At 67.5% G+C, this 56,633-nt stretch carries 53 protein-coding genes and 1 pseudogene (1 of these 54 running past the window's edge); 34 read left to right on the top strand and 20 right to left on the bottom strand.

What is annotated here, in order from left to right; genetic code table 11:
* Positions 1-390: the end of a xanthine dehydrogenase family protein molybdopterin-binding subunit gene (locus J2852_RS23415; RefSeq protein ID WP_209880404.1), read on the top strand. Its footprint begins 1,902 nt before the window's first position; only the last 390 of its 2,292 coding nucleotides appear in the window; its start codon lies beyond the left edge, outside the window; its stop codon occupies positions 388-390.
* 8 nt (positions 391-398) lie between these two features.
* On the opposite strand, the gene J2852_RS23410 is transcribed toward J2852_RS23415, so the two are convergent.
* Entirely contained in the window at positions 399-635 is a 237-nt protein-coding gene (locus J2852_RS23410) for a hypothetical protein (protein ID WP_209880403.1), read from the bottom strand.
* A gap of 56 nt (positions 636-691) precedes the next feature.
* Here J2852_RS23410 and J2852_RS23405 point away from each other — a divergent pair, with 56 nt between their 5' ends.
* Entirely contained in the window at positions 692-1,291 is a 600-nt protein-coding gene (locus tag J2852_RS23405; RefSeq protein ID WP_209880401.1) for a sensory rhodopsin transducer, read from the top strand.
* Here the strand turns inward: J2852_RS23405 and J2852_RS23400 are convergent.
* The 3 genes from J2852_RS23400 to J2852_RS23390 are packed head-to-tail and all read right to left on the bottom strand — an operon-like array spanning position 1,199 to position 3,955.
* On the bottom strand, positions 1,199-1,432 hold the full coding sequence (locus tag J2852_RS23400; protein WP_209880399.1) for a hypothetical protein: 234 nt from the start codon (positions 1,430-1,432) through the stop codon (positions 1,199-1,201). The two genes, J2852_RS23405 and J2852_RS23400, sit on opposite strands and share 93 nt — an antisense overlap.
* Positions 1,433-1,436: 4 nt before the next feature.
* Complete coding sequence (locus J2852_RS23395; RefSeq protein ID WP_209880398.1) at positions 1,437-1,967, bottom strand: hypothetical protein; 531 nt, start codon at positions 1,965-1,967, stop codon at positions 1,437-1,439.
* A complete protein-coding gene (locus tag J2852_RS23390; protein ID WP_209880396.1) occupies positions 1,967-3,955 on the bottom strand; it encodes a BCCT family transporter in 1,989 nt (662 codons plus the stop codon). The genes J2852_RS23395 and J2852_RS23390 overlap by 1 nt, the downstream gene beginning before the upstream one ends.
* 198 nt (positions 3,956-4,153) lie before the next feature.
* On the opposite strand from J2852_RS23390, the gene J2852_RS23385 reads away from it, so the two are divergent.
* The 4 genes from J2852_RS23385 to J2852_RS23370 all read left to right on the top strand — a co-directional run bounded on the left by J2852_RS23385 (position 4,154) and on the right by J2852_RS23370 (position 8,967).
* The gene (locus J2852_RS23385; RefSeq protein WP_209880394.1) at positions 4,154-5,410 is read left to right on the top strand and encodes an MFS transporter; all 1,257 of its coding nucleotides are present in this window, start codon (positions 4,154-4,156) and stop codon (positions 5,408-5,410) included.
* Between the two features lie 481 nt (positions 5,411-5,891).
* Positions 5,892-7,088, top strand: a complete 1,197-nt coding sequence (gene proV, locus J2852_RS23380; RefSeq protein WP_209880392.1) for a glycine betaine/L-proline ABC transporter ATP-binding protein ProV — start codon at positions 5,892-5,894, stop codon at positions 7,086-7,088.
* A 2-nt stretch (positions 7,089-7,090) separates the two neighbouring features.
* Complete coding sequence (locus J2852_RS23375) at positions 7,091-8,029, top strand: ABC transporter permease (RefSeq protein ID WP_209880390.1); 939 nt, start codon at positions 7,091-7,093, stop codon at positions 8,027-8,029.
* A 41-nt stretch (positions 8,030-8,070) separates the two neighbouring features.
* Complete coding sequence (locus J2852_RS23370) at positions 8,071-8,967, top strand: glycine betaine ABC transporter substrate-binding protein (RefSeq protein WP_246499932.1); 897 nt, start codon at positions 8,071-8,073, stop codon at positions 8,965-8,967.
* A gap of 216 nt (positions 8,968-9,183) precedes the next feature.
* Here J2852_RS23370 and J2852_RS23365 read toward each other — a convergent pair whose 3' ends face one another.
* The 6 genes from J2852_RS23365 to J2852_RS23340 all read right to left on the bottom strand — a co-directional run bounded on the left by J2852_RS23365 (position 9,184) and on the right by J2852_RS23340 (position 16,514).
* Complete coding sequence (locus J2852_RS23365) at positions 9,184-10,269, bottom strand: alpha-hydroxy acid oxidase (protein WP_209880388.1); 1,086 nt, start codon at positions 10,267-10,269, stop codon at positions 9,184-9,186.
* A complete protein-coding gene (locus J2852_RS23360) occupies positions 10,266-10,946 on the bottom strand; it encodes a tetratricopeptide repeat protein (RefSeq protein ID WP_209880386.1) in 681 nt (226 codons plus the stop codon). The genes J2852_RS23365 and J2852_RS23360 overlap by 4 nt, the downstream gene beginning before the upstream one ends.
* Positions 10,946-11,632, bottom strand: coding sequence for a Fe2+-dependent dioxygenase (locus J2852_RS23355; protein WP_209880384.1), 687 nt, complete (start codon positions 11,630-11,632; stop codon positions 10,946-10,948). The genes J2852_RS23360 and J2852_RS23355 overlap by 1 nt, the downstream gene beginning before the upstream one ends.
* A gap of 193 nt (positions 11,633-11,825) precedes the next feature.
* Complete coding sequence (locus tag J2852_RS23350) at positions 11,826-14,126, bottom strand: TonB-dependent receptor (protein ID WP_209880382.1); 2,301 nt, start codon at positions 14,124-14,126, stop codon at positions 11,826-11,828.
* Between the two features lie 352 nt (positions 14,127-14,478).
* Entirely contained in the window at positions 14,479-15,948 is a 1,470-nt protein-coding gene (locus J2852_RS23345) for a glycosyl transferase family protein (RefSeq protein ID WP_246499931.1), read from the bottom strand.
* A 128-nt stretch (positions 15,949-16,076) separates the two neighbouring features.
* The gene (locus J2852_RS23340) at positions 16,077-16,514 is read right to left on the bottom strand and encodes an EamA family transporter (RefSeq protein WP_209880379.1); all 438 of its coding nucleotides are present in this window, start codon (positions 16,512-16,514) and stop codon (positions 16,077-16,079) included.
* A 389-nt stretch (positions 16,515-16,903) separates the two neighbouring features.
* Between J2852_RS23340 and J2852_RS23335 the strand changes: the two genes are divergently transcribed.
* From J2852_RS23335 to J2852_RS23320, 4 genes are all read left to right on the top strand, one after another.
* On the top strand, positions 16,904-17,860 hold the full coding sequence (locus tag J2852_RS23335) for a siderophore ABC transporter substrate-binding protein (RefSeq protein WP_209880377.1): 957 nt from the start codon (positions 16,904-16,906) through the stop codon (positions 17,858-17,860).
* 43 nt (positions 17,861-17,903) lie between these two features.
* A complete protein-coding gene (locus J2852_RS23330) occupies positions 17,904-18,863 on the top strand; it encodes an ABC transporter permease (RefSeq protein WP_209880375.1) in 960 nt (319 codons plus the stop codon).
* Between the two features lie 70 nt (positions 18,864-18,933).
* Positions 18,934-19,836, top strand: a complete 903-nt coding sequence (locus J2852_RS23325; RefSeq protein ID WP_343206806.1) for an iron chelate uptake ABC transporter family permease subunit — start codon at positions 18,934-18,936, stop codon at positions 19,834-19,836.
* Positions 19,833-20,591, top strand: coding sequence for an iron ABC transporter ATP-binding protein (locus tag J2852_RS23320; RefSeq protein ID WP_209880372.1), 759 nt, complete (start codon positions 19,833-19,835; stop codon positions 20,589-20,591). The genes J2852_RS23325 and J2852_RS23320 overlap by 4 nt, the downstream gene beginning before the upstream one ends.
* A gap of 269 nt (positions 20,592-20,860) precedes the next feature.
* Here J2852_RS23320 and J2852_RS23315 read toward each other — a convergent pair whose 3' ends face one another.
* The 5 genes from J2852_RS23315 to J2852_RS23295 form a co-directional block, all read right to left on the bottom strand.
* The gene (locus J2852_RS23315) at positions 20,861-21,718 is read right to left on the bottom strand and encodes a class III extradiol dioxygenase family protein (protein ID WP_209880370.1); all 858 of its coding nucleotides are present in this window, start codon (positions 21,716-21,718) and stop codon (positions 20,861-20,863) included.
* Between the two features lies 1 nt (position 21,719).
* On the bottom strand, positions 21,720-22,082 hold the full coding sequence (locus J2852_RS23310; protein WP_209880368.1) for a protocatechuate 4,5-dioxygenase subunit alpha: 363 nt from the start codon (positions 22,080-22,082) through the stop codon (positions 21,720-21,722).
* 66 nt (positions 22,083-22,148) lie between these two features.
* A complete protein-coding gene (locus J2852_RS23305) occupies positions 22,149-23,018 on the bottom strand; it encodes an amidohydrolase family protein (protein ID WP_209880366.1) in 870 nt (289 codons plus the stop codon).
* A gap of 12 nt (positions 23,019-23,030) precedes the next feature.
* Positions 23,031-24,089 carry a 4-oxalomesaconate tautomerase gene (locus J2852_RS23300; RefSeq protein WP_209880364.1) on the bottom strand — a complete coding sequence of 353 codons (1,059 nt, stop codon included), beginning with the start codon at positions 24,087-24,089 and terminating at the stop codon, positions 23,031-23,033.
* Positions 24,082-24,753 carry a 4-carboxy-4-hydroxy-2-oxoadipate aldolase/oxaloacetate decarboxylase gene (locus J2852_RS23295; protein WP_209880363.1) on the bottom strand — a complete coding sequence of 224 codons (672 nt, stop codon included), beginning with the start codon at positions 24,751-24,753 and terminating at the stop codon, positions 24,082-24,084. Before J2852_RS23295 ends, J2852_RS23300 begins: the two co-directional genes overlap by 8 nt.
* A 228-nt stretch (positions 24,754-24,981) precedes the next feature.
* Here J2852_RS23295 and J2852_RS23290 point away from each other — a divergent pair, with 228 nt between their 5' ends.
* The 13 genes from J2852_RS23290 (at position 24,982) to J2852_RS23230 (ending at position 37,726) form a co-directional block, all read left to right on the top strand.
* On the top strand, positions 24,982-26,205 hold the full coding sequence (locus J2852_RS23290; protein WP_209880361.1) for a LysR family transcriptional regulator: 1,224 nt from the start codon (positions 24,982-24,984) through the stop codon (positions 26,203-26,205).
* 135 nt (positions 26,206-26,340) lie between these two features.
* Positions 26,341-27,639 (top strand): protocatechuate 4,5-dioxygenase subunit alpha, encoded by a 1,299-nt coding sequence (ligA, locus tag J2852_RS23285; RefSeq protein WP_209880359.1) that lies wholly within the window; start codon positions 26,341-26,343, stop codon positions 27,637-27,639.
* Entirely contained in the window at positions 27,632-28,477 is an 846-nt protein-coding gene (locus J2852_RS23280; protein WP_209880357.1) for a class III extradiol dioxygenase subunit beta, read from the top strand. Before ligA ends, J2852_RS23280 begins: the two co-directional genes overlap by 8 nt.
* A gap of 16 nt (positions 28,478-28,493) precedes the next feature.
* Positions 28,494-29,447, top strand: coding sequence for a Gfo/Idh/MocA family oxidoreductase (locus tag J2852_RS23275; RefSeq protein ID WP_209880355.1), 954 nt, complete (start codon positions 28,494-28,496; stop codon positions 29,445-29,447).
* Between the two features lie 59 nt (positions 29,448-29,506).
* Entirely contained in the window at positions 29,507-30,532 is a 1,026-nt protein-coding gene (locus tag J2852_RS23270) for a TRAP transporter substrate-binding protein (RefSeq protein ID WP_209880354.1), read from the top strand.
* Between the two features lie 23 nt (positions 30,533-30,555).
* Entirely contained in the window at positions 30,556-31,065 is a 510-nt protein-coding gene (locus J2852_RS23265; protein WP_209880352.1) for a TRAP transporter small permease, read from the top strand.
* Positions 31,062-32,348, top strand: coding sequence for a TRAP transporter large permease (locus J2852_RS23260; RefSeq protein WP_209880350.1), 1,287 nt, complete (start codon positions 31,062-31,064; stop codon positions 32,346-32,348). The genes J2852_RS23265 and J2852_RS23260 overlap by 4 nt, the downstream gene beginning before the upstream one ends.
* An 18-nt stretch (positions 32,349-32,366) precedes the next feature.
* Positions 32,367-32,780 (top strand): bacteriohemerythrin, encoded by a 414-nt coding sequence (locus tag J2852_RS23255; protein ID WP_209880349.1) that lies wholly within the window; start codon positions 32,367-32,369, stop codon positions 32,778-32,780.
* A 29-nt stretch (positions 32,781-32,809) separates the two neighbouring features.
* The gene (locus J2852_RS23250; RefSeq protein ID WP_209880347.1) at positions 32,810-33,982 is read left to right on the top strand and encodes an MFS transporter; all 1,173 of its coding nucleotides are present in this window, start codon (positions 32,810-32,812) and stop codon (positions 33,980-33,982) included.
* Between the two features lie 70 nt (positions 33,983-34,052).
* Complete coding sequence (locus tag J2852_RS23245; protein ID WP_209880345.1) at positions 34,053-35,348, top strand: gallate dioxygenase; 1,296 nt, start codon at positions 34,053-34,055, stop codon at positions 35,346-35,348.
* A gap of 33 nt (positions 35,349-35,381) precedes the next feature.
* Positions 35,382-36,410, top strand: coding sequence for an amidohydrolase family protein (locus J2852_RS23240; protein ID WP_209880344.1), 1,029 nt, complete (start codon positions 35,382-35,384; stop codon positions 36,408-36,410).
* Between the two features lie 315 nt (positions 36,411-36,725).
* Entirely contained in the window at positions 36,726-37,298 is a 573-nt protein-coding gene (locus tag J2852_RS23235) for a DUF1499 domain-containing protein (protein WP_209880342.1), read from the top strand.
* Positions 37,235-37,726 carry a DUF2141 domain-containing protein gene (locus J2852_RS23230; protein ID WP_246499938.1) on the top strand — a complete coding sequence of 164 codons (492 nt, stop codon included), beginning with the start codon at positions 37,235-37,237 and terminating at the stop codon, positions 37,724-37,726. The genes J2852_RS23235 and J2852_RS23230 overlap by 64 nt, the downstream gene beginning before the upstream one ends.
* Here the strand turns inward: J2852_RS23230 and J2852_RS23225 are convergent.
* Positions 37,708-39,123 carry an aldehyde dehydrogenase family protein gene (locus J2852_RS23225; RefSeq protein ID WP_209880341.1) on the bottom strand — a complete coding sequence of 472 codons (1,416 nt, stop codon included), beginning with the start codon at positions 39,121-39,123 and terminating at the stop codon, positions 37,708-37,710. The two genes, J2852_RS23230 and J2852_RS23225, sit on opposite strands and share 19 nt — an antisense overlap.
* Positions 39,124-39,245: 122 nt before the next feature.
* Here J2852_RS23225 and crtI point away from each other — a divergent pair, with 122 nt between their 5' ends.
* The 4 genes from crtI to J2852_RS23205 are packed head-to-tail and all read left to right on the top strand — an operon-like array spanning position 39,246 to position 44,267.
* Positions 39,246-40,799, top strand: a complete 1,554-nt coding sequence (gene crtI, locus J2852_RS23220) for a phytoene desaturase family protein (protein WP_209880340.1) — start codon at positions 39,246-39,248, stop codon at positions 40,797-40,799.
* Positions 40,796-42,358, top strand: a complete 1,563-nt coding sequence (locus J2852_RS23215; protein ID WP_209880339.1) for a phytoene desaturase family protein — start codon at positions 40,796-40,798, stop codon at positions 42,356-42,358. The genes crtI and J2852_RS23215 overlap by 4 nt, the downstream gene beginning before the upstream one ends.
* Positions 42,358-43,134 (top strand): lysophospholipid acyltransferase family protein, encoded by a 777-nt coding sequence (locus J2852_RS23210; protein WP_209880338.1) that lies wholly within the window; start codon positions 42,358-42,360, stop codon positions 43,132-43,134. Before J2852_RS23215 ends, J2852_RS23210 begins: the two co-directional genes overlap by 1 nt.
* On the top strand, positions 43,131-44,267 hold the full coding sequence (locus tag J2852_RS23205; RefSeq protein ID WP_209880337.1) for a glycosyltransferase family 2 protein: 1,137 nt from the start codon (positions 43,131-43,133) through the stop codon (positions 44,265-44,267). The genes J2852_RS23210 and J2852_RS23205 overlap by 4 nt, the downstream gene beginning before the upstream one ends.
* 46 nt (positions 44,268-44,313) lie before the next feature.
* Here J2852_RS23205 and J2852_RS23200 read toward each other — a convergent pair whose 3' ends face one another.
* Both J2852_RS23200 and J2852_RS23195 read right to left on the bottom strand, forming a co-directional pair.
* Positions 44,314-44,637 carry an efflux RND transporter periplasmic adaptor subunit gene (locus J2852_RS23200; protein WP_209880336.1) on the bottom strand — a complete coding sequence of 108 codons (324 nt, stop codon included), beginning with the start codon at positions 44,635-44,637 and terminating at the stop codon, positions 44,314-44,316.
* Between the two features lie 103 nt (positions 44,638-44,740).
* The gene (locus tag J2852_RS23195; protein WP_209880334.1) at positions 44,741-45,001 is read right to left on the bottom strand and encodes a hypothetical protein; all 261 of its coding nucleotides are present in this window, start codon (positions 44,999-45,001) and stop codon (positions 44,741-44,743) included.
* 173 nt (positions 45,002-45,174) lie between these two features.
* Here J2852_RS23195 and J2852_RS23190 point away from each other — a divergent pair, with 173 nt between their 5' ends.
* The 7 genes from J2852_RS23190 (at position 45,175) to J2852_RS23160 (ending at position 55,956) form a co-directional block, all read left to right on the top strand.
* Complete coding sequence (locus J2852_RS23190; RefSeq protein ID WP_209880331.1) at positions 45,175-45,489, top strand: hypothetical protein; 315 nt, start codon at positions 45,175-45,177, stop codon at positions 45,487-45,489.
* A 62-nt stretch (positions 45,490-45,551) separates the two neighbouring features.
* Positions 45,552-47,486: a S8 family serine peptidase gene (locus J2852_RS23185; RefSeq protein WP_209880329.1), complete on the top strand. Its 1,935-nt coding sequence runs from the start codon at positions 45,552-45,554 to the stop codon at positions 47,484-47,486.
* Positions 47,458-48,759: a ComEC/Rec2 family competence protein gene (locus J2852_RS23180; protein WP_209880327.1), complete on the top strand. Its 1,302-nt coding sequence runs from the start codon at positions 47,458-47,460 to the stop codon at positions 48,757-48,759. Before J2852_RS23185 ends, J2852_RS23180 begins: the two co-directional genes overlap by 29 nt.
* Positions 48,756-51,011: an SIR2 family protein gene (locus tag J2852_RS23175; protein ID WP_209880325.1), complete on the top strand. Its 2,256-nt coding sequence runs from the start codon at positions 48,756-48,758 to the stop codon at positions 51,009-51,011. Before J2852_RS23180 ends, J2852_RS23175 begins: the two co-directional genes overlap by 4 nt.
* Entirely contained in the window at positions 51,008-53,692 is a 2,685-nt protein-coding gene (locus tag J2852_RS23170; protein ID WP_209880324.1) for an ATP-binding protein, read from the top strand. The genes J2852_RS23175 and J2852_RS23170 overlap by 4 nt, the downstream gene beginning before the upstream one ends.
* Positions 53,693-53,718: 26 nt before the next feature.
* Entirely contained in the window at positions 53,719-54,828 is a 1,110-nt protein-coding gene (locus tag J2852_RS23165; RefSeq protein WP_209880322.1) for a ComEC/Rec2 family competence protein, read from the top strand.
* A gap of 12 nt (positions 54,829-54,840) precedes the next feature.
* Positions 54,841-55,956: a DUF2235 domain-containing protein gene (locus tag J2852_RS23160; protein WP_209880320.1), complete on the top strand. Its 1,116-nt coding sequence runs from the start codon at positions 54,841-54,843 to the stop codon at positions 55,954-55,956.
* A gap of 140 nt (positions 55,957-56,096) precedes the next feature.
* Here J2852_RS23160 and J2852_RS31680 read toward each other — a convergent pair whose 3' ends face one another.
* Both J2852_RS31680 and J2852_RS23155 read right to left on the bottom strand, forming a co-directional pair.
* The gene (locus J2852_RS31680) at positions 56,097-56,558 is read right to left on the bottom strand and encodes a DDE-type integrase/transposase/recombinase (RefSeq protein ID WP_246499937.1); all 462 of its coding nucleotides are present in this window, start codon (positions 56,556-56,558) and stop codon (positions 56,097-56,099) included.
* Positions 56,546-56,633, bottom strand: a pseudogene (locus tag J2852_RS23155) (IS5/IS1182 family transposase); the annotation flags it as partial. The pseudogene J2852_RS23155 and the gene J2852_RS31680, both read right to left, overlap by 13 nt.

Genomic DNA, 56,633 nt, shown 5'->3' with positions numbered 1-56,633 from the left:
CGCGTCGTCAGTGCCATCGCCGCCGGCCGCATCATCAACCCCAAGACCGCGCGCAGCCAGATCATGGGCGCGGTGGTCTGGGGCATCGGCATGGCGCTGGAGGAGGAGACCTTCACCGACCACACGCTCGGCCGCTACATGAATCACGACATCGCCGAGTACCACATCCCGGTGAACGCCGACGTGCACGACATCGACGTGATCTTCGTGGAGGAGCACGACGAGGTGGTGAACCCGCTGGGCGCCAAGGGGGTGGGGGAGATCGGCATCGTCGGCGTTCCGGCCGCCATCGCCAACGCGATCTTCCACGCGACGGGCGTGCGCGTGTGCGACCTGCCGATCACGGTGGACAAGATCCTCGAAGGATTGAGACGCAATCGCGGAGACTGAAAGGCCCGCTACGCGAACAGCCTCGTCCGGCACGGCGGCCGGGGCTGCCGCGACGGGCGGCCCGAACCGATGACCGCGGTGTCCATGCGGTTCGCGTCGAACCGGCTCGACGTGCCGACATCCGCGCTGTCGTAGGGCAGGCCGTAGTAGTCCTGGCCGGGTTCGAATCCGTAGTCATAACCATAGTACGGGAAGGCGTAGGGGCCGAGGTCTGGCGTGACGGGCTGCGCCGCCGGTCCTCGCACGCGTTGACCAACCAGGAGCGGGCACCGCACGCCGCCGAATAGGCAGGAGCGATTCAATGAGCGTCACCCCCATCGGCCACACCCGCTGGGCCATTTCCGACGGTTACATCCCGGCCTGGAGCCACGGTCCCGAGCCGGAACTGACCAGCTACGAGGGGCTGTGCATCCTCAACGCCGGTGACCGAGAGGTGGAGGTACGGATCACGCTCTACTTCACCGACCGCGAACCCGCCGGCCCTTGCCGTATGCGGGTCGGCGCGCGGCGCACCAACCATGTGCGCATGAACCTCCTCTCGGACCCTGAGCCCGTGCCGCTGGGCACACCCTATTCCAGTGTCGTCGAGGCGGACGGGCCGGATTTTCCGCTGCTCGCGTCCATCAAGATTTCGGCGGTGACCGGCCGCCATGGCGCGGCTTTTTTTTCGGGATTCCGCGATCAGCGGGGCCGACAGCGGAACGGAGACCAGGGAGAGCGACAGGGCGAGCGCGGGCATCGTCCGTGTCCGGCGGTTGGCAACACCCCGCATTTTCTAATTTCTATTTGCCATAGAGACACAAAGAGGTCAGCCGTCCCCCTCGATGGCGCGGCGCTCCTCGGCGTCGATGAGGACGGCCAGCTCCTCGTCGGCCAGCATCAGGCGCGGCGCTACGGGTAGCCCGAACAGCTCCCGCATGGCCTCCTCCTGGTCGGAAAGGCGGCGGCAGGCATCCCGCAGGCGGGGGCGCCCCCAAGCCGGGACAGGGCCGAAGACGCCCGAGCGGCGCTGGCGGGAGAGGATGCGGCGGAACCAGCCCATGCGCTCACCCCACCTGCTGAAACGGCAGCAACAGGAAACCGAACGCCAGAAACATCAGAGACAGCAGAACGAGTCTCAGCGCCCAGGTCCGGCTGCGGGCGCTGACCGTATTGCCCCACAGATACTGCTCGAAGGCGATGGAATAGCTGGCGGTCATCAGCTCCACCATGCCCAACGCCACGCCCTCCTCGCCACACTCGGCCCGCATCCGCCGTTCCGCCTCGACCAAGCTGGCGAGCCGGGGCGGCTCGTGGTGGACGAACAGCCATTCCACCATGACGACCTGATAGACCGCGCCGAGCAGCGCGACGACGCTGGCGCAGGCCGCCACGGCGATGGCGAGCGACGTGGGCTCGGCCAAGCGGCTCGCGTCGAAACGCGACGCCAGATTGCCGAGCGCGAACACGGAAAAGGAAATCGCCGCGACCGGCGTCCCGATGCTGCTGCGGATCGATTCCCGACGCGAGCGTTCGCTCAAATAGATCTGCCGGAAATGCTCGTGGCGGAGTTCGACCGGCGCCGTGTGTCGTTCCATCACCAGCCCATCCACTTGCCGTATTCGTACACGAAGTCCTGCGTGATCGCCTCGCGGCTGGTGCGCTCCGGCGGCAACTGCTTGTGCAGGCCGCCCCGCAGGATCACCTCCACGCGCCGCTGCCACGCTTCGTCGCGGTCCTGCATCTCGGGAAAGGCGAAGGTCCAGGGATGGTAGGCCCTTGCCCGGACGCTGTAGGTGAATTCCTCCTCGCCGTCGCGCAGCACCGCGATGCCGGCGCTGAACGCGCCTGTTTCGATCTCCACATGCCGGCCGTGCCGCTCCAGTTCCATGGCGATGTCGCGGAACGCCGGCTGCACCGTGTCGACGATGAAGCGGGCGACCTCCCGCCGGGCACTGGCGGCACCGGGCGGAGTGGTCGCCTGGAGCGGCGCCTTGCGGCCGACCATGGTGGCGAGCCGTTGCCGCCAGTCGCCGTCCCCGGCGGGCTCCGTCGGCGGCGCACCGTCCGCGGCGACGGCTTCGCGGCTCACGCGCCGGTCCTGCGCCACGCCCCGCTCGTCACGCAGGCTGACGACGAGGCTCACGCACATCAGCACCATCACGACCGCGAAGGGCAGCGCCGTGGCGATCGCCGCGGTCTGCAAGGCCTTCAGGCCGCCGACCAACAGAAGGAGGGCGGCGACGACCCCGGACAGCACGGCCCAGAAGATGCGCGTCAGGATCGGCGGGTCCGGGTTGCCGCCGGAACCGATGATGTCGATGACCAGGGCGCCGGAATCGGCGGAGGTGATGAAGAAGGTGATGACCATCAGCGTGGCGATGGCCGAGGTGACCACGCTCAGCGGCAAGCGGTCGAGCATGACGAACAGCGCGGTGGGCACGCTGTCGGACACCGCGGCCGCCATGCCGCCGCCCTCGAACATCTCCATGTGGATCGCCGTTTCGCCGAACACGATGAACCAGACGAAGGTCAGCGCCACCGGCGCGAACAGCACGCCCCCGATGAATTCCCGGATGGTGCGGCCGCGCGACACGCGGGCGATGAACATGCCGACGAACGGTGCCCACGAGATCCACCAGCCCCAGTAGAACATCGTCCAGCTCGCCTGCCACTCCGCTCCAGCATAAGGCAGCGTCCGGAAGCTGGTGTACGGCAGGGTCCACAGATAGCGGCCGATGCTCTCGACCAGGGTGGACAGCAGGAACACCGAGGGGCCGAGCAGGAAGACGAAGGCCAGCAGCAGCACGCCGGCCAGCATGTTGAGCTCGCTCAGCCGGCGGATGCCCCGACCCACGCCGCTGACCGCCGAGACGGTGGCAACCGCCGTGATCACGGCGATGAGCACCATCTGCTGCACGGTTCCGACACTGAGCAGGCCAAGATAATCAAGCCCCGCGTTGATCTGCATGACGCCGATCCCCAGCGAGGTGGCGATGCCGAACAGCGTGCCGAAGATCGCCACGATATCGACGATGTGGCCGGGCCATCCGCGGATCCGGTCGCCGAGCAGTGGGTACAGCGCCGACCGGATGGTCAGTGGCAGATCATGCCGGTAGGCGAAGTAGCCGAGGGCGAGCCCGACGACGATGTAGATGCCCCAGGCGTGCATGCCCCAATGCAGGAACGCCAGGTTCATCGCCTCGCGCGCCGCGTCCGGGGTCCCGGCCTGCCCGACGCGCGGGTTGGAGAAGTGCAGGATCGGTTCGGCGACCCCGTAGAACAGCAGGCCGATGCCCATGCCGGCGCTGAACAGCATGGCGAACCACGTCGCGTAACTGAACTCCGGCTCGTCGTCATCCTTGCCGAGCTTGACCGCTCCATAGGGGCTGATGAAGAGCCACAGAACGAACAGCAGGAAGCCGGCGACGGTGAGCACATAGAACCAGCCGAAATTGCCCACGATGGCCCCTTGCAGGGCCGACACGCGAGCGCCGAACGGCTCGGTGAACGCGGACGCCAGAACGACGAAAAGAAGAATCAGCCCGCCGGCGGTGAAGGAAACTGTTTTGTTGATCCCGTGCATGTGCGTCTCCGGAGTCGGGCTGCCGGCTCGGCGCGCGGGGCAGCGCGATGCCTCACAGGTCAACGATGCGATGGCGAGAGTGTTGCAACGCCGGGACCACATGCGCACCGTGGAGGACCGTCGCCCGCGCCGGCATCTCCGGAGCTGTCCCGCGCTCCATCGACGTGCGCCGCACCCTTCACCCATTCCGGAGGTTTCATGCCGAACACCACCCGCACCGTCCGCTCGCTGCTCGTCGGCGTTGCCCTGCTCATGCTCGGCAACGGCGGGCTCGGCACACTGGTCAGCGTGCGCCTGGACGCCGCCGGCTTCGGGTCGCTGGCCATCGGGATCGTCGGAGCGGCCTATTTCGCCGGTCTGACCGCGGGATCGCTGTTCGCCTACACGGTCATCATCCGCGTCGGACACATCCGCGCCTTCGCGGCCGCCGCTTCCGTGCTGTCGGCGGCGTCCCTGGCGCACGCGCTCAGCGTCGATCCAACCTTCTGGGCGCTGTTGCGCATCACGGAGGGGTTCTGCATGGCCAGTCTCTACATGTGCATCGAGAGCTGGCTGAACGACGTCGCGACCAACGAAACGCGCGGGCGGCTCCTGTCGCTCTACATGGTCACCCTATACGGTGCCACCGCTCTCGGGCAGCAGCTTTTAAATCTGCAGGACCCGGAGCGTTCCATCGCCTTTATGCTGATCTCGATCCTGCTGTCACTGGCCCTGGTGCCGGTGGCGTTGACCCGCACGAGCCCTCCCGCCCTGCCTGACATCGTGTCCTTCAGCTTCGCCCGCCTCTACCGGGCATCGCCGCTGGGGGTTGCCGGCGTCTTCGTCAGCGGCATGGTCATCGGCTCGATCTACGGCTTGGCGCCGGTGTTCGGCACGGCGTCCGGCTTCGGGGTGTCAGGGACCGCGCTGTTCATGACCGTGCTGATCTCCGGGGGCATGCTGCTGCAATGGCCTCTGGGGCGGCTGTCCGACCGTTTCGACCGACGCGCCGTCATCATCGGCCTGTCCCTCGGACTGGCGGCGGTGAGTGCTGGGATGATCGGCGTGGCCGGCCTGGGCGGACAGTTGGGGCTGCTGCTTGTGGCGGTCCTGTTCGGTGGCCTGTCCTTCACGCTCTACCCGCTGTGTCTGGCGCACACCAACGACCATGTCGACAGGTCCGAGCTGGTGGCGGCGAGTGGGGGCTTGATCCTCGCCTTCTCCGTCGGAGCGACGGTCGGTCCGATGCTTGCCTCGGCGACGATGGAAGCGATCGGGCCGGCCGGGCTGTTCGTCTTCATCGTCGGCTGCGGGCTGGCCGCCGGGCTGTTCGGGTTGTGGCGCACGCAGGTCCGTCCGCCCGTCCCGGCCGACGAGCAGGGCTCCTTCCAACCGGTCCCGCAAACCACCCCCGTGGCCGTTCCGCTCGACCCCCGGCATGAGCCGAGATCGCAGGACGACGTGACCAAAATATGAATATAGTCCGGCAAATTGGTTGCCAATCTCGGGCGGGACCAACCGCCCGCTCTTTCGTGGTATAAAAAGGCTTCAAATCTCACTCAAATTTTGTTACCGTCCAATCAACGTCGGGCAGATCACGCCCTCCTGAGCGCGCCATCGGCGCGCATCCATCCGCGCACAAACGCGTGCGCCACCAGAACAATGGCAAGGTGGATGCATGAAGAGCATGACGTAACGACTATTATCTTTTACTTATAGCCTTCATTACTGTCGGCGGTCACGTATGTTGTGCCTGCCTGCTTGGATTGGTCTCTCCCGTTGTTGATGGGAGATGGACGCCCCAAGGACATTCGCACCTTCGGAGTGCGGATTTTTATCCTCGTGCGCCTTTCCACCCCGGTGCGCCCCTGCTTCCAACGAAGGCTGCAACTCTGGACCGGCTTCCTCCGGGAGTCCGGAGCCGCCCCCGCCTTGCCAAACCCGAAGGGATCAGCGCATGACCGCAAAAATCGCCGTGAAAGGCGTGACCAAGATTTTCGGGCGTCACCCCCGAATGGCGCTCGACATGCTGAAAGCGGGCCATTCCAAGGAGGAGATCTTCGCGCGGACCGGCCAGACGATTGGCGTTCACGACGCCAGCCTGGAGGTCGAGAGCGGCGAGATTTTCGTCGTCATGGGTCTGTCCGGATCCGGAAAATCGACGCTCGTCCGCATGCTCAACCGGCTGATCGACCCAACGGCCGGGGAAATCCTCATCGATGGCCAGGACATCACCAAACTGTCGCGAGCCGATCTGATCGAGCTTCGACGGCGCGACCTCGGCATGGTGTTCCAGTCCTTCGCGCTCATGCCGCACCTGCGGGTGTGGGAAAACGCCGCCTTCGGGCTGGACATTGCCGGCGAGAGCCTGCCCCGCCGGCGTGACAAGGCACAGGCGGCGCTGGAGGCGGTCGGGCTCGGCGCCTATGCCGAAAGCTGGCCGCAGGAGTTGTCCGGCGGCATGCAGCAGCGTGTCGGGCTGGCCCGCGCGCTCGCCAACGAGCCATCGGTGCTGCTGATGGATGAAGCCTTTTCGGCGCTCGACCCGCTGATCCGCGCCGAGATGCAGGACGAGTTGCTGCGCCTCCAGGCGGACCGGCAGCGCACCATCGTGTTCATCAGCCACGACCTGGACGAGGCGATCCGCATTGGCGACCGCTTGGCGATCATGGAGGGCGGACGCGTTGTGCAGGTTGGCCGCCCCGACGAAATCCTGAAGAATCCGGCCAACGACTACGTCCGGTCCTTCTTCCGCAACATCGACGTCACCAAAGTGCTGACCGCGGGCGACATCGCCCGACGCGACCAGGTGACCCTGATCCGCCACACCGGCGAAGGGCCGCGCGCCGCCGTGCGGCAGTTGCGCGAGCGCGACCGGGAGTTCGCTTACGTCCAGGACGGACGCCGCCGCTTCCACGGCGTGGTGTCGGTGGAAACCTTGCTGGGCGCCATCGAGCGCGGCAACGGATCGGCCACCCTGGACGAGGCCCTGCTGCCAGACATCGCGCCGGTGCCGGTCGACCTGCCCATGGAGGACGTGCTGCTCCGCATCGCCTCCAGCCCGTGCCCGCTACCGGTGGTGGACGCGCAGGGCACCTACGTTGGGGCGATCTCCAAGACCGCCTATCTGGAAACCCTTGGACGGACGCGTTGACGATGGATTTCAAGCTTCCCTTCGGCGCTTGGGCCGAAGCCGCCGTGCAGTTCCTGATGGACCACGCGCAGTGGCTGTTCGATGCCATCGACCTCGTGGTCGGGACCGTCGCGGACGGCGCGCAATTGGCCCTGACGTCGCTGCCGGCTCTGCTGTTCGCCGGTCTCGTCGTGCTGATCGGCCTGTGGCGCAACGGCTGGCGTTTCGCCATGTTCGCGGCCCTGTCCCTGCTGGTCATCGCGGGCCTTGGCATGTGGGAGCAGACGATCGACACGCTGGCGCTGGTGCTGACGGCGACCACGCTCGCCCTCGCGCTCGGCATCCCGCTCGGCATCTGGGCGGCGCGCAACGACCGGGTGGACGCGGTGGTTCGCCCGGCCCTGGACCTGATGCAGACCATGCCCGCCTTCGTCTACCTGATCCCGGCGGCGATGCTGTTCGGCTTGGGCCGCGTGCCCGGCGTCATCGCCACCATCATCTTCTGCATGCCCCCAGCGGTGCGCCTGACCAGCCTGGGCATCCGCCAGGTGCCGCATCCGCTGGTGGAAGCAGGCTTGGCCTTTGGCTGCACGCCCCGGCAACTGCTGTTCAAGGTGCAGATGCCGACAGCGCTGCCGTCGATCATGGCGGGTATCAACCAGACGATCATGCTGTCGCTGTCGATGGTGGTGATCGCCTCGATGATCGGGGCCGGTGGCGTGGGCAACGAGGTACTGCGCGGCATCCAGCGGCTCGACATCGCCCTTGGGTTCGAAGGCGGGTTGGCGGTGGTCATCCTCGCCATCCTTCTCGACCGCATCACGCAGAGTTTCGGGACCCGCAATCCCACGGGCCAGCCCGCCCGCATGTCTTGGAAGACCGTGCTGAGCCGCCGCGGCATCAGGACGGCGCAGGCGGTCGCGACGCCCACCCGGACGGAACGCGCTGCGGAAACGGGCTGAACCCCGCCGCCGACACACACAAAAGGAAAGGGAAAAACGCAATGAGACGCGCCTTTTTGAAAATGCTGGCGCTTGGCGTCGCCGCGTTCGTCGGTTCCACCGTGCTGGCGTCCCCCGGCTTCGCCGCCGAGGACAAGAAGCCGATCCGCATCGGCTGGACCGCCTGGTCCGATGCGGAGGCGGTCACCACACTCGCCAAGCGCCTCATCGAGGATCAGCTTGACCAACCGGTCGAACTGGTGCTGGCCGACATCGGGCTGCAGTATCAGGGCCTCGCCAACGGCGACCTGGATTTCATGATGATGTCCTGGCTGCCGACGACGCACGGTTCCTACCTGGAAAAGGTCGGCGATAAGATCGTGCCGCTTGGCATGCTCTACACGCGCGCGCGTCTGGGATGGGCCGTTCCTGACCATGTTCCGCAAGATCAGGTCAAGACCATCGCGGACTTGGCGAAGCCGGAAGTGCGTAAGAAGCTGAACGGCCGCATCCAGGGCATCGACCCCGGCGCCGGCCTGATGCAGGCGTCGGAAAAGGCGCTGAAGGATTACGGGCTGAAGGACTACGACTTGGTTTCGTCCAGCGGCGCGGCCATGACGGCGGCGCTTGGGCGCGCGGTGAAGCGCGACGATTGGATCGTCGTCACCGCCTGGAGCCCGCATTGGATGTTCTCCAAATGGAAGCTGCGCTATCTGGAGGATCCGAAAGGCTCGTTGGGCGGGCTGGAGCGCGTCCATGTCATGGCCCGCAAGAACTTCTACCAAGATCATCCGGCCGTTGCCGAGTTCCTGACCCGCATGTACCTGCCGCTTGAGGATCTGGAGACCATCATGCTGGAGGCCGACGGCAGCTCCTATGAGAAGGCGATCGACACGTACATCGCCAACAACAAGGAGCGGGTGCATTACTGGGTCACCGGGGAAATGCCGGCGTCGTAACCGAGCGACGGACCGGAAAACTTTTCGGAAAAGGGCTGGCGAACAAGAGCGTTCGCCAGTCCTTTCGGCCATCCGCTGCGGCCATCGAACGGAAAGCCGCCCAGGCGATATGACCGACAGGCCTCGATTGTCCGGCAGGAGTTGCACGGGCACCGTCCAGCCCACGATGGCCGGGCGGAAGGGAACCGGGCCCAAAGTCGCCGGGACGATGCCCCGTTATTCCGGTTTCGTTGCAATCACCGAGCGGTCGATGTCGGAAAGACGCGCCCGCCCGGTGAGCGCCATGGCGACCTCCAGTTCGGTCTGCAGAAGGGTCAGCATGTGAGCGACGCCGGCGAGGCCGCCGACGGCCAGCGCATGCAGCACCGGCTGGCCCACCAGAACGGCGTCGGCGCCGAGTGCGATGGCCTTCAGGATGTCGGTGCCCCGGCGGATACCGCCGTCCATCAGCACCGGCAAGCGGCGGGCAGCCTTCGCGGCCACCGCCGGCAAGGCGTCGATGGTCGCGGGCAGCGTGTCGAGCGTCCGGCCGCCATGATTGGAGACGATGATGCCCCCGGCGCCGGCCGCGATGGCGGGCTCGACGTCGTCGGGATTGAGGATGCCCTTGAGCAGGATGGGCAGCGGCGTCTGCCCGCAGAGCCAGCCCACCGTCTCCCAGGTGGGGGCGCGGTGGAGCATGCCCTGGAAGACCGGGCTGCCCGGCCGCGCCGGGACGAATATGTCGGGCGCGAGACCGGCGAGGTTGACCGGGGCGATGTCGGCGGGCAGGCGGAAGCCGGCGCGCTGTTCCATGTTGCGCATGCCGTTCACCGGCGCATCGACCGTCAGGACCAGCGCCTTGCAGCCGGCATCCTCCGCCCGCCGCACCAGGGTCAGCGTGTCCTCCCGGCTCGGCCGGGTGTAGAGCTGGAACCACAGCGGCGCGGCCGCCCGCGCGGCGATCTCGTCCAGGCGGACGCTGGCCTGGGTGCTGACGGTCATCCAGCTTCGGGTCAGGCCGGCGGCCTCCACCGTGGCCAGCTCGCCGTCGGGATGGACCAGCCTGTGGTAGGCCATGGGCGCCAGGATGATCGGGTAATCCAGCACCTCCCCGAACAGCTCCGACCGGGCGGTGGCCTGGGACAAATCCCGCAGCACGCGCGGCATCAGGCGCAGGCGGTCGAAGGCCTCGCGGTTGGCCCGCTGGGTGATCCCGTCAGCCCCGGCCCCGGCGATATAGGCGCGGATGGCCGGATCGGCGCGGTCGTTGAAGTGGCGCTCGTAGTCGAACAGCGACACGGTGTCGGGCGGAACGTTCATGGACGGTCTTCCTGCCGGGGCGCCGGTTCGGCCAGCGCCGAGGCTTGGCGGGCCAGGGCCTGGAGTTGCGGGTCGGGATGCGGCGCCAAGGCGGCGGCCATACTGTGGAAGAAGTCCGGAAAACCGCTGTCGAGCGCGAGCCGGAACCAGCGCAGCGCCTCGTCGCGCCGGCCGTCGAGCAGCAGCGTGCGGGCGAAGTTGAAGCGGCCCCAGCAGTCGCCGCCCTCGGCCGCCGCCTTGAAGAAGGCGCGCGCGCCGGCGTCATCCACCGGCACGGCGCGCCCGCTCTCATGGAACAGCCCCAGCATGTTCAGCGCTTTCACGTTGCCCTTGGATGCGGAGGCGGCGTAGAGGCAGTAGGCGGCCTCATCGTCGGGGGGAACGCCGACGCCACGGCAATGCAGGTCGGCCAGATTGAACAGCGCCCAGGCGTCGCCGAGGTCGGCGGCCTTGCGGTAGTGGGCGGCCGCTTGGCGGGGGTCGGCAGGGACGCCCCAACCGTGTTCGTGGCAGCGCCCCAGCATGTTGATGGCGCGGGCGTCGCCGCTGCGCGCGGCGCTGCGGAACCAGGCGACGGCCTGCTCCCCCTCGTCGCGGTCGAGGCAGGACTGGCCGAGCGCCAGCTGGGTGTCGGTGATGCTCAGGCCCGGAGAGGAGGCTTGCGCGCCGGCCGCCATCACACCTCCGCCCAGCGGCGCAGCAGGTTGTGGTAGTGGCTGACCAGCGACAGCACGGCGTGATGGCTGTCGCCCAGTTTCTGCCGCAGATCGATGATCGCCATGTCGAGGTCGTAGAGCATGGCGCGCTGCCAATCGTCCCGGACCATCGACTGGGTGAAGAAGAAGGACGCCCAGCGGGAGCCGCGCGTCACCGGGCTGACCTGATGCAGGCTGCTGGACGGATAGACCACGGCGTGCCCGGCCGGCAGCTTGACCGTGCGGGTGCCGTAGGTGTCCTCCACCACCAGTTCGCCGCCGTCGTAATCGTCAGGGTCGCTGAGGAAGATGGTGGTCGAAACGTCGGTCCGCATGCGCATGCCGCCGGTGCCGGGGATGGCGCGGATGCTGTTGTCGACGTGATAGCCGTAGGTCATCGACCGGTCGTACCGGTTGAACATGGGCGGCAGAACCCGCAACGGCAGGACGGCCGAATTGAAGGCCGGGCTGCGGGCCAGCGCGCGGAGGATGACGACGCCAAGTTCCCGAGCGGTATCGCTTTCCTCCGGAATTTGCAGGTTGTGCTTGGTCCCGGCCGCCTGATCGCCTGCGGTGACGCGCCCGTCCACCCAGGGCGAGGCTTCCAGCACCGCCCGGCACTGCGCGACCTCGTCGGCGGTGAGAATATCAGGGATCTGCAGGAGCACGGCGCGTTTCCTCGTACAAAGAACCGGGCCGCCCATGGTGGGCGGCCCGCAAATCGGAACCCGACGATCATACGGCCGGCGCATGAATGGTTCATGTTCGGCCGGCCGTATGCCCCTCTCGCACTTTGCTGCGCAAAGTGCTGTCGGGTTCCAACCGAAGGCGTTTGATGGAAGCCATCAAACGCCTTCGGTATCAGAAGGTCAGGCCCGTCGTCAGCATGAAGGTCCGCCCGGAAGAGGGGACCGCGCGAACGGCGTTGAACGCCGAGCTGTAGTTGCGGTGGTCGGTCAGGTTGTAGCCGTTCAGCGCCACGAAGACGTTGCGGTATTCGTAGGACACCAGCGCATCCGCCGAGAAGGTCACGGGGACGCGGGCGGTGTTGGCGCTGTCCGACCAGTATTCCGACGCGACGTGCATGCCGCCACCGACCGTGAACTTGCCGGGGGTGCCGGCGTCGAACTCGTAGGTCGTCCACAGGCTGGCGTTGTGCGTCGGCACGTTCGGCGCCTCATTGCCGACCACGCCCGGGTTGCCGCGGGAATCCGTCACCTTGCCGCTGAGGTAGGCGTAGTTGGTGTAGACGCTCCAGCCTTCCGTCAGCTTGCCGCTGACGCTGGCCTCGAAGCCGCGGACGCGGATGCCGAGGCCGGCTTCGGAGAAGCCGTCCGTGACGGTGCCGGTGGCGGGGTCCACCGTGTAGGTGTTGCTCTTTTCCGCTTGGAAGATCGCGCCGCTGACGCCCAGGCGGCCATTCAGGAAATCGGCCTTGCCGCCGATCTCGTAGAGGTCGGTCTGTTCCGGATCGAAGCTGCGGGCACCGTTCGGCGTCTCCGCCGTGCCGTTGGTGACCGCCGCGGCGATGTCGGTGCCGACCGGCTTGTAGGAACGCGAGTAGGAGGCGTAGACCGACGAGTCCGTGGTCGGCTCATAGATCAGGCTGACCGACGGGCTCCAGGTGCGGTCGGTCGCCGTGCCGCCGGCGATCGACGGGTCGGCCGCGCTGAAGCTGGTGCGGAAATAGTCCCAGCGCAGGCCGCCCTGGACCGACAGCTGGTCGAACAGCCACATGCGGTCGGTCACGAACAGGCCGGTGTTGGCCACGCTGGCCTCGCGGCCGCCGGTTGCCGGATAGCGGATGGCCGCGTTGGGAGCGTAGCTGTGGGTCGGCGTGCGGATGGTCTGGGTGTTGGTGCGGTTGACCCAGCTGCCGGATTCGCGGTTGTCGCGCTGGTAGCTGACGTCGAGGCCGCCGTTCAGCGAGTGGCGCAGGCCGAACAGCTCGCCGTTGACCTTGGCGCCGGCGACGTTCTGCACGCCCCAGCCCTGCTGCTTGTAGGCCATGCCGCCGCCGGCGCCGTAGCTGATCACCGGGTTGCCGCCGGCCAGGAACTGGTTGGCGGCGGCGCCGGTGAGGCCCGCCGGGTTGGTGGCGGCGAAGTTGCGCTCGTAATGGCTGAAGCGGCTGTCGTTGTAGAGCGACAGGTTCTTGTTCACCTCATGCGCCAGGGTCGAGGTGAGGATGTGGTTTTTCGTGTCGTCGCGGTCCAGGTTGCGGATGTAGGAGGTCGAGCGGTCCAGGCCGTATTCCCCCGCCGGGCGGAAGATGCCGTCGCGGCCCTGCACCATCGGCTGGCCCATGTCGGGCTTCTTGTTGCCCTTCAGGAAGGCGTAGTTCAGGTGCCAGGTGGTCGGCGTGCCCAGGCCCAGGCCCAGGTCGGCGGCGATGCCACGGCGGTCGGCTTCCGCCTCGTCGCGGTCGGCAATCTCCTGGTCGTGGTAGAGGCCGTTCACCCGCAGGGCCGCGGTGTCGCTGAGTGGCTGGTTGACGTCCACCGTGGCACGGTAGGTCGGGCCGCTGCCGAACGACAGGTCCACCTGCGCCTTGGGGTTCAGCGAGGCCTTCTTGGTGCCCTGGTTGATGACGCCGCCGGAGTTGCCGACGCCGAAACCGTTGCCCGACGGGCCCTTGAAGACCTGAACCGTTTCGGTGTTGAAGGTGTCGTGGGTGTAGACGCCGAAATCCTTCAGGCCGTCGGTGTAGATGTCGCCGCGGGCGGTCAGGCCGCGGATGCGGAACTGGTCGCCGTTCTGGCCGCCGTTGCCCTCACCGGTCGAGATGGTGATGCCGGGCACATTGCGCAGCGTCTGTTCCAGCGAGGTGGCGCGCTGCTGCTCGATGATTTCCTGCGGGACGACGTTGACGACGCGCGGGGTGTCCTTGACGGTCTCGGGCAGGCGGGACACGCCGGTGGGCGCGGCGTTGACGTTGCCGGTGGCCTGCGGCGCGGCGGCGTCGACCTTGATCGAATCGAGCTGGAGGGCGTCCCCGGACGAGCTCTGCGGAGTCGGACCGGTCCCCGGAGCGCCCGTTCCCGTGCCGGCCGTCTGCGCATCGGCCGTCGCCGGCAGGGCGAAGGTCATGGCCAGGCTGGCCGTGGCGGCCGCGCCGGCCAGAAGGGGTCTCAGTCCGTTGGGGGACGTGGTGTGTCGCATCAAGCTCTCCCGAAATGCGCCGATGGATTTGGACGATCACTGAGGCGCCTTCTACCAATGGGATAGCTCATCGCGACAAGGCCTGTAATTCAGAATCATTCTAAATTGCAATATCGAGCGATGACCGGGGCGAGTGGAGCCATGCTTCTTTTCGCAAACGGCGCGTGGCGCCCCACTTGGCGTCCGGCATCGGCCGAGCCCGTAAGGCGTTACAATTTTCTTTTTGGAATCAGCTTGTTAAGAGCGCTGGCCGCGAGATTACCAGCTGTGCCAGGAGCGTGCGTCGCTGTGCCGACCCCGGCTGTGTTGCCGAAAGATCGCGTTAATAAGAATTATTCTCATTTGCTAGGGTTCAGCGGGGCCGCCGGTGCTTCCACAGTTCCTCGGCCTGGGCCATCGCTTCGTCGAAACCGATGCCAGCGTTGCCGGGCAGCGAGAACAGGGCGAAGGCCGCCGTGCCGACAATAATCCGTGTGGCCCGGGCATCGCGCATCGCACCGGTCCATACCCCCTGCCAATAGTCCAGATTGGTGCCGCGCGGGCGCGGGGTGGCGGGCGGTTCGCCGATGCGGGCGGGAAGGGCGAGGTCGCTCGGCTCGCCATCGATCAGGCGGTGGATGGTGGCCGGGCGGAAAGGCGTGTACTGGGCGACGTCGCGCACGCTGCCCAGAACGGCTATGTGGGACCAGCCCAGGAGGCGCGCGGTGTCGCGGTGGAGTTCGCGGTGGGATGGCTTGGTCACCCCAAGCAGACTGGTCCGGCCGCCGGCCGGCCTCAACAGGTGGACCGCCTCCAGCGCCGCGTTGCGGAACTGGGTCACCCGGTGCAGGCCGATCAGCCGGTGGATCTGCGGTGCGAGCGCGGTCAGCGGCACATAGGCGATCCGTTCCGTCGCCAAGGCGGTGTCGATGTCGTCCGTGGTCGAGCAGACGGGAATGCCGAGCGCGGCGGCGACCACCTCGTACCGGCCGGAAGCCGCACCGCTTCCGGTGTTGCCGTGCAGCAGGACGCGGTGCCCGGCCTGCGCGATCAGCCGGGCGGCATGAAAGAACCAGGGTGGGTTGTGGTAGTTGGGCGAGGTGAAGCAGGGCCAATCCACATCGGCGTGAATCGTCCGGCCCAGCCGGCCCGCGACATGCGTCTGCATCGCCCGCACAAAGCCCGCAAGCTCCGGTGCCGTCGCCCCACGCACGCGCATCATGCCGAACAGAGCGCCGGTCTGGACCGGGTCCGCCTCTCCGGCCAGGACGATGCCCATCGCCTCTTCCGCTTCCTCGGCGGTCAGCGGACGGCCATGGCCGCCACCGGCGATTCCGAGCACGCCGATATGCCGGGCCAGCCGGTCATGCGGGCAATTGCTCTGCCCGACCCGCTCAAGGTTGGTGATCACCTCCGCCGGGGAAGGCTGTCCGTCCAGTAGGTTGGCCGGCCGGGTGACAAGCGGCGGAACGGGTATGCCGGACGGAACGTTCCAGCCCGGATCGAAGGGCGCCTCGGCCGGCGGGCTGACGACCGTCGGCTCGAACAGGTCATCGATGGCTGCCGCCAGCGCCTGCACCTTCGGCCGCAGCGCCTCGGCGAAGGGTGTGGGGACAAGGCCGCTGCCGGAGCGAACGAACAGGGGATCGCCGAACTCCTCCCGCATCTGTCCGAGCAGGCGGCTGAGCGCCGAGGTCTGCATCTCCAGATGCTTGGCCGCCAGCGTGACGTTCCGTTTCGAAAGCAGGGCATCAAGGGCGACGATCATGCGCCCGCGCGTCAGCTTGTCGCTTACCCGCCGGGATTCGGGCCGGTCCAAGGGTACGGAGGAATGATCGTTCATGATGCCCATCGGCTGCCCCAAAAGTCCTGCGGAACCGGTGTGGTCCGGCCGTGATGTCAACCTTCCGATAATGATACGCATTCGCGTTGCGGTGCAAGAAGCTGGGCCAAGCTCTTGGCCGCAGAGGCTTACTTGAACGCCAGCAGGATCACGCCAGCGGCGATGAGGACGACGCCAAGCCAGTTCGGTCCCGACAGCTTCTCGCCCAGGAAGAGGACGCCGAACAGGGCGACCAGCACGACGCTCAGCTTGTCAACCGGGGCGACCTGCGATGCGGGCCCCAGCTTCAGCGCGCGGAAATAGCACAGCCAGGATGCGCCGGTGGCAAGGCCGGACAGGACGAGGAACAGCCAGGTCTTGCCGGAAACGGCCGACGGCGAGAAGGACTGGCCCGACGCCACGACGATGCCGATCAGCAATGGAAAGATGACGGCGGTCCGGATCAGCGTCGCCATGTCGGAACTGACGCCTTCGACGCCGACCTTGGCGAAGACGGCGGTCAGCGCCGCGAAGCACGCCGACAACAGCGCCCACAGCATCCAGGACGGCAGCAGGCTATCGGTCATTCCCTTGATTTCCCTTGAGTTTCCCGCACCATCCACGGCAAGGGGTCGGCAACGGCAAGGCACGGATCCTGCAATAAAAGTGAAGCTCCCAACAGCCCATTCTGGATCGCGCCCTTCCGTTGGAGAGCGCAAGCTTCGGCATGGCCGCCATGCCGGGCGCATCATGGCCGGAAGTTCTAAAATTTTTGCAAATGAGAATGAGTGGCGTTAGCATATTTCATCGGATCGGTCCGTGGGGGCGTGTCGATCCGGTTTCCTGGCGCGGGCTGCCTTGCGCCGCGACGACGGCGGCGTCCATCGACGCCCGACCACCCAGCGTACTCTTGGCCGGCGTACTCATGGCCGGCGCACTCTTGCCCGACCTAATCTTTATAGCCTTGGGAGTTGTGATGACCATCGTGACACGCCGCAGAGACCTGTTGACGGCGGGTTTGGCGATCGGGGTTTCCGGCTTGGCGCCCTTCCTGATGCCCCGGATGGCCTTCGGCCAGACCGCATCCGCCCCCGGCACCGTGCGCCACGCCCGTGGCGAGACGACGCTGCCGAAGGCGGTGAACAAGGTCCTGTGCTACGACATGGCATCCCTCGACACGCTCGATGCGCTGGGCGTTCCGGTCGCCGGCGTGCCGACCGGGCTGAAGCCCGCCTATCTCGCCAAGTACAACGGTTCCGGCCATGCCAAGATCGGCACACTGTTCGAGCCGGATTACGAGGCGGTGAACGCGGTCCAGCCCGACCTGATCATCGTCAGCGGCCGGGCCGCTCCGAAATACGCCGACCTGTCCGCCATTGCCCCCACCATCGACCTGACGGTAAAGACCGACCGTTTCATCGACAGCGCGCTGGAAAACGCCGACACGCTGGGCCGCATCTTCGGCAAGAGCGCCGAGGTGAAGGCCCGCGCCGACAAGCTGCGCGCCTCGATCGCCGAGGTAAAGGCGGTCGCGGCAAGTGCGGGGAAGGGCCTGCTGATCCTGACCACCGGCGGCAAGATGAGCGCCTATGGTCCGGGATCGCGCTTCGGGATGCTCCACACCGAATACGGCGTCGCGCCGGCGGTGGAGAAGCTCGACACCTCCAACCACGGGCAGGCCATCAATTTCGAGTTCATCCTGCAGACCAACCCCGACTGGCTGTTCGTGATCGACCGCGATTCCGCCATCGGGCGCGAGGGGCATTCGGCCCGGCAACTGCTGGACAACGACATCGTGCGCCGGACCGCCGCCTCGCAGAAGGGGCAGATCGTCTATCTGAACTCGGCCAACTGGTACCTGATCGGCGGCGGTCTGACCGCCATGCAGCAGGACGCCGACGGCATCAAGGCGGCGCTGACGAGAAAGGCGTGACGATGCCCGCCTCGGTTATCGCCGCAGGCTGCGGATTGCCGGCATGAGGGGACTTGTCCTGGCTGCCGCCGGCGTCATCGCGCTGGCGGCGGTCAGCCTGTTCGTCGGCGTCAGCGACGTCACGATCGGCGCCTTGCTGGGAAGCGCAACGGACGAGGCGACGCAGGTCCTCCTGGTCAGCCGTGTTCCGCGCACGCTCGCCCTGGTTCTGGCCGGGGCGGGAATGGCGGTGTCCGGCTTGATCCTGCAGATGCTCGCCCGCAACAAGTTCGTGGAGCCGACCACCGCCGGCACCGCGGAATCGGCGGTGTTCGGCATGCTGATGGTGACGCTGCTGGCGCCGGAAACGCCGATGCTGGGCCGCATGCTGGTGGCGGGCGCCTGCGCGCTGGCCGGCACTGCGCTGTTCCTGGGCATCCTGCGGCAGATGCCGTTGCGCTCGCCGCTGATCGTGCCGCTGGTCGGCCTCATGCTGGGCGCGGTCATCACTGCCTCGACCGAGTTCATCGCCTACCGCGCCGACCTGATGCAGTCGGTGCGCGCGTGGGAAACCGGCGATTTTTCCGGCGTGCTGCGCGGACGGTACGAACTGCTGTGGATCGGCGCGGCATTGACGGCGATCGCCTACGTCGCGGCCGACCGCTTCACCGTCGCCGGGCTGGGGGAGGATTTCGCCACCAACCTGGGCCTCAACCACCGGCGCGTGGTGTCGCTGGGGCTGGTCATCGTGTCGCTGGTGACGGCGGCGGTGATCGCGACCTGCGGCATGATCCCCTTCCTGGGCCTGATCGTGCCCAACCTGATCAGCCTGATGCGGGGCGACAACATGCGCCAGTCGCTGCCCTGGGTGGCGCTGCTGGGCGCCGGGCTGGTGCTGGCCTGCGACATCGCCGGGCGCCTGATGATCCGCCCCTACGAGATTCCCATCGGCACGACCATGGGCATCGTCGGCAGCGCGATCTTCCTGTATCTGCTGTTGCGGAAGAACACCCATGCCGCCTAATCGCCGTACCATCGCTCCAAGGGTGATACCCCCGGCTGTCCTGCTTGCCGGTCTGGGCGGATTGACGGTGGTGTCCATCGTCCTGTTTCTGACGCTGGGGGCGCGGGGCAACTGGAGTTTCATCCTGGCCTTCCGCGGGACCAAGGTCGCGGCGATGGTGCTGGTCGGCTACGCCATCGCCGTGTCCACCGTGCTGTTCCAGACCATCACCAACAACCGGATTCTGACCCCGTCGATCATGGGGTTCGATTTCCTCTACCGCCTGATCCAGACGGTTCTGGTGTTCCAGCTCGGCTCCGCCGCCGTGGCGGCGTTCGATCCGCGCCTGCGTTTCGGGATCGAGGTCGGGGCGATGGTGGCCTTTTCCTGGCTGCTCTACCGCTGGCTGTTTTCCGGAAGCGTGCGCGGGCTGCATCTGCTGATGCTGGTCGGCATCGTCTTCGGCGTGCTGTTCCGCAGCGTCGCCAACTTCCTGCAACGGGTGATCGACCCCAACGAGTTCCTGGTGGTGCAGGACCGGCTGTTCGCCAGCTTCAACCGGGTGGACGGTCAACTGCTGGCCGTGTCGGCGCTGGTCGTGCTGGCGGTATCGGTGGTGGTGTGGCGCAAGACCGCCGTGCTGGACGTGCTGGCGCTGGGGCGGGAGGCGGCGATCAACCTGGGCGTCGATCACCGGCGCGAGGTGATGCGGGTGCTGGTGATGGTGTCGGTGCTGGTCGCCGTCTCCACGGCTCTGGTCGGACCGGTCACCTTCTTCGGGCTGCTGGTCGCCAACCTCGCCTATCTTCTGGTCGACACGCACCGGCACCGGCTGATCCTGCCGGTCGCGGCGCTGATTGCCATCCTGGTGCTGATGAGCGGCCAGCTCGTCCTGGAACGGCTGCTGGGCTTTAACGGGGCGCTGAGCATCGTCATCGAGTTCCTGGGCGGCATCGTCTTCCTGATCATCCTTGTGCGGAGAGCGGCCCGATGATCGAGGTCCGGAACATCAGCCGATCCTATGGCGACACCCTGGTCGTGGACAACGTGTCGATCACCCTGCCGGCGGGCGGCGTGATCTCGCTGATCGGGGCGAACGGGGCCGGGAAATCGACCCTGCTGTCGATCATCAGCCGCCTTCTGCCGATGTCGGCCGGTACGGTGACGGTGGAGGGGATGGACGTGATGACGACGCCCGGCGACGTGCTGGCGCGGCGCCTGTCGATCCTGCGCCAGGACAACCAGATGACCGCGCGCCTGACCGTGCGCGACCTGATCGCCTTCGGCCGCTATCCGCACAGCAAGGGCCGCCTTACGGTGGAGGATCAGGGCTATGTCGAGCGGGTGATCCGTTATCTGGAGTTGGAGGCGGTCGCCCACCGCTTCTTGGACGAGCTGTCCGGCGGCCAGCGCCAGCGCGCCTTCATCGCCATGGTGCTGTGCCAGGACACCGAGTACATCCTGCTGGACGAGCCGCTGAACAACCTGGACGTCAAGCACGCCGTGGCGATGATGAAGCTGTTCCGCCGCACCGCCGACGAATTCCGCAAGACCGTCATCCTGGTGCTGCACGACATCAACTTCGCCTCCTGCTATTCGGACCGGATCGTGGCGATGCGCAACGGCCGCATCGCCTACGAAGGTCCGCCGGAGGAAATCATCACCCCCCACGTGATCCGCGATGTCTACGGGGTGGATGCCGACATCCACGAGATCGACGGGAAGCGGATGGCGCTTTATTTCCGTTGATCCGGTTGTCCCAAGCGCACCGTCATGTCGGCGGCGGAGCGTTGCCGAAGGTCGGATACAGGGGCACCATAACGATGCCCCCGACCGCCGTCATGCTGCCTACGCCCCGTCTTTCGCCACCATGCGGCCACCCAAGGTCCGCTTCAGGCGGTCGGATGTGCGGCAAATCGCCCTTGTGGCCGGCCACGTCGAACGGCACCGCCAAGCCGAGATCGGTCAGGGTCAGGGAGCCCCGGCCGACCAGGGTCGCGGCACCGTCCGTGCACTCTCTACAAACCAGCGTTTTCAAGAAGAAGGAGGCCGGCAGCGGTGTTGGAGATCGGGATGTGGTAGTTGCTGTGCAGCTTCCGTACCTTGCCGTCCAGGGCGCCGCGCATTGCCAGCCATAGGATGAATTCGGCCCCTTGCGCGCCGGCCTCGCGGACCAGATCGTGGATCGAAAGGTCGGTCAGGCTGTCCGCCTGATCAACGATCCGCTCCAGGCACATCAGGTCGAACTCCTTGTTGATGAAGCCTGCCCGCTCGCCGTCCAGCTGGTGCGACAGGCCGCCGGTGCCGACCACCACGACCTTGAGATCCTCGGGGAAGGAGGCGACGGCACGCCCGATCGCCTGACCCAGCTTGTAGCACCGCTTGGGGCTGGGCAGGGGGTGCTGCACCGTGTTGATGCACACCGGGATCGTCTTGATCTGCTTGGCCGGCTCGGTCTTCACGCGGTCGGGCCAGAGCAGGGAGATCGGCACGGCGAAGCCGTGATCGACCAGCATCTCCTGGCAGCTCGTAATATCGAACTCCTCGGCCACGAGGCTCTCGATCAGGTGCCAGGACAGGTCCGGCGCACCCTGGAACGGTGGCAGCGGCTTCAGGCCCCAGCCCTCGTCGGCGTTCTCGTATCGCGGGGCGGCGCCGATCGAAAAGGTCGGCATCTTGTCGAGGAAGAAGTTGAGGCCGTGATCGTTGTAGATCACGATCGCCACGTCGGGCTGCACCTCGTTCAGCCAGTCGCGGACCGGCGGATAGCTGTCGAAGAACGGCTTCCAGTACGGATCTTCGAACAGTTCCTTCGTGATCGCGTTGCCGATGGCGGGAATGTGCGAGGTGGTGATGCCTCCGACGATCCGGGCCATGTCAGTTCCTCCCCGCATCCACCAGTTTCGCCTTGAACTCTTCGACGCTCATGCCGGTCTGCTGGGCGCCGACGTCCTGGACCGTCAGCCCGAAGATGCCGGCCAGCTTCGCCAGGTAATAGATGTTGCCGCCGGCCGCGATCATCCGCAGGACGTTGCGGCTGCGCACCGCTTCCTTGTGCTCCTCGGTGAGGCCGTACTTTTCCAGATAGGCGTCCTCGTCATGCAGAAAGGCGTCGCGGTTGGCCTTCTCGTTGAAGGAAAAGCACATTTTGTTGAGCGGGTAGCCCTTCATCGCCATCCGGCCGTCGAAGATGGTCGTGCCGGGGATTGAGGGCTGTTCGGTAGGGGCGGGATGGGGCATGGAATCCTCCTCGGGGTCTTTATTTTTGTCTCTAGCCTTTATGCTTTTCTTGGCTCGGTCCCGTTCTCAGGACCAGTACAGCCTCATCGGATTGTCGACCAGCAGGGCGGTCTGCAACGCCGGCGTCGGGGCGATGCGGGGGATGACGTCGGTCAGCTCGCCGTCGTCGGGCATGTGGGACTTCATGTTCGGATGAGGCCAGTCGGTGCCCCACAGCACGCGGTCGGGGAACCGCTCGACCAGCGTGCGCGCGAAGGGCACGACGTCGTCATAGGTCGGCGGTCCGCTGACGCTGAGGCGTTCCGGGCAACTCACCTTGCTCCAGAACTTCGGATCCTCCATCAGCGCGATGAATCGTTGGAAGTCGGGGTGCTCGACGCCCTTGGCGACGCCCGGGCGGCCCATGTGGTCGATGACGACCGTGGTCGGCAACTGCTTCAGGAAGGGGATCAGCCCCTCCAGATCCTGCGCCTCGAAATAGACGACGATGTGCCAGCCGAGCGTGGCGATCCGGTCGGCGATGCCCAGGAACACCTCCTTGGGCGTGGCGTCCACCAGACGCTTGACGAAGTTGAAGCGCACACCGCGCACGCCGGCCTCGTGCAGTTCCTGCAATTGGGCTTCGGTCACGCTCGGGCCGACAGAGGCGACACCGCGCGCCAGCCCGTTCGATGCCTTCAGCGCATCCACCAGCGCCCGGTTGTCCTTGCCATGGCAGGTCGCCTGGACGATCACATTGCGCTCGAACCCTAGGAAGTCGCGCAGCGCGAACAGCGTCTCCTTGGGCGCGTCGCAGGGGGTGTATTTGCGCTCGGGCGCATAGGGGAACCGTTCGGCTGGGCCGAAGACGTGGCAGTGGGCATCCACCGCCCCCGGCGGCGGGCTGTAGGCCGGCTTGCTCGGGTTCGGGTGAAAGGGCAGGTAATCGGCGTCCATGGTGCTTCCTTCTTAGTCGGCGAAGACGACGCCGTCGAACAGCTTGCGCGCCGTGCGCAGGATGGCGGCACGGGTTACCGCGCCCGCCGCGTCGGTTTCCAGCACCACCGTCATCTCACCGGTGGGGTGCTCGATGCTGAGGCTCTTGCGCAGCCCCTCGGGCAGCACGGCGAGCGCGGCGGCGGGCGAGCCGGGCAACGCGCAGGCGGTGGCGACGCTCACCGCGCCCAGCACGCCGATCGACGCATGGCAGCGGTGCGGGATGAAGCTGCGGGTCGAAATGGCGCCGCCGTTGCGTGGCGCGCTGACCAGCGTCATCTTCGGCACCGATTTGTCCCGCACATCGCCGAGATTCATCAGCGGCCCGGCTTTCAGGCGGATGGACTCCAGCCGTGCCTTCAGGGCCTCGTTCGCGTCCAGCTCCTCGCGGCTCTCGTCGCCGCGGATGCCCAGGTGATCGGCACGCAGCACCACCACCGGCATGCCGTTGTCGATGCAGGTGACGGGCACGCCGTCGATCTCGTCCACCGCGTTGCCGGTGGGCAGCAGCGCGCCGCAGGAGGAACCCGCCGTGTCCCGGAACTCCACCGGAATCGGTGCCGCCGTGCCCGGCACGCCATCGATGCGCGCCTCGCCCCGGTAGCTCACCTCGCCGCCGGGCGTCGGCACCAGCGCCAGCGCCACCTGCCCGGTGTTTTCCATGAAGATGGTCACCGGCGTCTCGCCGTCGCGCGCGGCGACGAGCCCGCGCTCGATGGCGAAGGGGCCGACGCCCGCCAGGATGTTGCCGCAGTTCTGCGCGTCGGTGACGACCGGCCGGTCGACGAAGACCTGGAGGAACAGGTAGTCCACGTCCACGCCGGGCCGCTCGGACCGGCGCACCACCGCGACTTTGGAGGTGAGCGGATCGGCGCCGCCCATGCCGTCGATCTGACGCGGGTCGGGCGAGCCCATAGCCCGCAGCAGGAAAGCGTCGCGAATGGCGGGGTCCGCCGGCAGGTCCTCGGCCAGGAAGTAGCCCCCCTTGGACGTGCCGCCGCGCATCCACATGCAGCGGATCCCGTCAGACATACTTCAGCCCCTTCTCGGCGAGGCGGCCGCGCATGTCGTAGATGTCCAGCCCCAGTTCGCCGGCCGCCAAGCGGGCGCGCTTTTCCTCTTCCTTGGCGATGCGGGCCTGCGCCTTCTTCAGCACCTCGGCGGCTTCGGCGCGGCGCACCACGCAGACGCCGTCGTCATCGGCGACGATGACGTCGCCCGCCTCGATGTGGGCGCCCGCGCAGACGATCGGGACATTGACCGAGCCCAGTGTCTCCTTCACCGTGCCCTGGGCGCAGACCGCCTTGGACCAGACGGGGAAGCCCATGTCGGTCAGGGTGCGGATGTCGCGCACGCCGGCGTCAATCACCAGCCCGGCGCAGCCGCGCGCCTGGGCGGAGGTGGCGAGCAGGTCGCCGAAGTAGCCGGCGTCCGACGGCGAGGTCGGGGCGAGCACCAGGATGTCGCCGGGCTTCAGCTGCTCGATGGCGACATGCGCCATCCAGTTGTCGCAGGGTGCCGCGGAAATGGTGAGGGCGGAGCCCGCCACCTGCGCGCCCGGATAGATCGGACGCATGTAGGAGGCGAGCAAGCCGGTGCGGCCCTGCGCCTCGTGCACCGCGGCGACCCCGCATTCGGCCAGACCGGCGATCACGCTGGGGTCGGCCCGCTCGATGTTCTGGACAACGACGTTCATCACACTTGATCCGCGCTACGGGGGTGGCTTCGTGGCCCTTCTTCCGGTGCAGGGCGATGGCATCCGTGCGGTGCCGATCTGCAGGATGCGCCGGGCGTGAGCCCGGCGGACGGGGCCGTCTTCCACGCCAGCATCCCGTACGCCTCCCCCGATTTCTATTTCAAACTCCCGCCCTTCGTATAAGATTTTGCTATAGGCGAGTTTGTTGCACCGCAGCGGAGCGATCGAATGAATAGAGAGATTCCCAATCTCCGCCATCTTCGGGCGTTTCACGCCGTGGCCCAGAGCCAGAGCATCAGCGCCGCTTCGCGGCAGGTGTTCATCTCGCAGCCGGCGATTACCCAGGCCATCGCCAAGATGGAAAAGACGCTGGGCGTCACGCTGTTCGACCGGCGCCCCGACGGGGTGTTCCTGACGGAGCCCGGACGCCTGTTCCACGACCGGGTGGAACGCATGCTGCGCTACCTGCAATCCGGCGTGGGCGAGGTGCTGCGGTCCGCGGGGCGCCGTGGCGCTCGGCCCGCCCAGAACCTGGATCAGATGCTGACGGGCGTGCAGCTCCGGGCGCTGATCGCCATCGCCGACGCGCGGAACTTCAGCTTGGCCGCGCGTTCCGTCGGCATTTCCCAGCCGGCGCTGCACCGCGCCGCGCGGGAGTTGGAGCACCTCGCCGACGTGCCGCTGTTCGAGAAGGTCAGCCGCGGCATCGCCCTGACGCGCCCGGCCGACGTGCTGGTCATGCAGGCGAAGCTGGCCCTGGTCGAGTACGACATGGGGCTGGAGGAGCTGGCGGACTGGAAGACGGCGGACTCCGGGCGGCTGGTCATCGGCGCCATGCCGCTGGCGCGCACCTTTCTCCTGCCCACGGCGATCAACGCGCTGCTGCGCGAACGGCCGGAGGCGCGTGTGGAGGTGGTGGACGGCCCTTACGAGGACCTGCTCCACGGCCTGCGGCAGGGCGACCTCGATCTGCTGGTGGGGGCGCTGCGCAACCCGGTGCCCATCGACGACGTGGTGCAGGAAAGTCTGTTCAACGACCCGCTGGCCGTGGTGGCGCGGGTTGGCCATCCCCTTTCGCAGAGAGGTCAGATCGGCATCGCGGACATTGCGCGTTGCGACTGGGTCGTGCCCCGGCGGGGGACGCCGACGCGCGCCCATTTCGAGCAGCTTTTCGCCGATGCCGGGGTGGCTCTCCCGCGCAGCCTCATCGAGACCGGCGCCATCAACCTCATCCGCGGGCTGCTGACGGCCAGCGACCGACTGACCCTCATTTCGCTGCACCAGATCCGCCACGAGATGCAGTGGGGGCTGCTCGCTCCGCTGCCCTTCAAACTGCCCCACACCGCACGCCCCATCGGCCTGACCGTCCGCCGGGATTGGCGCCCGACCGCCGCGCAGGCGCGCTTCATTTCGCTGCTCAAAGAGGCAGGTCGGGTGATCCACGCGGCCTGATCCGCCGCAAGGCTATTCAAAAAATGAATAGCGGGGGACGGCAATCAATATCGGCTTTATGCGGGCTGGTGATAAACGGTCCTTAAGCGGGGCGTGGCACGCGCCCCATGGAACGGAACCGGATTGCGGAAGCTCATGCCCGACCTGTTGCGAATAGCCTTCATCGGCTTTGGCGAAGCGGCTTCGGCCTTCGTCTCCGGCTGGGGCGCCGGGGGCGCCGCCGCCGTCAGGGCCTACGACATCAAGACCGACCACCCCGACGAGGCGGTGCGCGCCGCGAAAGCCGCCGATTACCAGCGCGCCGGCGTGACCGGGTGCAAGACCCTGGCCGAGGCGCTGGACGGCGCCGAACTGGTTTTCTCGCTGGTCACCGCCGATCAGGCGGCCAAGGCGGCGGCCGCCGCGGCACCGCTGCTGGCTGAAGGCGCCCTGTTCCTCGACGGCAACTCGTGCGCGCCGGGCACCAAGCGGCGCTCGGCCCAGGCGGTCGAGGCGGCGGGGCGCGGACGCTACGTCGATCTCGCGGTTATGGCGCCCGTGCATCCCAAGCGGCACAGGACACCCCTGCTGGTCAGCGGCGAGCATGCCGGGCCGGCGGTCGAGCGGCTCCGCGCGCTGGAGATGGCGCCGGAGACTGCCGAAGGTCCGGTCGGCACGGCGTCGTCGATCAAGATGATCCGCTCCATCATGATGAAGGGAATGGAGGCGCTGTTCGCCGAATGCGTTCTGGCCGGGCGCAAGGCCGGCGTGGACGAGGTGGTGCTGGATTCCCTCGACGTCACCTTCCCAGGTTTCGATTTCAAGGCGAAGGCGGCCTACATGCTGGAGCGGTCGATGACCCACGGCGTCCGCCGCGCCGCCGAAATGCGCGAGGTGGCGTTGACCGTCGCCGAACTGGGCCTGCCCAATGACATGGCCTCGGCCACCGTCGAGTGGCAGCAGCGCATGGGCGACCTCAAGCTCGACGCCGGCAACGGCGATTACCGGGCCCGCGCCGACATGGCTCTGGAAGCGCTGGGACACCAGCCGGCCCCCGCTCCGGTTCCGGCGCCGGAATACGCCGACATCCCCGGCACCTTCGTCTTCGACGCGGAGCAGTCGCGGCAAGGCTACCACCTGAACATGTTCTGCATGTCGCTGCGGCACGCCGCCAACCGCGAGGCCTTCAAGGCCGACGAGGAAGGCTACCTGAACCGCTTTCCCATGACGGAGGAGCAGAAGCGCGCCGTCCTCGCGCGCGACTGGAACGAGATGCTCCGGCTGGGTGGAAACATCTATTACACGTCCAAGCTGGCGGCGACCGACGGCATCAACTTCCAGCAGCTCGCCGCCCGCATGACTGGCGTCAGCGAGGACGATTACCGCGCGATGATGCTGGGCGGCGGACGGCCCATCGCCGGCAACCGCAGCAAGAAGGAATGGGGCAATGGCTAAGATCGTCGCCGGGGTCGCGACCTCCCACGTGCCGGCGATCGGCGTCGCCATCGACCAGGGCAAGACCGACGACCCCTATTGGAAGCCGCTTTTCGCCGGTTTCGAGCCGTCGCGCCAGTGGATCGCCGACCTGAAGCCGGACGTCGCCATCGTCGTCTACAACGACCACGCCACGGCCTTCTCCATGGAGGTCATCCCGACCTTCGCGCTGGGTTGCGCGGCCGATTACGCGCCCGCCGACGAAGGGTGGGGCGCCCGGCCGGTGCCGGTCGTGAAGGGGCATCCGGAGCTTGCCTGGCACATCGCCCAGTCGGTCATTCTGGACGAGTTCGACCTGACCATCGTCAACAAGATGGAGGTCGATCACGGCCTGACCGTGCCGCTGTCGCTGATGTTCGGCCAGCCCGACGCGTGGCCGTGCCCGGTCATTCCGCTGGCCGTCAACGTCGTCCAGTACCCGCCGCCGACCGGCAACCGCTGCCTGAACCTCGGCCGCGCCATCCGCCGCGCGGTGCAAAGCTTCCCGCGCGACCTGAAGGTGGTCGTCTTCGGCACCGGCGGCATGTCGCACCAGCTCCAGGCCCAGCGGGCCGGTCTGATCAATCCGGAGTTCGACAACCGCTTCCTCGACCTTCTGGTCTCGGATCCGGAGGCCGCCGCCGCCATCCCCCACGTCGAGTATCTGCGCGAGGCGGGTTCGGAGGGCATCGAGCTGGTCATGTGGCTGGTCATGCGCGGCGCGCTGGGCGGTCCGGTGCGCCAGCGGCACCGCCACTATCATGTGCCGGCCTCCAACACGGCGGTCGGCCACCTTGTCCTCGAATGCGAGCGTGAGTGAGCAGGAGTTCCACACCATGAAGATCTGCGTTGCCGGCGCCGCCGGCGCCTTCGGCATCAAGCATCTGGACGCCATTGCGGCCATCGACGGCATCGAGGTGGTGTCCGTGGTGGGCGGCGAGCCGGACGATATCGAAGGTTTCGCCAAGGAGCGCGGCATCCCGCACGCCACCAAGGATTTGGCCGAAAGCCTGGCGCGCACCGACGTGGAGGCGGTCATTCTCGCCACCCCGACGCCGGTGCACGCCTCCCAGGCCATCCAATGTCTGGAAGCCGGCAAGCACGTGCTCGTCGAGATTCCCATGGCCGACTCCCTCGCCGACGCCCGGCGGCTGGTGGAGGTGCAGAAGAACACCGGGCTCGTCGCCATGGCCGGCCACACCCGGCGCTTCAACCCCAGCCACCAGTGGATCCGCAACCGGATCAAGGCCGGCGAGCTGACGATCCAGCAGATGGACGTCCAGACCTATTTCTTCCGGCGCACCAACATGAACGCGCTGGGCAAGCCGCGCACGTGGACCGACCACCTGCTGTGGCACCACGCCTGCCACACGGTCGACCTGTTCCAGTACCAGACCGGCGAGACCGCGTCGCAAGCCTTCGCGCTGCAGGGGCCGATGCACCCGCAGCTCGGCATCGCCATGGACATGAGCATCGGCATGAAGGTGCCGTCCGGGGCCGTCTGCACCCTGTCGCTGTCGTTCAACAACAAGGGGCCGCTCGGCACCTTCTTCCGCTACATCTGCGACAATGGGACCTACGTCGCCCGTTACGACGATCTTGAGGACGGTGAGGGCAACCGCATCGACCTGAGCGGCGTCGCCGTGTCCAGCAACGGGATCGAGCTGATCGACCGCGAGTTCTTCAGCGCCATCAAGGAGGGCCGCGAGCCCAACGCCAGCGTCGCCCAGTGCCTGCCCGCCATGGAGACGCTGGACCGGCTGGAGCGCTGCCTGAAGGCGGACGCCTGAGCCGAACGGCATCTCGACCAACAACAACATCGACCAACAAATCCTCGGGAGGACAATCAATGCTCAAGAAGCTCGCTCTGGCGACGGTCGCCTGCACGATCGCCTATGGGGCCGCCGCGCCGGCCCAAGCCGCCGCCGATGTCACGCTCCGCTTTTCCCACTTCTGGCCGGCTGTCTCCGCGGCCCAGAAGGACCTGTTCCAGGCTTGGGCCGACACGGTCGCCAAGGAGTCCAACGGGCGCATCGCCGTCCAGATCTACCCGTCGCAGACGCTGGCCAAGGCACCGGCCCAGTACGAGGCGGTCAAGAGCCGCATCGCCGACATGACCGCCACGGTCCAGGGCTACACCGCCAACCGCTTCCCCCTGACCCAGGTCGTGGAACTGCCGGGCATCGTTCAGAACGCCGCTCATGGTTCGTGCATCATCCAGTCCCTCTATGACGAGGGCCTGATCGCCGACGAGTACAAGGACACCCGCCCGCTCTTCCTGTTCACGCACGGGCAGGGCAATCTGCACACCACCGGCAAGGTCGTCCAGACGCCCGAGGATCTCGCCGGCCTGCGCATCCGCCGTCCGACCGCCGTGGTCGCCAAGATCCTGGAAGAGGCCAAGTCCCAGCCGGTCGGCATGCCGGTGCCGGAGTCCTACCAGTCCATGCAGCGCGGGACCATCGAGGGCGTTTCCCTGCCGTGGGAGGGCGTGCACGCCTTCCGCCTCAACGAACTCGCCAAGAGCCACACCGAAATCGGCCTCTACACCCTGTCCTTCGTCATCACCATGAACAAGGACGTCTACCAGGGGCTGCCCGCCGACCTGCGGAAGGTCATCGACAACAATTCGGGCAAGGCGTGGTCGGCCAAGGCCGCTGCACACTTCGACGAACTCGACCGTCTGGGCCGCGAGGAAGCGGTCAAGGCCGGGCACAAGATCGTGACGGTCGAGGGCGGTGCCAAGAACCCGGCCTGGAAGCCCATCCTCGACCGCGCCACCGAGGCGTACCTGAGCGAGCTGGAGGGCCAGGGGCTGCCGGCGCGCAAGGTTTACGCCCGCGCGGTGGATCTGGCCCAGACCTGCCAGCGCTGAGCGTCGGGGAAGAGGAGATTCCGATGAGGCTTCTGGCGGACGCGGCTTACCGCGTGGCGCGGGCGATGTATTGCGTCGCCGGTGTCCTCCTGATCGGCATGATGCTGATCATCCTCGCCGACGTGGTCAGCCGGACCGTGTTCGGCATGTCCCGCGGGGCGGTCGACTTCACCTTCGTCGGCGGCATCGAGATGGTCAGCTACACGCTGCTCTTCATGGTGCTGTTCACGCTCCCCTACGCCGTCAGCCGGGGGCAGGTGATCGTGGACCTGTTCACCAACGGCCTGAGCGAGCGCGCTAAGGGGGTGCTGGAGGGCATCTACACCCTCGGCTTCGGGCTGATCGGCATCGGGATGACCACCCGTTTCATCGAAACGGCGGAGCGGGTGGCCCAGACCGGCGAGTCCTCCCAGGATCTCCTCATCCCGCTCACGTACATTTACGGCGTCACGGCCTTCGCCACCGCCGTCCTGGCGTTGCGCGGCGTCATGGCCGCGCTGCAGCAAATAACCGAAAGCATCCGGGCATCATGAGCGCTCCCCTTATCGGATACCTGTGCGTCGGCGGCATGCTGGTCCTGATCGCGCTGCGTTGCCCGGTGGCCCTGGCCATGGCGGCGGCGGGCTTCATCGGGTTCGCGTCCATCGTCGCCTTCGACCCGGCGATGTCGATCCTCGACAGCGGCCCCTTCGAGACGCTGTCGAACTACAGCTTCAGCCCGATCCCGATGTTCATTCTTATGGGCGTCTTCGCGTCCAAGGCGCGGATGTCGGCCGAACTGTTCGGTGGTGCTAAGTCGCTGTTCGGCGGCTGGCGGGGCGGCATGGCGCTGGCGGCGATGAGTTCTTGCGGTGTGTTTTCGGCCATCTCCGGCTCGTCGCTGGCGACCGCCGCCAGCATGGCGCGCGTCGCCCTGCCGGAAATGAAGAAGAACGGCTACTCCGACGCGCTGGCCACCGGCACGCTGGCGGCGGGCGGCACGCTCGGCATCATGATCCCGCCGTCGATCGCGCTGCTGCTCTACGCGCTGGTCACCGAGCAGAGCGTGGGCGACATGTTCATCGCCGGCATCATCCCCGGCCTGCTCGGCCTGTTCCTCTATTGCTGCACCATCGCGCTGGTGGTGGCGTTCAAGCCATCGCTCGCCCAGCCGGGCGAGGCGACGAGCTGGCGCGAGAAGATCGTCGGCCTCAAGGGGCTGATCCCGTTCGGCAGCCTGTTCCTGCTGATCATCGGCGGCATCTACGGCGGCCTGTTCACCCCGACCGAGGCGGCGGCCATCGGCGCGTTCGGCGCCTTCCTGGTGGCGCTTTTCCGCGGCATGACCTTCCAGCAGTTCGGGGAGGCGGTGGAAGAGACCCTGATGCTGTCAGCGATGATCTTCTTCATGATCATCGGCGCGGAGATCTTCGGCTACTTCCTGTCGGTGTCACGCATCTCCTTCTCGCTGGTCGAGCTGGTGCAGGGCCTGAACCTGACGCCCACGGCCGTCCTGCTGTGCATCCTGCTGCTCTACATGGTCCTGGGCTGCGTCATGGACAGCATCGCCATGCTGCTGCTCACCGTCCCGGTGGTGTACCCGCTGGCCCAGGCGGCCGGGTTCGACCCCGTGTGGTTCGGCATCATCACGGTCATCACGGTGGAGATGGGGCTGATCACGCCGCCCGTCGGGATGAACGTGTTCGTCATCAAGTCGGTGGCACCGGAAGTGCCGATCAGCGACATCTTCCGGGGCGTGATGCCCTTCATCATGTCGGACATCGTCCGTCTGGCGCTTCTGATCCTGTTCCCCGGCCTCGCCTTGGCCCTGCTGTGAACCGAGGAGATCCCTGTCATGAGCACCTATGAATGGCGGCCCGATCTCAGCGTCGGCGAGGCGGACATCGACGCCGAGCACCGGGAGCTGTTCCGGCTGCAGCAGCGGCTGCAATCCGCCGACGCGGCGGAGGAGGTGCTGCCCGGCATCCTCCGGCAGTTGGAGGAGTACGCCCGGACCCACTTCACCCATGAGGAGGCGCTGATGCGGCGCTACGCCTATCCGGGCTACGAGGACCATGTGAAGCGGCACCGCCTGTTCGTGGAGTGGCTGGACGCGGTCAAGATCGCCTACGGGCGGTCCATTGAAACCCCCTTCGAGATTGGCGCCACCGTCAACGACTTCCTGGGGCGGTGGCTGGTCGAGCACATCCAGCACGAGGACATGCGCTACCGCGACCACATCCTCCGCAGCCGGGCCGGCGACGCGTGAGCGGTTCCGCAAGGACCCAGTGGCCTGTGGTGCTGACGGCCGTGGCCGGCGGCATTGTCACGGCCCTGCATCTGGGCAAGGTGCCGCCGGCCCTGCCGATGATCCGCGACGATCTGGGGCTGGGCATGGTCGATGCCGGCTTCGTCGTGTCCACCCTGAACGTTCTGGGCATGCTGTTCGCCCTCGCGGTCGGGGCCACGGCGGACCAGTTGGGGCGCCGCCGCCTGATTCTTGCCGGTTTCCTGTGTCTGGCCGTCGGCGGCGGCATCGGCGCGGCGAGCCAGGGGCTGCCCGGTCTGCTGTTCAGCCGCTTCATCGAGGGTGTGGGTTTCATCGCCGTCGTCGTCGCCCTGCCGGCCATCGTGCTGGCCGCGACCGCCGAGCGTGACCGGCCCTTCGCGCTCAGCCTTTGGAGCGTCTTCACCCCGGCCGGCATGGCCCTGGCGCTCGTCGTGGCGCCGCCGGTCCTGGCCGCTGCCGGTTGGCGCGGCCTGTGGCTGGGCATCGCCGCCCTTGCGCTGGTGGCGGTGGCCGTGGTGGACCGGGCGGTCGCGCGGGTCGTCTTGCCGCAACGCCCGTCGGGGACACCGTTGCGCGTCATCGCCGACACGCTGGCGCGGACGGGACTGCTGCTTCTCGGGCTGGCCTTCGGTGCCTACGCCTTTCAATGGGTTTCCCTCATGGTGTGGTTGCCGACCTTTCTCGCCAGCGACCTCGGCGCCGACCGCACGGCGGCGGCGCTGCTGACCGCGCTGGTCGTGGCTTGCAACGTGCCCGGCAACATCGTGAGCGGGTGGCTTCAGCGGCGCGGCGTGCCGGCGGCGCGGACCATCGCCGCCGGTTCCGTCTGCATGGCGCTGGCCGCCTGGGGCATCTTCAGCGACGGGCTGCCCGACGCCGCCCGTTACGCGCTCTGCCTCGTTTTCTCCCTCACCGCCGGGGCCATTCCGTCCAGCCTGTTCGCCGGTGCGCCCGCCCACGCGCCGTCGCCGGGGCACATGGGGGCGGCCAACGGCATCCTCATGCAGGGCTCCGCCACCGGCCAGTTCATTGGTCCGCCGCTGATCGCCGCGGCGGTCGCGGCGGCCGGAAATTCCTGGAGCGGCGCCCTGCCGCCGCTCGTGCTCAGCGCCGCGCTGACCGCGCTGGCCGGGGTGGCGGCGACGCGCATCGCAGCGCCGCTCCCCGCCGGCGCACGGTGACCGGGCTGACGGCCGGCGGCTGAACAGCCGCCTTCGACATCACAGCAAGAAAAGAACGAGGAGGAACCTCATGGCACGGATCATCGGCGGCATCGCCTGTTCCCACACCCCGACCATTGGCTTCGCCGTCGACGGCGACAAGCGCAACGATCCCGTCTGGGCCCCAATCTTCGAGGGCTTCGAGCCGGCCCGCCGCTGGCTGGCGGAGAAGAAGCCCGATGCCCTGTTCATGATCTTCAACGACCATGTGACCTCGTTCTTCTTCGACCATTATTCGGCCTTCACGCTGGGCATTGACACGCAGTACGGCGTCGCCGACGAAGGCGGCGGGGAGCGGGATCTGCCGCCGGTGAAGGGACACGCCGCGCTGGCCCACCACATCGGCGCCTCGCTGGTGGCCGACGAGTTCGATATGTCCTTCTTCCAGGACAAGCGCCTCGACCACGGTTGCCTGTCGCCGCTGTCGGTGCTGTGCGACCGCAAGGGCGACGACTGGCCCGCGCCGATCGTGCCGCTGGCCGTCGGCGTCCTGCAATTCCCGATTCCTTCGGCGGCGCGCTGCTACAAGCTGGGCCGCGCGTTGCGCCGTGCCATCGAGTCCTACCCAGAGGACCTGAAGGTCGCCATCGTCGCCACCGGCGGACTGTCGCATCAGGTGCACGGCGCGCGCGCCGGCTTCAACAACACGGAGTGGGACCACCAGTTTCTCGACCTCTTCGAGAACGATCCGGAGGCGCTGACCCGCCTGACCATCGCCGACTACGCCGAGCTTGGCGGCGTCGAGGGGGCGGAAGTCATCATGTGGCTGATCATGCGCGGCGCCCTGTCGGCCAACATCACCAAGGTGCACCAGTCCTACTACCTGCCGTCGATGACCGGCATCGCCACCGTGGTCTATGAGAACCGCGACCGAACGCTGCCCAAGGACAAGGAGGCGGAGCAGCGGGCGCGGATCGGCCACCAGCTCGCCGGTGCCGAGACGATCGAAGGCATCCATCCCTTCACCCACGCCGTCAGCGTCAAGGCCTACCGCCTCAACAAGTTCCTGCACCGGATGATCGACCCGGAGCATCGCCGACGCTTCCTTGAAGAACCGGAAGCCGCCTTCGCCGCCGCCGGCCTGACCGAGGAGGAGAAGGACATGGTCCGCCGCCGCGACTGGGACGCCATGATCCGCTACGGCGTCATCTTCTTCATGCTGGAGAAGCTGGGCGCGGTCGTCGGCGTCTCCAACCTGCACATCTACGCCGCCATGCGCGGCGAGACGCTGGAACAGTTCCAGGCCACCCGAAACGCACCGAACGCCCTCTATTCGGTCGCGGGCAAGCAGGGCATGGGCAATCTCGCCTGGGACACGAAAAAGTAAACGCACGGGCTTCGGAGCGATAGGACACACCCCATGATCATCGACATTCACGGTCATTACACCACCGCCCCCAAGGCTCTGGAGGAGTGGCGCGCCCGGCAGATCGCCGGCCTCACCGATCCCTCGCAGGCGCCGAAGGTCTCCGACCTTCAGATCAGCGACGCCGCGCTCATGGAGAGCATCGAGACCAACCAGCTTGCCAAGATGCGCGAGCGCGGTTCGGACCTGACGGTGTTCTCGCCGCGCGCGAGTTTCATGGCGCACCACATCGGCGATTTCCAGACCTCATCCACCTGGGCCGCCATCTGCAACGAGTTGTGCCATCGCGTGTCGCAGCTCTTTCCCGACAACTTCATCGGCGCGGCCATGCTGCCGCAGTCGCCGGGCGTCGATCCGAAGACTTGCCTTCCCGAGATCGAGAAGTGCGTGAAGGAGTACGGCTTCGTCGCCATCAACCTCAACCCGGATCCGTCGGGTGGCCACTGGACCTCGCCGCCGCTCTCCGACCGGCACTGGTACCCGATCTACGAGGCCATGGTGGAGTACGAACTGCCGGCGATGATCCACGTCTCGACCTCGTGCAACGCCTGCTTCCACACCACCGGCGCCCACTATCTGAACGCCGACACCACGGCCTTCATGCAGTGCCTGACCTCGGACCTGTTCAAGGACTTCCCCACGCTGAAGTTCGTCATTCCCCATGGCGGTGGTGCGGTGCCCTACCATTGGGGCCGGTTCCGCGGCCTTGCGCAGGAACTGAAGAAGCCGCATCTGCGCGAGCATCTGCTGAACAACATCTTCTTCGACACCTGCGTCTATCACCAGCCGGGCATCGACCTGCTGACTAAGGTCATCCCGGTGGACAACATCCTGTTCGCGTCCGAGATGATCGGCGCCGTGCGCGGCATCGATCCGGAGACGGGGCACCATTACGACGATACCCGCCGCTACATCGAAGCGACGCTGAACCTCTCCGCCGAGGATCGGTTCAAGATCTACGAGGGCAATGCGCGCCGCGTCTATCCCCACCTCGACCGGGCGCTCAAGGCGAAGGGAAAGTGACGCCGAACGTGTAAACTGAAGCGCGCCGGGTTTGCCGAAGGCCGTTTGGCTTGAGTCACACTGGCGCCGACGGCAGCGTCAAGTGTCGGTTGTAGCGCGCCCGCGCAATCAATTTAAGCCCTTGAAAGGAAATATCCTTCAAGGGCTTTCTCATGCCCGGATCAGCCCTCTCCAGACCGCCCCCGGAATCATATCGGAATCATTTGGGCGGAAACCCCAGCGCAGTGCAGCGTAGGGCTCTGTCAGGTACCGAGATGATGGGGCGTTCGGGTATCGCGGATCGCCGTGGCGGATTCGGCATCTATGTTACCGGCCATGAAAGCCGTTCGAATTCTGCTGCGCGTCCTCTTGGTGGTGCTGCTTGTCCCGCTGCTGGCTTATGCCGGGCTGGCGCTGGCGGTTGGGCGCGACGGGGTGTGGGAGACGCTGTTCGGCCCCGGCGACCGCCGGCCGGTCGCCTTCGAGACGCTGATCCCGCCCGACCGGCCGAACCATCATTTGGTCTGCCCGCCGGATCTGTGCCGCGAGGCGGCTGGCGAGAGCCCAGTCTTCCCGGTGGCCGTCGAGGCGCAGGTGGCGGCCTGGAAACGGCTTCTGGAGCGCGAGGGGGCTCGCCGGCTCGCCGGACGGGATGGCCAGAACGATATGGCCAAAATCGATGTGCCCCAAATCGATGCAGAGGTGCGAACGCCATGGCTGCGCTTTCCGGACCTTGTGACCATACGGCCGATCGCGCTGGGGCCGGACCGCTCGACGGTCGCGCTCTACAGCCGGTCGCTGTACGGCCACTCCGACCTCGGGACCAACGCGGCGCGCCTGCGCGCCTGGCTGGGGGCGATGGAGGCGGAACTGGGCCGTGTCGCCACAGCCGCCGCCGAGGGTGGGTAGCGGGGCTCGCGCTGGTCCTGATCGGCGCCGGTGCCCATGTCCAAACCCAGGCCCAGGCCGCCGACCTGTCAGTCACCGTCAACAACGTCGCGAACGCCCGTGGAAAGGTGCTGGTCGCGGTGTGCACACCCGAGACCTTCCTGCGCGCCGGCTGCCCCTACACCGCGGCGGAGGCCGCCCGGCCCGGCAGCGTCACCGTGACCGTGCACAACGTGCCGCCGGGCACCTACGCTGTGCAGGCGTTCCACGACGAAAACCAGAATCTGAACATCGACCGCAACTTCCTCGGCCTGCCCGTGGAGGGAATCGGCTTCAGCAACGACGCGCCGATGCGCTTCGGCCCGCCGCGCTACGGCGACGCCGCGCTGGCCGTGGCCGAGCCGGTGACGCGCACGGTGCTGGGCTTGCGCTATCTGGTCGAGCACTGAAGCCGGGCGCGCAGCGCCCGCAGCAAACCCGGCACCGCCGCGAGCCGCGTCCGCCCGTCACCGTGCATGGCCCGGAACGCGGCCAGCAGCAGCTCTTCGTCTTCGGGCCGGAAAGGGGCGAAATGCGGGTGGGTCCGTCCGTTGCGGACGCTGACCGTCTTCACCTGCGTCATCTCCAGCAGCCCCTCGGCCCCCCGCGTCACGCCCCAGCCGCTGCGCCGACGCCCGCCGAAGGGCAGGCGCGGGTCGCCGGTCGGCACGATCAGATCGTTGACGGTGACGCTGCCCACGTCGATCCGGTCCGCCAGAGCGCTGGCCCCGGCCTCCGGCCCGAACACCGAGGCGCCCAGCGCGTAGGGGCTGCGCGCCGACAGGCTCAGCGCCTCCTCCATGTCCGCGACCGGCACCAGCGCCAGCACGGGGGCGAACACGTCCTCCTCCAGCAGAGCCATGCCCGGACGGGCGTCCGCCACCGCCAGCGGCGCCATGGCCGGCGAGGACGGGTCGGGCAGGGGGCCGACCGGGCGGGCGCCGGCGGCGACCGCCTCCGTCACCAGCCGGATGGTCTGGCGCCGCACCGCCGCGGGCACGGGGACCGGCGGGATCGCCGAAAGGCGCGCCATCAGCGCGGATTCCAGGGCCGCCGCGTCGCCATGGGGCACGAACACCCGACGCGGCGCGATGCAGGTGGCCGAGCCGTTGAAGCGCAGCCCGAAGGCCAGCGCGCGGGCGACCAACCCCAGGTCGGCGCCCGGCAGCACGAACACCGCGTCGTTGCCGGACAGTTCCATGGTCGCGGGCACCAGCCGCCCGGCGAGCGTCGCCATCACCCGGCGGCCGGTCGCGGCGGAGCCGGTCAGCACCACCTTGTCCACGTCGGCCGCCAGCGCCGCCTCCGCGTCCTCCACGCTCTCGCCCAGCACGCGGACCAGCCCGTCCGGCACACCCGCCTCCACCAGCCAGCGCGCCAGCAGGTTCATCGGCGCCGCGCAACCCGGCGCCGGCTTGACCAGCACGGCGTTGCCGGCCGCCAGCGCCTGCACCAGCTGCACGCCGGGCAGCAGCAACGGATAGTTGGACGGCGCGATGACCAGCACGATCCCGAACGGATCGCGCCGCACCTCCGCGCGCACACCGAACAGCCAAGCCGGCCGGCCGCGGGCACCCAGGCGCCGGGGTGCCAGCAGCCGCGCCGCCTCCCTTTCCAGGAACCGGCAGGCCTCAGCCAGCGGGATCACCTCCGCCGCGAGGCTTTCGGCGGGCGTGCGGCCGGGGCGGGAGGCGAGACTGTCCACCAGCGCGCCCGCTTCCGCCGCCATGCGGTGACGCAGCGCGCGGATGGCGCGCAGCCGTTCCGGGACCGGAACCGCCGCCCAGGCAATCTGCTCAATACGCATCCCGGGTGGCACCGGATCTGAAGCGATGCCTTCAGTATAGTGAGCGTTGTCGCCGTTCATCGTCGGCCCATTTCCGTTTCGGCACAAGGAAGCTGTGCGCTATTGGGGACGGCAGCAAGGGCATGCATCGGCGTCTGGTCATCATCGGGGCAGGACCCGGCGGGTTGGCGGCGGCCATGCTGCTGGCGCTGACGGGGGCGCAGGTCACGGTTCTGGAGCGTCGCGACCGCGTCGGCGGGCGCACGGCGGCGCTGGAGATGGACGGCTTCCGCTTCGACACCGGGCCGACCTTCTTCCTCTACCCGCGCATCCTCGACGAAATCTTCCAGGCCTGCGGGCGCCGTCTGGCCGAGGAGGTGGAGCTGATCCGCCTCGACCCGCTTTACCGCCTGCGGTTCGAGGGCGGTGGCGAGCTGCGCATGCACGCCGGCGCGGAGCGGCTCGCGGCGGAGATCGCCCGCCTCGCGCCCGCCGACGCGGTGGCGCTGCCGCGTTTCCTGGCCGACAACCGCGCCAAGCTCGACGCCTTCCGCCCGGTGCTGGAGACGCCGTTCGACGGGCTGCGGTCTCTGCTCGGCTTGCCGGTCCTGAAGGCGTTGCGGCGGCTGAACCCGCACCGGTCGGTGGACGCCGATCTGGCGCGCTATTTCCGCGATCCCCGCGTGCGGCTGGCCTTCTCGTTCCAGAGCAAGTATCTGGGCATGTCGCCGTTCCGCTGCCCCAGCCTGTTCACCATCCTGTCCTTCCTGGAGCACGAGCACGGCGTCTTCCACCCGCGCGGCGGCTGCGGCGCGGTGATGGAGGCCATGGCGCGCGTCGCCCGGTCGCTGGGCGTCGACATCCGCCTGGGCGAGACGGTGCGCCACATCCGCTTCCAGGGCCGCCGCGCGACGGCGGTGCGGACCGATGCGGGGGAATACCCGCTGGACGGGCTGGTCATCAACGCCGACTTCGCCAAGGCCATGGCCACGCTGGTGCCGGACGACCTGCGCCGCCGCTGGTCGGACGCCTCCATCGCGCGCAAGAAATTCTCCTGCTCCACCTTCATGCTCTATTTGGGCATCGAGGGGCGGGTGGAGGGGCTGGACCACCACACGATCTATCTGGCCGAGGATTACGCCCGGAACCTCGCGGAGATCGAGGCGTGCCGGGAGCTGCCGCGCAGGCCGTCGCTCTACGTGCAGAACGCCTGCGTCACCGATCCGGGGCAGGCCCCGCCGGGGTGCAGCACGCTCTACGTCCTGGTGCCGGTGGGGCACCAACGCGGCCACGTCGATTGGGCCGTGGAGAGGCACCGCTACCGCGCGCTGGTGCTGAAGCGCCTGGAGGATCTGGGCATCCGGGACATCGAAAGCCGGATCCGCGTCGAGAAGATGGTGACCCCCGCCGACTGGGAGCACGACTTCGCGCTCCACCGCGGCGCCACCTTCAACCTCGCCCACAGCCTCGACCAGATGCTGCACCGCCGGCCGCGCAACCGGTTCGAGGATCTGAACGGCGTCTATCTCGTGGGCGGCGGCACCCATCCAGGCAGCGGCCTGCCGGTGATCTTCGAGGGCGCCCGCATCACCGCGCGGCTGCTGGCCGAGGATTTGGGGTTGTCGGTGCCCTGGCGCGAACTGAACGCCGGCCGCACGGGGGTAATGGGCAAGGCGCTGCTAGGGGAGGTGACATGAGCGACGGCCAGATCAACGACGGCCAGATCAGCGAAGGGCGGATCGCGGTGATTGGCGGGGGCCTGGGCGGGCTGGCGTCGGCGGTGGTGCTGGCGGCGCGCGGTCATCGCGTGGTGCTGCTGGAGAAGAACCCCTGGCTCGGTGGCAAGGCGGCGGTACTGGAGGAGGACGGCTTCCGCTTCGACATGGGGCCGACGATCCTCACCGTGCCGCGCGTGCTGCGCCGCATCTTCGCCGAAGCCGGGCGCAACCTGGACCGCGAGGTGCCGCTGGTGCGCCTCGACCCGCAATGGCGCTGCTTCTTCGAGGGCGGCGCCGTGCTGGACCTGGGCGAGGACGTGGGCGCCATGGCCGACGCGCTCGACAACTTCGCACCGGGCCAGGGGGTGGGCGACGGCTACCGCCGCTTCCTGGCGCGGTCGGAGCGGCTGCACGGCATCTCCGAACGCTTCTTCTTCTGGAAGCCGGTGGAGGACCTGAAGGACACCATCGACGTGCGCCGCAATTTCAGCGCCGGCACGCTGTCCGACGTGCTGGCGCTGCGCATGGGGGCCACGGTGGCGGGCACGATCCGCAGCCATGTGCCCGACGCGCGGGTGGCGCAGATGCTCGACCACTTCACGCAGTATGTGGGGTCCTCTCCCTACGAGTCGCCGGCGGTGCTGTGCGCCATCGCCCACATGCAGACCAGCGAGGGCGTATGGTACCCGATGGGCGGCACGCGCGCGGTGCCCGACGCGCTGGAACGCCTCGCCCGCGACCTGGGCGTCGAGGTCCGGAGCGGCACCGGTGTCGCGCGCATCGTCGTGGAGCAGGGCCGCGTCGGCGCGGTCGAGACCGAGGCGGGGGAGCGCATCCCCGTGACCGCCGTGGTGTCCAACATGGACGCCGTGCGCACCTACCGCGAGCTGGTCGGCGGCCAGGAAGGCGCGCGCTTCCTGAAGCGGCGGCGGCACGAGCCGGCCTGCTCCGGGGTGGTCTTCTACCTCGGGCTTGACCGTGGCTACGACCATCTGCTGCACCATGACTTCGTCTTCTCCCGCGATCCGGAGGAGGAGTTCGACTGGATCTACCGCCGTGGCGAGCCGGCGCCGGACCCGACCTGCTACATCGCCGCGCCCGCCCGCACCGAGCCCGGCGTCGCCCCAGACGGCGGCGAGGCGCTGTACGTGCTGGTCCACACCCCCTACCTGCGGCCCCACCACGACTGGTCGCGGATGCTGCCGGCCTACCGCCGGGTGGTGTTCGACAAGCTGGCGCGCACCGCCGGCCTGACTGGGCTGGAAGACCGCATCCGGGTGGAGCGCACCCTCACCCCGCAGGACATCCACGAGCGCTACCGGGTGCTGGACGGCGCCATCTACGGGCTGGCCAGCCACGGGCGGTTCCTCGGCGCGTTCAAGCCGGGCAACCGCTCGCGCGAGGTGGAGGGGCTGTATCTGGCCGGCGGCGCCGCGCATCCCGGCCCCGGCATGCCCATGGTGCTGATGTCCGGCTGGATCGCGGCCGACGCGCTCGATCGGGACGTCCGGCGCGGGGAACGGCCGGAGGCGGCCTGATGGTGCCCGCGCGCTCCGCCCCGCTGGTCCGCTTCTTTGGCGGCGTGATGGCGCGGGCCATGCGGCGGAACTTTCACGCCATCCGGCTGGCGCGCCCCGGCTGGCCGGAGCTGCCGCCGGACCGGCCGGTGATCGTCTGCCTGAACCATCCGTCCTGGTGGGACCCGGCCTTCCTGATTGTCTTCGGCACGACGCGCTATGCCGGCCGCCCCGGCTATGGCCCGATTGACGCGGCGATGCTGCGCCGCTACCCGTTCCTTGGCCGCATCGGGCTGTTCGGGATCGAACCGGGCACGGTCGGCGGCGCCGCCACCTTCCTGCGCACGGGGCTGGCCATCCTGCGCGACCCGGCGGCCATGCTGTGGATCACCGCCGAGGGCGCCTTCACCGACCCGCGCGCCCGGCCGGTGCGGCTGCGGCCGGGGGTGGCGCATCTGGTGCGCCGGGCGCCGGAGGCGGTGGTCGTGCCGCTGGCCCTGGAATACCCGTTCTGGGACGAGCGCACGCCGGAAGCCCTGGCCCGGTTCGGCGCCCCGCTCGACGCCGCCGCCTTCGCCGGGATGGAGGCGGCGGAGATCACCGGGCATCTCGTGGAGGCCCTTCAGAACACCATGGACGCGCTGGCCGCCGACGCGGTCAGCCGCGACCCGGCCCGTTTCGTGCGCCTGCTCGACGGCCGCGTCGGGGTGGGCGGCGTCTACGACCTGTGGCGGCGCGGCCGGGCGTGGTTGGAGGGGCGGCCGTTCCACGCCGGGCATGGGGCGCCCGACGCATGAGCGGCACGGCCTGGATCGCGCTGGCGGTGGCGTCGCTGATCCTGGCGCTGCTGCCGCTCGTTCTGGTCTTCGTCAACCTGTTCTTCTATCACTCGCCGCGCGACGCCCCGCCGCCGGGCGTCGCGGTGTCCGTGCTGATCCCCGCCCGCAACGAGGAGGCGACCATCGGCGCGGCGGTCGAGGCGGTCCTCGCCAGCCGCGACGTGGCGCTGGAGGTCGTCGTCCTCGACGATCACTCCACCGATGCCACGGCCACGGTCGTGGAAGCCATCGCGCGCCGCGACCCGCGCGTCCGGCTGGAGCGGGCGCCGCCCCTCCCGCCGGGCTGGTCCGGCAAACAGCACGCCTGTCACGTCCTGTCCACGCGCGCGCGCCATCCCATGCTGCTGTTTCAGGACGCCGACGTGCGGCTGTCGCCCGACGCGGCGGGGCGGATCGCCGGCTTTCTGCTGGCCCGCGACGCCGGCCTGGTCAGCGGATTCCCGCGCCAGGAGACCGGCACCCTGTCCGAGCGGCTGGTCATTCCGCTGATCCATATGCTGCTGCTGGGCTATCTGCCGATGGCGGCGATGCGCTGGACCCGCGCCCCGGCTTTCGCCGCCGCCTGCGGCCAGCTCATCGCCGTGCGGCGGGACGCCTACCGCCGCGCCGGCGGCCACGCCTCCATCCGCGCCTCGCTGCACGACGGGCTGACCCTGTCGCGCGCGTTCCGGCGCACCGGCCTCATGACCGACCTGTTCGACGCGACGGACCTCGCCGCCTGCCGGATGTACCGGGGCTGGAACGAGGTCTGGGCCGGCTTCGGCAAGAACGCCACGGAGGGCATGGCGACGCCCGCCGCCCTGCCGCTGTGGACGCTGCTGCTGTTCGGCGGGCACGCGCTGCCGTGGCTGCTGCTGGGCGCGGCGCTCGTCACGCCGGTTCCCGGTTGGGCGGTGCTGGCGTCGGCGGGGGCCGTGGCGGCGGGGCTGGGCCTGCGGCTGATACTGGCGGTGCGCTTCCGGCAGTCCATGGCCGGCGCCCTGCTGCACCCGGTGGGAGTGGTGATCCTGCTGGCGATCCAGTGGACGGCCCTGCTACACGCCAGCCGTGGCCGGCCGGCGCTGTGGCGGGGCCGCGCCTATCCGTCATGACCCCTTGGCGGCGGCGCCACGTCCAACCTCGAAGACCATGCGCGCCTCATGCCGGGTCCTTCATCCCCGCCGTAGTCTGATGCGCCACCCCGGCGATCCGCCCGCGCGCCGGCCCATCGGGGAAGGCGTCCCCGCCGACCTTCACCGGTTGGTCGAGGCGGATGCGGTTCACGTCCATCTCGTCCATGTGGGCGGACACGGCCAGGGTCTCCAGGTCGGCGACCGTCAGCAGGATCTGGCTGTTGGCGACGGCGCTGCCGATCTCGACGACGGCCGGTCCCGCCAATCCCGCACCGCCGGTGGCGGGCGCCTTCAGAACCAGCCCGGAGACCGGCGCCGCCACCGCCGCGCGGTTGCGCTGCCCTTTCAACTCGTTGCACCGGGCCTCGGAGCCGTCCTGCCAGAATGCCGTGGGCAGATCCTCGCGCGCCTCTGCGAGGGTGGAGCCCTAGGCCTTGGCCCACCGCAGCAAATCAGTGGGTAAACGCCGGGGTCGCAGCAGCCTTCGGCTGGGGCGGCCAGTTCATCAACGACACCACGCCGGAATGGCTGGCGAAGCTGTCGGACAACAGCAGCCCCAACCGCGACGCTTGCTCGCCGGTGCCCTGGCCGTGGCTGTGCCGCGACGCCATAGCGATCCCGGCGGCCAAGACGGCGCGGCAGAACGTGTCGCTGACCGACACGCAGTTGGGCTTCCTGCAGCAGTGGCAGCGGGCGATTTTGGAAACGACCATGATCCGAAGCGTTCGCCGCCACACAGGCTGGAGGACGTGCGATCCAGGCGCAGGGGCATGCGCCCTGCTACGGTAGCCGCTCTATTTGGGGCGGGCCGGAACCGGTCGAGTCCTACTCCCGGCGTGACCTTGACGGCCCCGGTTGGTTCACTGCCGGGGATACGGCGCTGGGCATGGATTCCCTGTCCTCGCAAGGACTGCTGAACGCGCTGTTCACCGGGCTCGCCGTCGCCGAAGCGGCAGACGGGACCTTGACCGGATGCACTCATGCGGCGGGGAGCACGCTTTTGCGCCTCACCCCCTCGAGGACTTCCCCGGGCATTGTCGCAGACACGGTGGCGGTCCGCCGGGACGAGCGCCACCCCACGCGCTCCCTGCGCGCCGTAAATTTTCATGATATGGAAGAGGAACGCCGCATGGGCGTTCATCAGGAACCATCATACTCCAGTATGTATTTGCTCGCCGCGGCGGCACTCAAAATCCTTTGAAGAAGTGAGGGGAGTTGGGCCAATATTAGCCCTCGGGGCAGTTTGCTCATGAAGGGCGAATTATGAAGCTTGACCGCTTGTTCGTTGAGGACGTGATTTACGGTTGGAATGCATCCCGCCGCTTTCTTCAGGATGACCCGGTACGGCCGGATGTGTGGATCGCCTTCGCGGAGAAGCCCGACGAGGCCCAGAGCCTGCTGCTGGAACCGCTGTTCCAAGTCCGCCCTGGTACCGTGGCCAATGGACTTCGCAAGGCGCTGCACGCCAAGGGCGCCGAGAAGGCTGAACTGACCTACAATCAATCTTCGGTGGCGGCACGGTTGACCTTCGCGCAGGTGGTCAAATATGTCCTGCCGCGCACGGCGTGGTGGGCCGACGCCATCGCCGCGTCGGACGGCAAAGCGCCAGCTGGTGAAAAGGCCGTGCCGGACACGGCGCACCTGCGCGAGGATCTGGAGGCGCTGAACGAGGGGCGCCGGCTGAAATACTACAGCCCGGAGGTGCTGACGCTGGTCCGGGTCGTGGGCTTGCTCGCCTATGCGCGCTCGGCAGACGGGACGGACAGTTCGCTCAGCGACGCCTACAAGGCGCGGCGCGAGGGCAACGCGGGCGCGGACGCCGACTTTCTGAACGCGCTGAGCAAGGCCATCGCCACGGGGTGGGAGCGGGTGTTCCGCAACCGGCTTCCTCCGAAACTGGAGAAGGCCGACCGGCAGGTCTACTCGATCAACCTGGACCGCCCGGCGGCCATGGCCGTGCACCGCTCGGCCTTGACCATCAAGGCGGATGCGGCACGTCTGCTGTTCGAAATCCGCTGTTCCGACATCACTTGGGCCGTCATCGATTCCGGCATTGATGCGCTGCACCAAGCTTTCCGAGGGAACTCGGCCGCCGAGGAGGCGCGGATTGCCGCGATTCCTGACGCCGATGAGCGCAAGACGGCGATGCTCGATGCGTCGCGCGTCGTGGAAACCTACGATTTCACCCGAATTCGCGACCTGCTGTCCGCCGCCGCCCGCCCCGGCAAAGTGGACGCGATCGTCGCGGAATTCGGTCTGGATGGAACTGCGGCGACGCTGCTGCGCACGCGCAAGGAGCATTTGAGCGAACTGCAGCGGCGCATGCGCCAGGGACGCGACATCGATTGGGAGGTGCTGCGGCCGATCCTGTGCGTCCCGCACGACGAGAGCTACCAGCCACCGCGCAACCCGCACGGTACCCATGTGGCGGGCATCCTCGGCGCCAACTGGAAGAAGCCGGCGGGCGGCGGGGCGGAGACGGCGGTGCGCGGCATCTGTCCGGACATCCGGCTGATCGACCTGCGCGTCTGCCGCGCCGACGGCAGCAGCGACGAGTTCACCATCATGTCGGCGCTGCAGTTCCTGCGGCACCTCAACTCGCACCGTGACTACATGGTGGTGCACGGCGCGAACATCAGCCTGTCGCTGAAGCACGACGTCGCCAACTTCGCCTGCGGCCGCACGCCGGTGTGCGACGAGGCGGAGCGTCTGGTGGCGGCCGGCGTGGTGGTCGTGGCCGCCGCCGGCAACAACGGCTACAACCGCTTCCGCACGGTGCGCGAGGATGCCAATTACGAAGGCTATTGCGCCATCAGCATCACCGATCCCGGCAACGCCGATTCGGTCATCACCGTCGGCTCCACCCATCGCTACGAGCCCCATTCCTACGGCGTCAGCTATTTCTCCTCACGCGGGCCGACCGGCGACGGCCGGGTCAAGCCCGACCTCGTCGCGCCCGGCGAGAAGATCGACGCGCCGGTGCCCGACGACGGCTACGCCCGCATGGACGGCACTAGCATGGCCGCTCCCCACGTCAGCGGCGCCGCCGCGCTTTTGATGGCGCGCAACAACGAACTGATCGGCGAGCCCCGCCGCATCAAGCAGATCCTCTGCACCACCGCGACCGACCTCGGTCGTGAACGCTACTTCCAAGGCCATGGTCTCGTCGATGTCCTCCGCGCCCTCCAATCCGTCTGATCCGATTTTCCGCGTCGAGTACCTGCGCGCCGGCACTGGGCAGTGCATTCTCGTGCATTTGGGCACGGTTTCTGAGCCACACTTTGTCATTGTTGATGGTGGGCCGGCATCAACATGGGAAAAGGCACTGCGGCCGCGCTTGATTCAGCTTTGGAGAGAATACGATCTTACGGCAGTCATAATTGATGCGGTGATTTTGACTGAATGGCATAGCGACCATGCTGGAGGCATCATTTCATTGCTAACCGAGATGTCTAATTCCAAGAATAAATTGGGTATTTATTTAGAAAGACTATATGCGCCGCCGCCGAACGACGGCGGCGGACCGTCTTCGGAAAAACTAATGCGTCAAATATATACTCTTTCTAAAGATTTTGTGCGAGATTCTTCCATAGTAGATGGGGAATTTTATCTCGCAATACCTGGTGCCGGATATAACGCGTACATAGGACTGGCTTCTAGAATAATGTTTGCTGAAGAAGGTGCTGGCAGCGATAAGCTTTATTTTTCTGTTGAGTCATGTGGGAAGCACGCCATTTTTTATAATGAGAATGATTTTTATGGTGTGCTAACTGCGCATCTTGAGTGGTATTCAGATGCAATTAATCCGCCTTTTTTTTCCTTCTGCCGCGGAACGCTTGTGGAGCTATTTGAGAGTTGCAAATTGTTTCGTGATAAAAAAGTTCAAATGGCAATTTCTGGGAGAATTTTTGGAAGTGCAGATCGCAAGAAAATTTTTGATGCATTGTATCGCGGATCAAAAACCGCTAAGCGCATCGATGTAGGATTCGTCAGCTCGCCAGGAAAATTGAGGAAATTCCCCTCTTCTTTTCACCCTAGATTTTTGCCAAAAAATGGGACTCTCGTGTATGACGCTATGGAAGGAGTGTTTTTGGATGACTCTGAAGGGGCTATCCCTGAAAATGGTCTCATTTATAGGTATGTTGGTAGCCAAGAAGAAATTTTTATTTCTGACACGGATGTGCTTGAACTTATTTTTCTTCTCGCGCTTGACAACCGTATTTCTCAGCAAGCATTGCTACAGCCAAACTCTACATTGATCAGTCGCGCTTTTGTTGAAGGAGATTTTTGCGATCTCCATCCAAATATGCTTCCAGAACTGCTCCAGCATCTGCGCCGCCGTTACCCCGGCGCCGAGCCCAACCCCCTGTGGGTAGCGTGGATGCGCGAGACGCAGGCCGACGCCATCGCGAAGCTGACCGAAGCGCTTCCGGACCTCCTGAGTGGCGACGAGGCGCCGCCGGTCGCATGAGCACGGACGGCTTCGAACGCCTGGAAGACCTGTCCGACCGGCTGCTGGCCGGCGACGTGGTGTTTTTCGTGGGAGCGGGCTTCTCGCTCGACAGCGAGGGCAACAGCGGGTGGCGGATGGTCAGCCGGCTGCTCGCGCGCTTTCTCGGCATGCACGGGGTGCTGGCCAAACGCGGCGTCCTGCTGCGCGACGCTGACCGCGTCCGGGAGGGGATGGAGGAGCTGTACAAGGGCCTCATCCGCACCTTCGGGCTCAAGGACAAGAACGCCGCCAAGGGCACGGACTGGTTCAAGGAAGCCCGCTACATCGAGGTGCTGAAGGCGCTGACCCAGGGGACCAACTACTACCTGATCAACGACTGGACGTGCAGCGCCTTCGGCGAGATCGTCGGTTTTCTGGCGGGGGAGGGGGTGACGCCCAACGCCAACCGCCGGATCATCGAGGACATCAACAGGGCGGAAAACGACTGGCTGAAGGACCTCAATCCGTCCGACGAGGTCGCTCTTCCCGAAATCCGGGTGGAGGGGCTGCACGGGCTGGAACCAGCCGAGCGTGGCAAGGCGCTGTTCCTCGACACCCAGGGTTTCCTGGACGAGGAGATCATGGCTGGCGACCCCGACCTGCCAGCGGCGGAGGGGGTGGCGAAGAGCTTTGGCAACCGGTTGCTGCGCCGGCATCACGCGCTGGCCCGGCTGGCGCGGGAGGGGCTGTGCCCGATGCTGGTGACGACGAACTTCGACCTGCTGGTCGAGGGGGCTTACCGGCTGTCCGGCTTCCTGCGGCGGGACAAGGCCCACCCGGACGAGGACGACCTGCCGCCGACGCGCCACCCCGACTACGCGCGCGTTACCAACGCCGCGCAATTCTACTACGGGCGCAACCGGGCCTGCGCGCGGCCGTCCGGGCGCGGGGGGCAGCAAACGGCGACCATCGTCAAGATCCACGGCTGCGCCGACACCTATCGCCGCTCGCGCCACGCCGGACCGGAGGAGTTGCGCGCGGTGCTGCCCTCCCTGGTCTTCACCTTCCGCGAGGTGCAGAACTGGCGCGAGGATTCCTGGTCGCGTGACCTGCTGCACACGCTGTTACGCACGCGCACCATCGTGTTCTGCGGCTATTCGACGGCCGATCCCGTGCTGCACGACACGTTGCGCACGGTGTACGAGGAGATGGCCGAGCGCGGTCGGCGTTTCGCCGCGCCGGTGACGACATCGACCGCCGCCCTGCCTGCCTTGCCGGACGCAGGCGTGGACCCGCGCACCGCCGCCCCGGCCTTCTTCTTCGGCCTGCGCGAGAGCGGCGAGTTCCATGCGCTGGAGGTCCTGCGCGCCGCCAGCCGGGCGGTGGGCGCGTCCAACCCGGCGCTGACCCGCCACCCGAACTACGTGGAATTTCTCCTGCGCAGCGACGCCCAGCGCGGCTTTCCGCAGCTGGACGAGTTGATGGCCTGGGTGTTCCACCGCGTCTACCGCAAGCGGCAGGCGCAGGCGCTGCACGCCGATCTGCGAGGCATCGCCACGCTCGTCCTGAACAAGCCGCCCCGGCAGTCGGAAGTGGAAACGGTGCTGCGCAACTTCGAACGCATCCGCGACCAGGAGTGCGGCGCGGCGAGGGGCTGGTTCACCGGCGCCGCCGACGACAGCCCGGACAACGACCGCCGTCACCGCACCTGCGAGCGCGTGACGGCCTGGACCGAGCATTTCCATCCCCACCTGCTGCGCGAACTGGCGCTCGCCGATCTGGTCTTGCGGCGGGGCGGACCGAACGCGGGGCTGGGCGATCTGCGCAGCAAGCCCTGGTACTACCCGGCCGGGGAGAATTACGGCTGGACCGCGTGGGGCGTGGTGGTGGAGGTGGCATTGCGGCGCATGGCGGCGGCCTTCGCCAAAGCCCCCCAGGCGTGGAGCGATCCCGAGCCCTGGTCCAACCCGTCGCCCCGGCTGGAGCCCACGGCCTGCGTGCTGCCCTCGGTCGCACTGTCGCCCGGCGAGGGCAAGCCGGCGCCGCTGTGCCTGACCATCGGGTTCGAAGGCTTCGGCCGCGCCGCCCGGCCGGTGCCGGTGGAGGGGCTGTACCGGCACCGCGTGTTCTGGAACCTGCTGATGCAGGAACTGCCCTGGACGCCGGCGGACCAGCGCACGCCGTCCGCCGCCGTTCTGTGGCGCTGGGCTTCCCTGCCGCACGACGCGACGGAACCGCCCGCCGGGGACGACGGAAAGCCGCTCGGCCATTTCTTCGAGGACGCCGCATGACCAAGCGAAACACGCCCGACGGCCTGCTGTCGCGCCTCCAAGCCGAGCTGGAAGCCCGGTTCGGCGTCGTCCCGGCGCCCGATGCGGGCACGCTGCTGAAAACCGCGGAACCCGCGTCGTTGCGCGAAACGACTCTGGTCGGGGCCGGGCATTTCGATGTGGCGCCGCATCTGCTGGTCCTTGACCCCCGGCTCGGCACGGTGGGGTTGGTCCATGTGGTGGGGCGGGAGGCCCGGTCAAAGCCGGACACGGTGCGCCGGCTGGTCGAACAGGCGGCCTACCTGCGCCACCTGATGCTGACGGAATGGCGCCCGGAGGGCAAGGAGCCTCAGGCCAGGACACGGCCCGAACGGCCGTTGCCCCTGACCGTCGAGCTGGTTCTGGTGATCCCGCCGGACGACGACCCGTGGCGCGCGGCGCTCGGCGGCATCCTGGGGGACATCGCGCGTCGCGTCGCCCTGCTGCACGGCATCGGGGTCAACCTGCTGGAGTTCGGCGAAGCCGCCTCGGCCGACGATGGCCGCCGGCTGCGCCGGGCCTTCTGCTGGCTACTGACCGCGACGCGCGCATGGTTCGAAGGCGCGGGACGACCTGCCGTGCGGCGCGTGAAACGGCGGGCCTTCACCGGCCTCTCGCTCGAAAACTGGCGTCTGCCGGGCCGGCGGGATCTGGAGCTGGACGCCAACGCGCGCATGCACCTCGTGCACGGCCGCAACGGCTCCGGAAAATCGTCCCTCGTCGAAGCCATCGAATTCGCGATGACCGGCCGAGCGGACCGGCTGGCCGGCGAAGCTGTCAGAGACATCGTCGAATACCATCCGCCCGGCGGACCCGCCACGTCTCCAGCGGTCATCACGTTCCGGGAGCCGTGGGCCTGGACCTATTCGACCCGGTCGGGAAAGCCGCCCGAACCGCTGCCCGGCGCGCCGGTCAACGCCGCCTCCTTCCGCCTGGACCAGGGGGCGATGGACCGCCTGTCCGGTACCAGCGACACGGACCGCGCGCTGTGCCTGCTGGAAGCCTTCTTTCCCGACGAGATGGGCGCCCGCGATGCGCACCGGCTCGCCAAGGACGCCGTGGCGACGGCGCTGGCGGCCTTTCCGGACGGAACGTGGGGCGACCTTCCCGCGATGGACGATGTGCCGGCGACGGACGCGCTGCTGGACCGCACCGCCTGGGTGGATGCCCCCGAGCTTCGCATGACGGAGGCGGTGGCGCGCGACCTGCTGCTCCTATCGGTGGATGTGCTGCGCGTCCTTCTGCCGCTCGCTCCGGAGGTCGGGGCGATCCTGGATCTCGTCGGGGGCGCCGCGCTGCCGCTGACGGAGGTCGAAAAGCATCTGAATGTTCTGGACGACGCGCTCGACCGGCTGGCGACCCGCGCCCCGGACCTGCTCGGCCATCTGGGCACCGCGTCGGACGCGCTGTCGCAGGAGTCGCTGCGACGCTGGCAGCCACGGGGCGAGGCGCCGTCGAGTGACGCCGTCCAGGCGCTCAACGACTGGCTGGAGGCGGCGGCGCTGGCCGACCTTGCCCGCCGCCAGCGGGCTGTCCTCCGTAGCCTGCGCGGGGCGGAGGAGGCGAAGTGGAAGCGCGGCAAGGAAGGCAAGCGCGGGCTCTTCCGCATCCTGGGGCTGCCGGCGGCCATCGCGGACGAGTTGGAGGAGCAACTCGCCCGATGGTCAGCCGAGGAGGAGGAGCGCCTTCAGGGCACCACCCGACGCGGCCGGTCGGGCGATGGCCTGGAGTCGGCGGCTCCGGCATCCCGGCCGGCCCTTTCGGCGGCGCAGGTGGAAAGTCTGGATGCGGTGACGCCGTGGCTGTTCCATGGTCAGGAAAGCCTGTCTAAGGGGCTCGGCCGGACCATCCAGGAGGCGATCCGGCAGGACAAGGCCTTGCGCATTGGCGACGCCGTCGTCGGGGACGAGGGGTGGGCCGAAGCGCTGCATCGGCGTGTCGATGCACTGCGTGGCGCCGTGGCGTCGATCGTGTTGCGCGACGGTGTGGCGCCGCGCTCGGCGGCGCGGCTCGCCGCGCTCCGGCGGTTGCGGGAGGCCCTGGTGGCCTTGCGCGGCGCGGAGGACGCGATGAGCCGTTCGCTGCTCGACCGCTTCTTCCCGGCACCGGGTGCCGCGCCGGCCGATCCGGGCCTGATCGACGCGCTGAACGAACTGATCGCCCTATTCACCCCGGCCCGCTGGGCCTACGACGATTTTGAGCTGACCCGCCTTGTGGACGGCAATGGCCGTGAGAGCCTGGGCATGTGCCATGGCGGGGCGGCGCGCGCCGACCTGCGCCTGAACACGGCGGAATTGAACCTGTTCACGGTGGCGCTTTTCCTGCTGTGCGCGCCGCGGATCGGCAACCCGCTGCACCTGCTGGTCCTCGACGACCCGCTTCAGAACATGGACGAGCTGACCGCGACGACGCTGGCGCGCGGGCTCGCCAAGGTGGTCGAACTCCTCGACGAGGCGTGGACGCTGATGCTGCTCTTCCATGGCGAGGACGATCTGGAGCGCTTCCGTCAGGAGGTGCCAGCGGCGGTGTACTCCCTGCCGTGGTTGACGCCGGCCCAGACCGCCGAAGAGATAGGCCGCTCATCCATCAAGCCGAGCGGGCGCAGCGATCGCAAGCTCGACCGCAAGCGTCAGGCGGCCAAGGACCTTTTCGCCCCATCCTGAACGGAACCGAAGAAAGGACGCACGCGATGTTCGCTTTGGAGGCTCTGCAAGCCAAGCATGGGGATTGCCTGCTTCTGCTGGCGGGGGAGGGCGGCGATCCCGGCACCATGGTGCTGATCGACGGCGGCCCCGCCGACACTTGGGCCGAGGTTTTGAAGCCGAGGCTGGGCAAGCCCAAGCCCGGCGAGGCGATCCGTCTGCCTCTGGTCGTGGTGTCGCACATCGACGACGACCACATCGCCGGCATTCTCGACCTGACGGACGCGATGGAAAGCGATCTTGGTAAAAGGCCGCCGAAGTACCGCATCGATCGTCTCTGGCACAACGCGATCGACGAGCTGATCGGGCTCGCCCCGCCGTCCGGCGGAACGGCCGGCGTGCTCGCGTCGATCGGCGCCAGCTCGACCCCCGATCACGAGAGCGCCCGTGAACGCGTCCTGGCGAGCTTCCGGCAGGGGGAACGGCTCCGCGCCGCCGCGCGGAAACTGGGGATTCCCGTCAATGAAGGGGACGGGATGAGCGAGCCCGTTGAACCCATCCTGGCCGGGGCGGAAACGACGGTCGGCGGTGTCGATCTCCAAGTCCTGGCGCCCTCGCGCAAACGGCTGGAGACGCTACGGGAGAAATGGCGCAAGGATCTGGACAAGCGCAAGTCGAAGGGAACACCCGGCGCCGAGAGCGAGGCGGCCACCGCCGCCTACTCCGACCAGTCGCCTTACAACCTGTCGAGCATCGTGGTGCTTGCCCGCAAGGACGGCAAGACCATGCTGCTGACCGGCGACGCGCGAGGCGACGACGTCCTGGAAGGCTTGAGAAGTGCGAACCTGCTGGACGAGAAGGACACCATACACGTCGATCTGCTGAAGCTGCCGCATCATGGCAGCCGCAACACCGTCGCGGTGGGCTTCTTCCGCCAAGTGACGGCGGACCACTATGTCGTTTCCGGTGACCGGGGGAAATTCCCCAACCCGCACAGGGAAACGCTGGAGATGCTGTTGGCGGCCCGCCCCCCGGCCGAGCACGACTACACGGTCTGGCTGACCTACGATCTGCCCGGAGTGCCTGCGATGTTCCCCGAGGGCCGCTGTAAGGTGCCGGCGCCGGGCGAGGCCGGAGTCCGGATCAACCTGGAATAGGGGAAGGCGTCCATGGCAAAGAACGTGGTCGTCTGTTGCGACGGAACCGCAAATGAATTCGCGACGAACCGCACCAACGTCGCAAAGCTTTTCTTCACTCTGGTCAAGAACCCGATCGAGCAGGCGGTGCATTACCACCCCGGCGTCGGCACGATGGAACCGCCCGGCGCCCTGACGAGGACCGGCGCCCTTCTCACGCGGACGGCGGGGTTGGCCTTCGGATACGGTCTGGATCGGGACGTCCGGGACGCCTACACCTTCATTGCCGACACGTTCGAGGACGGAGACAAACTGTTCCTGTTCGGCTTCAGCCGAGGCGCCTACACGGTCCGGGCGGTCGCCGCGCTCCTCTACATGTACGGCCTGATCCCGAAGGGCAACGCGCCTCTCGTCCCCTACGCCGTCCGCATGATGTGGGCCATCAACCGGCTGCGCAGGAAGCGGCGGCCCGGGGATGCGGACGACCCGCGTATCGACGAATACTTCAGACTCGCCGCCGACTTCAAGGTGACCTTCTCGCGCGTCTGCAAGCCGCACTTCGTTGGGGTATGGGACACGGTCAGTTCCGTTGGATGGTTCACCAGTCCCGTAAGCCTGCCTTACACAACGTACAACTCGGACATCGCCATCGGCCGGCACGCGGTCGCCATCGACGAGCGGCGCGCGTTCTATCGCACCCACCTGTGGCGCCTGCCCCCTGACGCGAACAAACACCGCAACGACATAAAGCAAGTGTGGTTTCCGGGCGTCCATTGCGACGTCGGCGGCGGCTACCCCGAAGCCGAGAGCGGCCTGTCGAAGTTTCCGCTGGAGTGGATGATCGCGGAGGCCGAGGCCGCCGGCCTGAAAGTGGACGGGGGAAAGGTCGCGACCATCCTTGGCCGGAGTAGGGACGGCTATGCCCGGCCGGATCCCGACGCGCTGTTGCACCAGTCCATGCGCGGGCTCTGGCATTTGGCCGAGTACGCGCCGAAGCCGCATTGGAACGGCCAAGCGACGCAGTGGCGCGCTAGCCTCAACCGCCCGAGATCCTGGCCGGAACGCCCCCTGGTGCATCGTGTGGCATGGGAACGTGATGGTGGACGCTATGCCACTCGCCTCCCTGCCGACGCCGTCAAATACCCGTGACCGAAGCGGTACGGGGGCATCGTCACGCGAACGGAATCAACCCGTTGAAAGCTCGTGGTTCCGACTGGTTCGTACCGCCGTCGCAGCCTGCTATTCCGCTACAGTCTGTGCCCGGAAGATGCGCAGGCGGTGGCGGGAGATCACATGGCGCTGGAGATTAAAGGTGTTGTAAGTGGCGGCATGCATGGAGACGAAGCGCTGGGCGAACCCCAGCGATTTGAAGCGGTGCATTTTTCGTTCGCGCCGGCAAATCGGCTGATGCGAGACCTCGGCCGGTTGTTCTTGCGCAGCGCTTGCCTATGACGCCCCGTCAGGCCGGTCTTGCGGAATGCGGCTTCCCAGGACCTCAACTTGTCGGTTACAACGATACACAGCACGAGGTGCAAGCCCTTCAGCGGCTTTGTAAAGAAGCGCTTGGTCGCCTTGGTGTTGCGCCGGCTCTGCACCAGAATGTCGAGCACCACGCTGTCCCGGTCGACAGCGCGCCAGAGATAATGCTGGACGCCGTTGACCTTGCTGAAGACCTCGCCCTGATGCCAGCGGTCACCGGGCCCTGGGCGCCGTGGCGCGACTGATTGGCTCAGAGCGCCTAACAAAACCATTTCTGGACGAAGCGCCAGCAGATGAGGCTGGCGGCGATGTGATGGAAGGCGGAGAAGATGTCGGCGCGCCGCTCG

The sequence above is a fragment of the Azospirillum soli genome, assembly GCF_017876165.1.
GTDB classification, from domain to species: Bacteria; Pseudomonadota; Alphaproteobacteria; order Azospirillales; family Azospirillaceae; genus Azospirillum; species Azospirillum soli.
The sequence above is the reverse complement of the archived record's forward strand: the minus strand, read 5'-3'. Positions and strand labels throughout refer to the sequence as shown.

Coding starts and splice junctions, on each gene's coding strand:
- ligA (WP_209880359.1), top strand. CDS start 26,341: ATGCCCGACCTGTTGCGAATAGCCTTCATCGGCTTTGGCGAAGCGGCT.
- J2852_RS23280 (WP_209880357.1), top strand. CDS start 27,632: ATGGCTAAGATCGTCGCCGGGGTCGCGACCTCCCACGTGCCGGCGATC.
- J2852_RS23270 (WP_209880354.1), top strand. CDS start 29,507: ATGCTCAAGAAGCTCGCTCTGGCGACGGTCGCCTGCACGATCGCCTAT.
- J2852_RS23330 (WP_209880375.1), top strand. CDS start 17,904: ATGAGGGGACTTGTCCTGGCTGCCGCCGGCGTCATCGCGCTGGCGGCG.
- J2852_RS23240 (WP_209880344.1), top strand. CDS start 35,382: ATGATCATCGACATTCACGGTCATTACACCACCGCCCCCAAGGCTCTG.
- J2852_RS23160 (WP_209880320.1), top strand. CDS start 54,841: ATGGCAAAGAACGTGGTCGTCTGTTGCGACGGAACCGCAAATGAATTC.
- proV (WP_209880392.1), top strand. CDS start 5,892: ATGACCGCAAAAATCGCCGTGAAAGGCGTGACCAAGATTTTCGGGCGT.
- J2852_RS23370 (WP_246499932.1), top strand. CDS start 8,071: ATGAGACGCGCCTTTTTGAAAATGCTGGCGCTTGGCGTCGCCGCGTTC.
- J2852_RS23165 (WP_209880322.1), top strand. CDS start 53,719: ATGTTCGCTTTGGAGGCTCTGCAAGCCAAGCATGGGGATTGCCTGCTT.
- J2852_RS23300 (WP_209880364.1), bottom strand. CDS start 24,089: ATGTCTGACGGGATCCGCTGCATGTGGATGCGCGGCGGCACGTCCAAG.
- J2852_RS23260 (WP_209880350.1), top strand. CDS start 31,062: ATGAGCGCTCCCCTTATCGGATACCTGTGCGTCGGCGGCATGCTGGTC.
- J2852_RS23385 (WP_209880394.1), top strand. CDS start 4,154: ATGCCGAACACCACCCGCACCGTCCGCTCGCTGCTCGTCGGCGTTGCC.
- J2852_RS23390 (WP_209880396.1), bottom strand. CDS start 3,955: ATGCACGGGATCAACAAAACAGTTTCCTTCACCGCCGGCGGGCTGATT.
- J2852_RS23360 (WP_209880386.1), bottom strand. CDS start 10,946: ATGGCGGCCGGCGCGCAAGCCTCCTCTCCGGGCCTGAGCATCACCGAC.
- J2852_RS23405 (WP_209880401.1), top strand. CDS start 692: ATGAGCGTCACCCCCATCGGCCACACCCGCTGGGCCATTTCCGACGGT.
- J2852_RS23400 (WP_209880399.1), bottom strand. CDS start 1,432: ATGGGCTGGTTCCGCCGCATCCTCTCCCGCCAGCGCCGCTCGGGCGTC.
- J2852_RS23225 (WP_209880341.1), bottom strand. CDS start 39,123: ATGCGTATTGAGCAGATTGCCTGGGCGGCGGTTCCGGTCCCGGAACGG.
- J2852_RS23180 (WP_209880327.1), top strand. CDS start 47,458: ATGTCCTCCGCGCCCTCCAATCCGTCTGATCCGATTTTCCGCGTCGAG.
- J2852_RS23350 (WP_209880382.1), bottom strand. CDS start 14,126: ATGCGACACACCACGTCCCCCAACGGACTGAGACCCCTTCTGGCCGGC.
- J2852_RS23305 (WP_209880366.1), bottom strand. CDS start 23,018: ATGGACGCCGATTACCTGCCCTTTCACCCGAACCCGAGCAAGCCGGCC.
- J2852_RS23235 (WP_209880342.1), top strand. CDS start 36,726: ATGAAAGCCGTTCGAATTCTGCTGCGCGTCCTCTTGGTGGTGCTGCTT.
- crtI (WP_209880340.1), top strand. CDS start 39,246: ATGCATCGGCGTCTGGTCATCATCGGGGCAGGACCCGGCGGGTTGGCG.
- J2852_RS23320 (WP_209880372.1), top strand. CDS start 19,833: ATGATCGAGGTCCGGAACATCAGCCGATCCTATGGCGACACCCTGGTC.
- J2852_RS23185 (WP_209880329.1), top strand. CDS start 45,552: ATGAAGCTTGACCGCTTGTTCGTTGAGGACGTGATTTACGGTTGGAAT.
- J2852_RS23275 (WP_209880355.1), top strand. CDS start 28,494: ATGAAGATCTGCGTTGCCGGCGCCGCCGGCGCCTTCGGCATCAAGCAT.
- J2852_RS23295 (WP_209880363.1), bottom strand. CDS start 24,753: ATGAACGTCGTTGTCCAGAACATCGAGCGGGCCGACCCCAGCGTGATC.
- J2852_RS23290 (WP_209880361.1), top strand. CDS start 24,982: ATGAATAGAGAGATTCCCAATCTCCGCCATCTTCGGGCGTTTCACGCC.
- J2852_RS23215 (WP_209880339.1), top strand. CDS start 40,796: ATGAGCGACGGCCAGATCAACGACGGCCAGATCAGCGAAGGGCGGATC.
- J2852_RS23340 (WP_209880379.1), bottom strand. CDS start 16,514: ATGACCGATAGCCTGCTGCCGTCCTGGATGCTGTGGGCGCTGTTGTCG.
- J2852_RS23345 (WP_246499931.1), bottom strand. CDS start 15,948: ATGAACGATCATTCCTCCGTACCCTTGGACCGGCCCGAATCCCGGCGG.
- J2852_RS23195 (WP_209880334.1), bottom strand. CDS start 45,001: ATGGTCGTTTCCAAAATCGCCCGCTGCCACTGCTGCAGGAAGCCCAAC.
- J2852_RS31680 (WP_246499937.1), bottom strand. CDS start 56,558: ATGGTTTTGTTAGGCGCTCTGAGCCAATCAGTCGCGCCACGGCGCCCA.
- J2852_RS23210 (WP_209880338.1), top strand. CDS start 42,358: ATGGTGCCCGCGCGCTCCGCCCCGCTGGTCCGCTTCTTTGGCGGCGTG.
- J2852_RS23170 (WP_209880324.1), top strand. CDS start 51,008: ATGACCAAGCGAAACACGCCCGACGGCCTGCTGTCGCGCCTCCAAGCC.
- J2852_RS23310 (WP_209880368.1), bottom strand. CDS start 22,082: ATGCCCCATCCCGCCCCTACCGAACAGCCCTCAATCCCCGGCACGACC.
- J2852_RS23365 (WP_209880388.1), bottom strand. CDS start 10,269: ATGAACGTTCCGCCCGACACCGTGTCGCTGTTCGACTACGAGCGCCAC.
- J2852_RS23395 (WP_209880398.1), bottom strand. CDS start 1,967: ATGGAACGACACACGGCGCCGGTCGAACTCCGCCACGAGCATTTCCGG.
- J2852_RS23245 (WP_209880345.1), top strand. CDS start 34,053: ATGGCACGGATCATCGGCGGCATCGCCTGTTCCCACACCCCGACCATT.
- J2852_RS23205 (WP_209880337.1), top strand. CDS start 43,131: ATGAGCGGCACGGCCTGGATCGCGCTGGCGGTGGCGTCGCTGATCCTG.
- J2852_RS23175 (WP_209880325.1), top strand. CDS start 48,756: ATGAGCACGGACGGCTTCGAACGCCTGGAAGACCTGTCCGACCGGCTG.
- J2852_RS23265 (WP_209880352.1), top strand. CDS start 30,556: ATGAGGCTTCTGGCGGACGCGGCTTACCGCGTGGCGCGGGCGATGTAT.
- J2852_RS23190 (WP_209880331.1), top strand. CDS start 45,175: ATGGATTCCCTGTCCTCGCAAGGACTGCTGAACGCGCTGTTCACCGGG.
- J2852_RS23335 (WP_209880377.1), top strand. CDS start 16,904: ATGACCATCGTGACACGCCGCAGAGACCTGTTGACGGCGGGTTTGGCG.
- J2852_RS23375 (WP_209880390.1), top strand. CDS start 7,091: ATGGATTTCAAGCTTCCCTTCGGCGCTTGGGCCGAAGCCGCCGTGCAG.
- J2852_RS23255 (WP_209880349.1), top strand. CDS start 32,367: ATGAGCACCTATGAATGGCGGCCCGATCTCAGCGTCGGCGAGGCGGAC.
- J2852_RS23315 (WP_209880370.1), bottom strand. CDS start 21,718: ATGGCCCGGATCGTCGGAGGCATCACCACCTCGCACATTCCCGCCATC.